38 protein-coding genes and 1 pseudogene (1 of these 39 running past the window's edge) are annotated in these 57,671 nt (G+C 72.6%); 17 read left to right on the plus strand and 22 right to left on the minus strand.

Going from position 1 to position 57,671, the window contains the following annotated elements; genetic code table 11:
• From AB0G84_RS13255 to AB0G84_RS13290, 8 genes are all read left to right on the plus strand, one after another.
• A partial coding sequence (locus AB0G84_RS13255) for an amino acid adenylation domain-containing protein (RefSeq protein WP_361319277.1) occupies positions 1-2,565 on the plus strand: 2,565 nt, incomplete at its 5' end.
• Between the two features lie 172 nt (positions 2,566-2,737).
• Positions 2,738-3,955: an MFS transporter gene (locus AB0G84_RS13260; RefSeq protein ID WP_361319279.1), complete on the plus strand. Its 1,218-nt coding sequence runs from the start codon at positions 2,738-2,740 to the stop codon at positions 3,953-3,955.
• 34 nt (positions 3,956-3,989) lie between these two features.
• Complete coding sequence (locus AB0G84_RS13265) at positions 3,990-4,199, plus strand: MbtH family protein (RefSeq protein ID WP_361319281.1); 210 nt, start codon at positions 3,990-3,992, stop codon at positions 4,197-4,199.
• A 192-nt stretch (positions 4,200-4,391) separates the two neighbouring features.
• Complete coding sequence (locus tag AB0G84_RS13270) at positions 4,392-5,177, plus strand: AfsR/SARP family transcriptional regulator (protein ID WP_361319283.1); 786 nt, start codon at positions 4,392-4,394, stop codon at positions 5,175-5,177.
• A 219-nt stretch (positions 5,178-5,396) separates the two neighbouring features.
• Positions 5,397-9,449 carry an amino acid adenylation domain-containing protein gene (locus AB0G84_RS13275; protein WP_361319285.1) on the plus strand — a complete coding sequence of 1,351 codons (4,053 nt, stop codon included), beginning with the start codon at positions 5,397-5,399 and terminating at the stop codon, positions 9,447-9,449.
• A 153-nt stretch (positions 9,450-9,602) separates the two neighbouring features.
• The gene (locus AB0G84_RS13280) at positions 9,603-10,583 is read left to right on the plus strand and encodes a TauD/TfdA family dioxygenase (protein ID WP_361319287.1); all 981 of its coding nucleotides are present in this window, start codon (positions 9,603-9,605) and stop codon (positions 10,581-10,583) included.
• 85 nt (positions 10,584-10,668) lie between these two features.
• Positions 10,669-11,484 (plus strand): phytanoyl-CoA dioxygenase family protein, encoded by an 816-nt coding sequence (locus AB0G84_RS13285; RefSeq protein WP_361319289.1) that lies wholly within the window; start codon positions 10,669-10,671, stop codon positions 11,482-11,484.
• A complete protein-coding gene (locus tag AB0G84_RS13290) occupies positions 11,481-12,614 on the plus strand; it encodes a zinc-binding dehydrogenase (protein ID WP_361319291.1) in 1,134 nt (377 codons plus the stop codon). The genes AB0G84_RS13285 and AB0G84_RS13290 overlap by 4 nt, the downstream gene beginning before the upstream one ends.
• A gap of 116 nt (positions 12,615-12,730) precedes the next feature.
• Here the strand turns inward: AB0G84_RS13290 and AB0G84_RS13295 are convergent, their stop codons facing one another.
• Both AB0G84_RS13295 and AB0G84_RS13300 read right to left on the minus strand, forming a co-directional pair.
• Positions 12,731-14,245, minus strand: coding sequence for an MFS transporter (locus AB0G84_RS13295; RefSeq protein WP_361319293.1), 1,515 nt, complete (start codon positions 14,243-14,245; stop codon positions 12,731-12,733).
• A gap of 153 nt (positions 14,246-14,398) precedes the next feature.
• Entirely contained in the window at positions 14,399-14,968 is a 570-nt protein-coding gene (locus AB0G84_RS13300; protein ID WP_361319295.1) for a TetR/AcrR family transcriptional regulator, read from the minus strand.
• A gap of 599 nt (positions 14,969-15,567) precedes the next feature.
• Between AB0G84_RS13300 and AB0G84_RS13305 the strand changes: the two genes are divergently transcribed.
• Positions 15,568-16,314, plus strand: coding sequence for an AfsR/SARP family transcriptional regulator (locus AB0G84_RS13305; RefSeq protein ID WP_361319921.1), 747 nt, complete (start codon positions 15,568-15,570; stop codon positions 16,312-16,314).
• Positions 16,315-16,396: 82 nt separating this feature from the next.
• On the opposite strand, the gene AB0G84_RS13310 is transcribed toward AB0G84_RS13305, so the two are convergent.
• From AB0G84_RS13310 to sbnB, 7 genes are all read right to left on the minus strand, one after another.
• Positions 16,397-17,215, minus strand: a complete 819-nt coding sequence (locus tag AB0G84_RS13310) for an ABC transporter permease (protein WP_361319297.1) — start codon at positions 17,213-17,215, stop codon at positions 16,397-16,399.
• Positions 17,208-18,173, minus strand: coding sequence for an ATP-binding cassette domain-containing protein (locus tag AB0G84_RS13315; RefSeq protein ID WP_361319299.1), 966 nt, complete (start codon positions 18,171-18,173; stop codon positions 17,208-17,210). Before AB0G84_RS13315 ends, AB0G84_RS13310 begins: the two co-directional genes overlap by 8 nt.
• A 5-nt stretch (positions 18,174-18,178) precedes the next feature.
• Positions 18,179-18,388 (minus strand): MbtH family protein, encoded by a 210-nt coding sequence (locus AB0G84_RS13320; RefSeq protein ID WP_361319301.1) that lies wholly within the window; start codon positions 18,386-18,388, stop codon positions 18,179-18,181.
• A 54-nt stretch (positions 18,389-18,442) separates the two neighbouring features.
• Positions 18,443-25,600 carry an amino acid adenylation domain-containing protein gene (locus AB0G84_RS13325; RefSeq protein ID WP_361319303.1) on the minus strand — a complete coding sequence of 2,386 codons (7,158 nt, stop codon included), beginning with the start codon at positions 25,598-25,600 and terminating at the stop codon, positions 18,443-18,445.
• Between the two features lie 59 nt (positions 25,601-25,659).
• On the minus strand, positions 25,660-33,567 hold the full coding sequence (locus tag AB0G84_RS13330) for an amino acid adenylation domain-containing protein (protein ID WP_361319305.1): 7,908 nt from the start codon (positions 33,565-33,567) through the stop codon (positions 25,660-25,662).
• A 139-nt stretch (positions 33,568-33,706) separates the two neighbouring features.
• On the minus strand, positions 33,707-34,708 hold the full coding sequence (gene sbnA, locus AB0G84_RS13335; RefSeq protein ID WP_361319307.1) for a 2,3-diaminopropionate biosynthesis protein SbnA: 1,002 nt from the start codon (positions 34,706-34,708) through the stop codon (positions 33,707-33,709).
• A gap of 46 nt (positions 34,709-34,754) precedes the next feature.
• Positions 34,755-35,798, minus strand: a complete 1,044-nt coding sequence (gene sbnB, locus AB0G84_RS13340; protein WP_361319924.1) for a 2,3-diaminopropionate biosynthesis protein SbnB — start codon at positions 35,796-35,798, stop codon at positions 34,755-34,757.
• Positions 35,799-36,056: 258 nt separating this feature from the next.
• Between sbnB and AB0G84_RS13345 the strand changes: the two are divergent.
• Positions 36,057-36,695 (plus strand): annotated as a pseudogene (locus tag AB0G84_RS13345) (response regulator transcription factor); the annotation flags it as partial.
• Positions 36,696-36,762: 67 nt separating this feature from the next.
• Here the strand turns inward: AB0G84_RS13345 and AB0G84_RS13350 are convergent.
• From AB0G84_RS13350 to AB0G84_RS13375, 6 genes are read right to left on the minus strand one after another with little or no spacing between them, the layout of a single operon-like run.
• Positions 36,763-37,506: a 4'-phosphopantetheinyl transferase superfamily protein gene (locus tag AB0G84_RS13350; protein WP_361319309.1), complete on the minus strand. Its 744-nt coding sequence runs from the start codon at positions 37,504-37,506 to the stop codon at positions 36,763-36,765.
• Positions 37,503-38,354, minus strand: coding sequence for a hypothetical protein (locus AB0G84_RS13355; RefSeq protein ID WP_361319311.1), 852 nt, complete (start codon positions 38,352-38,354; stop codon positions 37,503-37,505). Before AB0G84_RS13355 ends, AB0G84_RS13350 begins: the two co-directional genes overlap by 4 nt.
• The gene (locus tag AB0G84_RS13360; protein ID WP_361319313.1) at positions 38,351-38,617 is read right to left on the minus strand and encodes an acyl carrier protein; all 267 of its coding nucleotides are present in this window, start codon (positions 38,615-38,617) and stop codon (positions 38,351-38,353) included. Before AB0G84_RS13360 ends, AB0G84_RS13355 begins: the two co-directional genes overlap by 4 nt.
• 30 nt (positions 38,618-38,647) lie before the next feature.
• The gene (locus tag AB0G84_RS13365; RefSeq protein ID WP_361319315.1) at positions 38,648-39,940 is read right to left on the minus strand and encodes a type III PLP-dependent enzyme; all 1,293 of its coding nucleotides are present in this window, start codon (positions 39,938-39,940) and stop codon (positions 38,648-38,650) included.
• Positions 39,930-41,330 carry an ATP-grasp domain-containing protein gene (locus tag AB0G84_RS13370; RefSeq protein WP_361319317.1) on the minus strand — a complete coding sequence of 467 codons (1,401 nt, stop codon included), beginning with the start codon at positions 41,328-41,330 and terminating at the stop codon, positions 39,930-39,932. The genes AB0G84_RS13365 and AB0G84_RS13370 overlap by 11 nt, the downstream gene beginning before the upstream one ends.
• A gap of 26 nt (positions 41,331-41,356) precedes the next feature.
• A complete protein-coding gene (locus tag AB0G84_RS13375; RefSeq protein WP_361319319.1) occupies positions 41,357-42,292 on the minus strand; it encodes a 3-oxoacyl-[acyl-carrier-protein] synthase III C-terminal domain-containing protein in 936 nt (311 codons plus the stop codon).
• 309 nt (positions 42,293-42,601) lie between these two features.
• On the opposite strand from AB0G84_RS13375, the gene AB0G84_RS13380 reads away from it, so the two are divergent.
• Together AB0G84_RS13380 and AB0G84_RS13385 are read left to right on the plus strand one after the other, a co-directional pair.
• Complete coding sequence (locus tag AB0G84_RS13380) at positions 42,602-44,176, plus strand: MMPL family transporter (RefSeq protein ID WP_361319321.1); 1,575 nt, start codon at positions 42,602-42,604, stop codon at positions 44,174-44,176.
• Complete coding sequence (locus tag AB0G84_RS13385) at positions 44,173-45,477, plus strand: sensor domain-containing protein (RefSeq protein ID WP_361319323.1); 1,305 nt, start codon at positions 44,173-44,175, stop codon at positions 45,475-45,477. The genes AB0G84_RS13380 and AB0G84_RS13385 overlap by 4 nt, the downstream gene beginning before the upstream one ends.
• Before the next feature lie 299 nt (positions 45,478-45,776).
• Here the strand turns inward: AB0G84_RS13385 and AB0G84_RS13390 are convergent, their stop codons facing one another.
• A complete protein-coding gene (locus AB0G84_RS13390; protein ID WP_361319325.1) occupies positions 45,777-45,980 on the minus strand; it encodes a DUF397 domain-containing protein in 204 nt (67 codons plus the stop codon).
• Positions 45,967-46,854, minus strand: a complete 888-nt coding sequence (locus AB0G84_RS13395; protein ID WP_361319327.1) for a helix-turn-helix transcriptional regulator — start codon at positions 46,852-46,854, stop codon at positions 45,967-45,969. Before AB0G84_RS13395 ends, AB0G84_RS13390 begins: the two co-directional genes overlap by 14 nt.
• 244 nt (positions 46,855-47,098) lie before the next feature.
• On the opposite strand from AB0G84_RS13395, the gene AB0G84_RS13400 reads away from it, so the two are divergent.
• The 4 genes from AB0G84_RS13400 (at position 47,099) to AB0G84_RS13415 (ending at position 49,765) form a co-directional block, all read left to right on the plus strand.
• Positions 47,099-47,269, plus strand: coding sequence for a hypothetical protein (locus AB0G84_RS13400; protein WP_361319329.1), 171 nt, complete (start codon positions 47,099-47,101; stop codon positions 47,267-47,269).
• A gap of 70 nt (positions 47,270-47,339) precedes the next feature.
• Positions 47,340-47,519 (plus strand): hypothetical protein, encoded by a 180-nt coding sequence (locus AB0G84_RS13405; protein WP_361319331.1) that lies wholly within the window; start codon positions 47,340-47,342, stop codon positions 47,517-47,519.
• Between the two features lie 219 nt (positions 47,520-47,738).
• Positions 47,739-48,626: a radical SAM protein gene (locus tag AB0G84_RS13410; RefSeq protein ID WP_361319333.1), complete on the plus strand. Its 888-nt coding sequence runs from the start codon at positions 47,739-47,741 to the stop codon at positions 48,624-48,626.
• Positions 48,623-49,765 (plus strand): methyltransferase domain-containing protein, encoded by a 1,143-nt coding sequence (locus AB0G84_RS13415; RefSeq protein ID WP_361319335.1) that lies wholly within the window; start codon positions 48,623-48,625, stop codon positions 49,763-49,765. Before AB0G84_RS13410 ends, AB0G84_RS13415 begins: the two co-directional genes overlap by 4 nt.
• A 136-nt stretch (positions 49,766-49,901) precedes the next feature.
• Here the strand turns inward: AB0G84_RS13415 and AB0G84_RS13420 are convergent, their stop codons facing one another.
• Genes AB0G84_RS13420 through AB0G84_RS13430 form a run of 3 tightly spaced genes read right to left on the minus strand, consistent with a single transcriptional unit; the run spans position 49,902 to position 55,766 of the window.
• The gene (locus AB0G84_RS13420; RefSeq protein WP_361319337.1) at positions 49,902-53,663 is read right to left on the minus strand and encodes an SDR family NAD(P)-dependent oxidoreductase; all 3,762 of its coding nucleotides are present in this window, start codon (positions 53,661-53,663) and stop codon (positions 49,902-49,904) included.
• Position 53,664: 1 nt separating this feature from the next.
• Positions 53,665-54,588: an arylamine N-acetyltransferase gene (locus AB0G84_RS13425; RefSeq protein WP_361319339.1), complete on the minus strand. Its 924-nt coding sequence runs from the start codon at positions 54,586-54,588 to the stop codon at positions 53,665-53,667.
• Complete coding sequence (locus AB0G84_RS13430) at positions 54,585-55,766, minus strand: nucleotide disphospho-sugar-binding domain-containing protein (protein WP_361319341.1); 1,182 nt, start codon at positions 55,764-55,766, stop codon at positions 54,585-54,587. The genes AB0G84_RS13425 and AB0G84_RS13430 overlap by 4 nt, the downstream gene beginning before the upstream one ends.
• A 149-nt stretch (positions 55,767-55,915) precedes the next feature.
• On the opposite strand from AB0G84_RS13430, the gene AB0G84_RS13435 reads away from it, so the two are divergent.
• The gene (locus AB0G84_RS13435; RefSeq protein WP_361319343.1) at positions 55,916-56,941 is read left to right on the plus strand and encodes an LLM class flavin-dependent oxidoreductase; all 1,026 of its coding nucleotides are present in this window, start codon (positions 55,916-55,918) and stop codon (positions 56,939-56,941) included.
• A 110-nt stretch (positions 56,942-57,051) separates the two neighbouring features.
• On the opposite strand, the gene AB0G84_RS13440 is transcribed toward AB0G84_RS13435, so the two are convergent.
• Positions 57,052-57,528, minus strand: coding sequence for a pyridoxamine 5'-phosphate oxidase family protein (locus tag AB0G84_RS13440; protein ID WP_361319345.1), 477 nt, complete (start codon positions 57,526-57,528; stop codon positions 57,052-57,054).
• Positions 57,525-57,671, minus strand: the final stretch of a protein-coding gene (locus AB0G84_RS13445) for a nucleotide disphospho-sugar-binding domain-containing protein (RefSeq protein WP_361319347.1). 1,068 nt of this gene lie beyond the right edge of the window; the window shows 147 of its 1,215 coding nt (coding positions 1,069-1,215); its start codon lies off the right edge, out of view — the gene reads right to left on this strand; the stop codon is at positions 57,525-57,527. Before AB0G84_RS13445 ends, AB0G84_RS13440 begins: the two co-directional genes overlap by 4 nt.

A 57,671-nucleotide genomic window follows, 5' to 3' on the forward strand; every position in this document is an offset into this window, starting at 1 on the left:
CTGGCTCTGCACCCGGTGCGGGACGTGGACGTCCCGTGGGACGAACGGGCGTCGGCCCGCCCGGCGTATGTGCTCTACACGTCGGGCTCCACCGGGCGGCCCAAGGGCGTGGTCGTGCCGCAAGGCGGTCTGCTCAACTTCCTCGCGGCCATGCAGCGGAAGCTCTCACTCGGCGCCGGAGACCGTCTGCTGGCGGTCACGACGTTCGGCTTCGACATCGCGGGGCTGGAGATCTTCGGCCCGCTGCTGAACGGGGCCACCGTGGTCCTGGCCGACCGGGAGGCGGTGCACGACACCGCGGCGCTGCGTGCCCTGGTCGCCGACTCCGCGATCACGGTGATGCAGGCCACGCCGAGCCTGTGGCGGCTGGCGGTGGCCGACGGCGTTCCCCTGGAGCGGGTGCGCGTACTCGTCGGGGGCGAGCCGCTGCCGGAGGACCTCGCCACGGCCCTGGTCGCCTCGGCCGCCTCGGTGACGAACCTGTACGGGCCCACCGAGACCACGATCTGGTCGACGGCTTCCGAGCTGGACGCGGTGACGGCGGCAGCGCCCACGATCGGCCGTCCGCTCGCCAACACCCGGGTCCATGTGCTCGATGCGCATCTGCGCCCGGTGCCTCCCGGCGTGCTGGGTGAGCTCTACATCGCCGGTGCGGGCGTGGTCCGGGGCTACCTGGGCCGCCCGGGCCTGACGGCCGAGCGCTTCGTCGCCGATCCGTTCTCCGGTTCCGGGGCCCGGATGTACCGCACCGGCGATGTGGTGCGGTGGTCCCGCTCCGGCGAGCTGGAGTTCCTGGGGCGCGCCGACGACCAGGTGAAGGTCAGGGGATTCCGGATCGAGCTCGGGGAGATCGAAACGGTCCTCGCACAGCATCCCAAGGTCGCCTCGGTGGCGGTGATCGCGCGCGAGGACCGGCCCGGCGACCGGCGCCTGGTGGCCTACGCGGTGCCCGCGGACGCGGAGACCCTGCGGAGCGAGGTCGACGACGACCACCGGGTCGGCGAGTGGCAGGACATCTACGACAACGTCTACGCCGAGGCCTCGTCGGCCACGTTCGGTGAGGACTTCGCGCTCTGGGTGAGCAGCTACGACAGTGCGCGGATCCCGCTGGAGCAGATGCACCAGTGGCGGGACTCGGCGGTCGAGCGGATCCGCGACCTCGCGCCCCGCCGGATCCTGGAACTCGGCGTCGGCGGTGGGCTCTTGCTCTCCCGGCTGGCCGGGGACTGCGCGTCCTACTGGGGTACGGACTTCTCCGGACCGGTGATCGAGGCGCTGCGTGCCCAGGTGGCGGGGGTCCCGGAGCTGGCCGGCAAGGTGGAGCTGCGCCACCAGCCGGCCCATGTGGTGGACGGCCTGCCGACGGGTTCCTTCGATGTCGTCGTGCTGAACTCCGTCGTCCAGTACTTCCCCGGCGCCGACTACCTGCTGGAGGTCATCCGCCAGGCGACGCGGCTGCTCGCACCGGGTGGTGCGATCGTCGTGGGCGACGTCAGGAACCTGCGGCTGCTCACCGCGTTCCACACCGATGTGCAGACCCACCGGGCGGACGACGGCGAGAGTCCCCAGGACGTGCGCCAGAGGGCCGAGCGGGCCGCGCTCATGGAGAAGGAACTGCTGGTCGAGCCGGAGTTCTTCACCGCGGCGGCCGAGGCGATTCCCGACCTCTCAGGGGTGGACATCCGCCTCAAGCGCGGCACCTTCCACAACGAGCTCACGCGCTACCGCTACGAAGCGGTGCTGTACAAGAAGCCCGCCGAAGCGCTGGTGTCGCTACGGGACGTGGAGGCCTTGGAGTGGGATGCCGACACCGACGGGCTCGACACCCTCACCGACCATCTGGCGGCCAAGCGTCCGGCCCGGCTGCGGGTACGGGGAGTGCCCAACCGGCGCCTGCCGCACCAGGCGTCGCACGGCGTGGACCCCGAGCACCTCTGCACCGTCGGTGAACGGCTCGGCTACCGGGCCGCGGTGACCTGGTCCGGCACCGAGCACGGCGCCGTCGACGTGCTGTTCGTCGATCCGGCCGCAGGGCCGGTGGGCGCCTGGACGGATCTGTACCTGCCGTCGGTTCCGGTGGGGACGCCCGGCGCACACACGAACGTGCCGGCGGTGACCGTCGAAGGCCCCGCGCTGGCGGCGGAGTTGCGGCGCCATGCGTCGGCGGCGCTGCCGGACTACATGGTGCCGGCCGCCTATGTGACCTTGGACGAGCTGCCGTTGACCCCCAACGGCAAGGTGGACCGGCGAGCGCTGCCGGCACCGGACGTCGCCCGGAAGGCGGGGGGCCGCGCGCCGAGGACGGCACCGGAGGAGGCGCTGTGCGGTCTGTTCGCGGAGGTGCTGGGCGTGCCGTCGGTCAGCATCGACGACGACTTCTTCGAGATGGGCGGGCACTCCATCCTCGTCACCCGGCTGATCGGACGGGTCCGCGCCGTCATGGGCGTCGAGTTGCGGATCCGGAGCCTCTTCGAGAGCCCGACGGTCGCAGGTCTGGCCGCACACCTCGACCGTGCGGAGAAGCCCCCCAAGCGGCGTCCGGCACTGCGCCGGATGCGCCCGTAGCGGCGGAGAGGCTCCGGGGCCGGGCCGGGCGGCCCCGGAGGTTCCCCCCGGGCCCGGGCCGTGCCCACCCGGCCCCGGAGCGCGCAGCACACAGCAGGACATCCATCGACGACGACCGTAGACAAGGTGACTCAATGAGGTTCGTAACCGGGATCGACCGGCGGCTTCCGCGGTGAGGCGGAAGGAGTTTCCCGCCGCGTACTGGTGGGTCTGGGTCGGCAGCCTGGTCAACCACGCCGGCTCGTTCGTCGTTCCGTTCTTCGCCTATTACCTCACCAGCCAGAAGCACTTCAGCCCCTTGCAGGTCGGCTTCATGGCCACGCTGTACGGGGCCGGCGGAGTGGCGTCGACGGTGGTCGCGGGCGTCGCCGCGGACCGGATCGGGCGACGGCTCACCCTGCTGATCTCCCAGGTGGGAGCCGCTGCCGCAATGCTCGGCCTGGGCTTCGCGGAGCAGACGTCGCTGATGAGTGTGCTCGCGTTCGTGCTGGGCTTCGCGTCGTACGCGGCCGGCCCGGTGTTCTCCGCGATGATCGCCGACGTGGTGCCGACCGAGGGCCGCAAGCGGGCGTACGCCATCCACTACTGGGCGGTCAACCTCGGCTTCGCCATCGCCCCGGTCCTGGCCGGTGTCATGGCCGAGCACGACTACGTGTGGCTCTTCGCCGGCGATGCGGTGACCACCCTCGCCTGTGCCGTGCTGATCGCCTGGCGCGTTCCGGAGCACCGCCCGGACACCGGGGCGGGCGAGTCGGCCGAGGAGCCGGCCGCCGATCAGGGGCTGGGCCGGGTGCTCAAGGACCGGGTCTTCCTGGGCCTGCTGTTCGTCGTGGTCGGTGTGATCACGGTCTACTCGCAGTTCCAGGTGACGCAGCCGATCGCCATGCAGGACGTCGGCCTCTCCCCCGTGATGTACGGCCTGGTCAGCGCGGTCAACGGGGCGCTCGTGGTGGTCATCCAGCTGCCGGTGACCCGGGTCATCGAGCGCCATGACGACGGGCGGCTCCTCGCGGCCGGCGCGCTGTTCCTGGGCGCCGGCATGGGGCTGTCCGTCTTCGCGCACAACGCCGCGCTGTTCGCCGTCTCCATCGCGGTCTGGACGGTCGGTGAGGCGATCGCCATGCCCACCAGCAACGCGATCGCCTCCAAGCTGGCGCCCCCGCACCTCCAGGGCCGCTATCAGGGCATGTACGGGATGGCCTATGCGCTCGCGGCGGTGATCGGCCCGCTGGGCGGAGGCTGGGCGTTCGGCCGCTACGGCGGCGTACCGGTCTGGGTGGGCTGTGTGCTGGTGGGCACCGCCTGCGCCGTCGGTGCGCTGGCGATCGGCCGGGGGGTGCGCCACCGCACCGTGGCGCACCAGGAAGAACCCGTGGTCGCTGGCACGTGATCACGTCACTCACAGGAAGAAGGGACGGAAAAAGGTGAGCAACCCTTTCGACGACGACAACGCGGAGTACCGGGTCCTGGTCAATGACGAGGGCCAACATTCGCTGTGGCCGTCGTTCGCGGAGGTTCCCGCCGGTTGGACCGTGGCGCACGGCCCCGCACCCCGGCAGGAATGTCTCGACCACGTCGAGCGGAACTGGACCGACATGCGCCCGAAGAGCCTGAGAGAGGCGATGGAAGCGTAATTCCGGGACGGCTTCGGGTCGTCCAGAAGAGGCCGTGAACGGGGCTTGCGGGGGAATGCACGCCCCGTTCGCGGTCTCCCCGCGGTGCTGCCCGTCTCCGCAGCGCCGCGCATTCCTCAGCGCCGGCTCCGCGAGCGGGCGCGCCCGCTCGGAAAACACCGATGCACAGGATCTTCATGTCGGGGGAACGTCATGCTTTTTCGAGTTCTCGGACCGCTCGCGCTAGAGACGGACGAGGGGGAACCGCACACCCCGAGGGCCTTCAAATTGCGGGCGCTGCTGGCCCTTTTGTGCCTGTACGACGGGTGGGTCGCCTCGTCGGAGCAGTTGATCGACGACCTCTGGTCGGGCGCGCCGCCGCGCACCGCGGCCACCGCCCTGCAGGTCTATGTGTCCAAGCTGCGCAAGCACCTCGACGGCGCGGGGTTCGAGGTGTCGCGGCTGGCGACCGTCCCTCCCGGCTACGCGTTGAAACTCGCCCCGCACACACTGGACCTGCACCGGTTCGACGCGCTCTGCGCGCAGGCCCGGCAGTTGCGGGCGCAGGGCTTCCTGGAGGAGGCGGCACAGGCCCTGGCCGAGGCCCTCGCACTGTGGTCCGGCCCCGCCGTCGCGGACCTCCGCGCCGTCCCCGCGCTGCGCCGCCGGGGCTGCCGGCTGGACGAGAAGTGGGCGGTCGCCTACGAGCAGCACGCCGAGACCGCACTCCTCCTGGGCCGCCACCAACCGCTCATCGGCGAGCTCTACGGGCTGATCGAGGAGCGGCCGACGTGGGAGGCCGTCCACGGCCATCTGATGGTGGCGCTGTACCGGAGCGGCCGCACGGCGGAGTCCCTCATGGTGTACCACCGCGTCCGCCGCGCCCTCGCCGACGAGCGGGGCACCGAACCCGGCCCCCTCCTCCAGCGGTTGCAGCGGGCGGTGCTGTCGCGCGACCTCGTCCTCGAGGACGCAACGAAGCCCCACCTCGCCTCATGAGCCGCCGCCGGAACCCGTACCGCGCCGCCGGGCACCGGCCGGTAAGCGGACCGTAGGCGAGATTTTAGTGCCGTGCCCTACGTTCACCTCAGGGGGCGGACCGGGTTTCCACCGGCCCGGGATGAGGTCGGATCGCTCATCTCTTGCACATCACTCCCCGCATGCCGTGCACAGTCCGGCAGGCGTTCCTCCGATCCGAACGTACGGGGGTGTGGAGAGGTGTCAGAGCCTGGCTCGGGTGACATACGTCTGCCGGCGTCGGCCGCCCAGCGTGAGATGTGGATGGCCGAGCAGGCCGCCCCTGATGCCCCGCAACAGCGGATCGGCGAGTACCTGGACATCCGGGGGCCGATCGACACCGCGGCCTTCGAGGCGGCGATGCGGCGGACGATCGCGGAGGCCTCGCCCTTCCACGCGCGCTTCATCGCGGAGGACGGCGTGCCGTGGCAGATCCTCGATCTGCCCGCCGACTGGAGCTTCCCGGTCCTCGACGTCAGCGGGGAAGCCGATCCGGCGGCTGCCGCGGAGGCCTGGATGCGGGCGGACCTGGCCCGCCCCCTGGACCTGGCGCGCGGGCCGCTGTTCTCCTACGCGCTGTTCACCCTGGGGCCGGAACGCAGCATCTGGTACCTCAGCGCCCATCACGCGATCGCCGACGGACACACCGGTGCCCTGATCGCCCAGCGGGTCGCCGACCTCTACGGGGCAGCGCTGGCCGGGCAGCCCGCACCGCCCGCCACCTTCGGTTCGGTGCGGACACTGCTGGCGGAGGAGGCGCACTATCGGGCGTCCGAGCGGTTCGCCGCGGACCGGCAGTACTGGACGACGCGCTTCGCCGACGCACCGGAGGTCGCCAGGCTGGCCGATGCGCCGGTCGGGCCGCCGGTGGGGAACCTCAGCCACTGCGGCCACCTGTCGGCCGACGCGTCCGCACGGCTCAAGTCGGCGGCCCGGACGGCACGCACCCACTGGTCCGTCCTGGTCATCGCCGCCACGGCCGCCTTCCTGCACCGGCTGTCCGGCGAGCAGGACGTCGTACTGAGCCTGCCGGTCGCTGCCCGGACCGACGCCACCGCGCGCTCCATCCCGGGCATGTACTCCAATGTGCTGCCGCTGCGGGTGACGGTCCGGCCGGAGATGCCGAGGTCCGACCTGGTGCGCCAGGTCTCCCGCGAGTTCCGTCAGATGCTCCGGCACCAGCGCTACCGGGGCGAGGACCTCCCCCGCGACCTCGGTCTGCAGGACGGCGCCGGGTACCGGACGGCCCCGCAGGTCAACATCATGTCCTTCGACTACGGCCTGTCCTTCGCCGGGCACCGCGCGAGCGCGCACAACCTGACGCAGGGCCTCGTCCCGGACCTCTCGGTCACGGTCTTCGACCGGGCGGACGGCGGGCGGATCCGCGTCGACCTCGTCGGGAACGCCGAGCTCTACCGCGCCGACGAACTGGCCGCGCACCACCGCCGTTTCCTGACGGTGCTGGGCGGCTTCCTCGACGCTCCGGACCGCCCCGTCGCGGACGCCGAACTCCTCACCCCCGGCGAGCGCTTCGTGCAACTGGTCGAGTGGAACGGCCCGGAACACAAGCGCCCCGAGGACACCCTGCCCGAGCTGTTCGCGGCTCAGGCGCGGCGCACCCCGGACGCCACGGCCGTGATCTGCGCGGAACGGTCGCTCACCTACCGGCAGTTGGACGCCGCGTCCAACCGGCTGGCCCGGCTGCTGCTCGCCCGGGGGCTGGGGCCGGAGCGGACCGCGGCGCTGGCGCTGCCCCGCTCGGCCGAGCTGGTCATCGGCGTACTGGCGGTGCTGAAGGCCGGGGCCTGCTACCTGCCCGTCGATCCCGAATACCCCGCCGACCGCCTGTCCTTCATGCTGGCCGACACCGCGCCGGTGCTGCTGCTCACCACCACCGAGACCGCCCGCGACCTCCCGGACACGGCCACCGCCCGGCTCGTGCTCGACGATCCCGACACCGTCCGGGAGCTCGACCGCCACGCGGCGGCCGAGGTGACCGACGCCGACCGGCCGTGCCGCCTGGAGCCCGACCACCCCGCGTACGTCATCTACACCTCCGGGACCACCGGCCGGCCCAAGGGCGTGGTGATGCCCGCCCGTGCCATGGTCAACCTGCTGACCTGGCACCACGAGGCCCTGCCCGCGGCTCCCGGAGCGCGGGTCGCCCAGTTCACGGCGTTGAGCTTCGACGTGTCCGTGCAGGAGATCCTCTCCGCGCTGCTCTTCGGCAAGACCCTGGTGGTGCCGGCCAACGAGATCCGGCGCGACCCGCAGCTGCTGGCCGAGTGGCTGGAGCGGCACCGGGTGAACGAGCTGTTCGCGCCCAACCTCGTCATCGAGGCGCTGTGCGAGGCCGCCAACGACCAGGGGCGCGACCTCGCGGCGCTGCGCGTGCTGGCGCAGGGCGGTGAGGCGCTGACACCGAGCCGCCAGGTCCAGGACTTCTGCCGCCGCCGTCCCGACCGCCGGCTGCACAACCACTACGGCCCCAGCGAGACCCACCTGGTGACCGCGCACACCCTGGCGCCGGACGTCGCACAGTGGCTGCCGTCCGCGCCGATCGGCCGGCCGATCCCCAACGTCCGCGCCTATGTGCTGGACCCCGGGCTGCACCTGGTCCCGCCGGGCGCGACCGGAGAGCTGTACCTGGCCGGCGCGGGGCTGGCCCGTGGCTATCTCCACCGTCCCGGCCTCACCGCCGAGCGGTTCGTGGCCGATCCCTTCGGCCTGCCGGGCGCGCGGATGTACCGCACCGGCGACCTGGTGCGCTGGTCGCCCGACGGGGAGCTGGCGTACCTGGGGCGCTCGGACGACCAGGTCAAGATCCGTGGATTCCGGGTCGAGCTCGGCGAGATCAAGGCCGTGCTCGCGGCGTATCCGGGGATCGCCCGGGCCGAGGTCGTCGCGCGGGAGGTCCGGCCCGGTGACCGGCGCCTCATCGGCTACGTCGTGCCCGACGGGGCCGAGGACGGCGGACCGGCCGCCCCCGACCCGGCGGCGGTGCGGGCCTTCGTACGGGACCGGCTGCCGGCCCATATGGTGCCCTCCGCGATCGTGGCGCTCGACGCCCTCCCCCTGACGCCGAACGGCAAGTTGGACCGGCGCGCGCTTCCCGACCCGGACACGGCGGATGCCGCGGCCCGGCGCGGTCCGCGCACGGCGCGGGAGGAGCGGCTGTGCGCGCTGTTCGCCCAGGTGCTCGGCCTGCCGTCGGTCGGTGTCGACGACAACTTCTTCGACCTCGGCGGCCACTCCCTGCTGGCCGCCGGGCTGCTCTCACGGATCCGCTCCGCCTTCGGCGTCGACCTGGGCGTGCGCGCCCTGTTCGGGTCGCCCACCGTGGCCGAACTCGCGCTGCTGCTGGATGCCGGCCCCGTCGAGCCCGCGCCGGGCATCCTGCTGCCGCTGCGCGCGCAGGGCAGCCGGGCACCGCTGTTCTGTGTCCACCCGGGGGCGGGCCTGAGCTGGCTGTACGCCGGGCTGTTGCCCCATCTCGGTCCCGACCGGCCGGTCCACGGAATCCAGGCGCGCGGTCTGGGGCGGACGGGCGGCCTCCCGGCCACGGTGGAGAGCATGGCGGCCGACTATGTGGAGCAGATCCGCACGGTGCAGCCCACCGGGCCCTACCACCTGCTCGGTTGGTCCTTCGGCGGCCTGGTGGCCCATGCCATGGCCACGCTGCTGCAGCGGGACGGCGAGCAGGTCGCCCTGCTGGGCATGCTCGACTCCTACCCCGTCGAGAGCGCCCAGCGGTGCGCGCTGCCGCAGCTCACCGACCGGGACTTCCACGCCATCCTCGTCGCCTCGGCGGGCCACGACGCCCCCGTTGCGCCCGCGGAGCCCGACGCCGGCCGCATGGCGGAGGCGCTCCAGCGGAAGATGGGCCTGCCCGCGCACCTGACGGACGGCGGGTCCGAGGCGTCGCTGCTCGACGTCTACCGCAACAACCTCGCGTTGATGCGGGAGTTCAGACCGGGCCTGTTCCACGGGGACCTGCTGTTCTTCGCGGCGGCGGTGGCCGACCCCACCGACCCGTTCGACGCCGGCCGGACCTCGGCCCAGGCTTGGCGCGGTTACGTCGACGGCGCCATCGAGTCCCACGACGTGGCCGCCACGCATCACCGGATGATGCGGCCGCAGGCGCTGGCGGAGATCGGCCCGGTCCTCGCCGACCGGCTGGCGCGGGCGGACCCGCTCGGTCAGCAGGCGGGCAGCGGAAACACGGCCCATCCGTGCGATGGCGTTCCGGGCTGACGCCGGGCGCCGCCCGGTGCTCCCCCGGCGGGCCCGCGGACACCGCTCCGCGCCCGCCGGTGCACCGGTGAAGGCGGCCCCGCAACCAGTCCCCCAACCGGCGCGGCGGTGTGCTTCCCCGCGGTCGCGCCCCGACGGCAGGAGAGATTCGGCATGACGGCATCCCCCTCCCCGGCGCACGACGCGCCGGGTGGACCCGGCGAGCTGGCGGCGATCCGGTCCCTGGTGCGGCACGGCATCGACGGCCGGGAGGACCACCACGGGCCCCGGCTGCTCCGGCGGCTGGCCGACGGCCAGCAGGGCGGCCCGTACCGGAGCTTCGAGGTCCGTCCGCACGGGCCGCTCATCGGTGCGGAGATCGCCGGGATCGACCTCCGGTCCCCGCTGACCCCCGAGGTGTTCGCGGAAGTGGACCGGGCCCTGCTGGAGTACAAGGTCCTCTTCTTCCGCGACCAGGACGTGACTCCCGAGCAGCAGCGGGCGTTCGCCTCCCGGTGGGGGGAGATCGAGGGCCACCCGTTCCTACCCGCGGGGACCTCCCAGGACGTCGTCCGGCTGGAGAAGGGCTCGGCGAACCCCGGGTTCGAGAACGTCTGGCACTACGACTTCCCGTGGATCGCGAACCCTCCGATGGGCGCGGTGCTGCGCATGGTGGAGATGCCGGAGGCCGGCGGCGGGGACACCCTGTTCTCGGACGCCGCAGCCGCCTACGACAACCTCTCCGACGCGATGAAGTCGCGGATCGAGGGGCTCCGCACGGTGAACGACTTCACTCCGTCGGCGAACTACCGGGAGCTGATGACCGAGGAGCAGCGCCGGCACTTCCAGCAGAAGTACCCGCCGGTGGAGCACCCGCTGGTACGGACGCACCCCCGGACGGGGCGGAAGACCCTCTTCCTGACGTCGATCTTCACCACGCGGATCGCGGGGATGGACCCCGACGAGAGCGAAGAGCTGCTCCGCTTCCTGTTCCGTCAGCTGCAGTACCCGGAGTACCAGGTCCGCTTCCGCTGGGCGCCGAAGTCCATGGTGTTCTGGGACAACCGCGCGGTCCAGCACTACGCGTGCTCGGACTACCACCCGCACCGCCGCGTGGTGGACCGGGCGGCCATCGCCGGGGACCGGCCCTTCTGATGTGAGCGTGCCCATCGCCGTGGTGAGCGGAGGCACCCGCGGCACCGCCCGCCCGGACCCGACGTCTGGAGAGAAGAGAACACACGTGCGTCTCAGCAAGGAACAGATCGACCACTACCAGGAGGACGGCTTCCTCCTGGTGGAGTCCGCCCTGGACGGGCGGGAGGTGCAGCGGTTGCGGGAGGCCTTCCGGCGCGACTGCGACGTCCCGGGCCCGCAGCGGGTCGTGGAGGACGGCAGCGACGAGGTGCGCGCGGTCTACGCCTCCCACCAGCGGCAGCCCGAGTTCGCGGGGCTGCTGCGCGACCCGCGCATCCTGGAGCCGGTCCGGCAGCTGCTGGTGGACGAGGTCTACGTCTACCAGTTCAAGATCAACGCGAAGCCGGCGTTCGGCGGCGAAAGGTGGTCCTGGCACCAGGACTACGTGGCGTGGCGGATCGCGGACGCCCTGCCGGCCCCCCACCAGGTCACCGTCGGCGTCTTCCTGGACGACGTCGACGAGTTCAACGGTCCGGTCATCTTCGTCCCCGGATCGCACCGTGCCGGACTCCTCCGCGAGGACCGGCGCGAGGGCACCGCCAAGTCCGACCAGCACCTCGACCCGGACGACATCGCCCTCACTCCGCGACAGCTGTCCGCCCTGGTGTCCGAGCACGGCATGGTCAGTCCCAAGGGGCCCGCCGGCTCGGTGGTGTTCTTCTCTCCGGAGATCGTGCACGGATCGGCGCTCAACATGTCCCCGTTCGACCGCCGACTGCTCCTGGTGACCTACAACGACGCGGCGAACCTGCCGAGTTGGCCCGGTGAACCGCGTCCCGAGTACGTGGTGTGCCAGGACACCACACCGCTGCGCACCCTGGGCGCACCGTTCCTCGACACCCTTGAGGGGGCTGCACTGTGAGCGAGCAGCGCGATTCCGGCAGGTCCGACGGGACGCGCGCCCGCGCGGTCGTCCTGGAGCGGTTCAACGAGCCGCTGGTCCTGCGCGAGTTCGACGTCCCCGCGGCCCCCGGGTCCGGGCTGGTCGTCGCCTGCCGCTACGGCGGCGTGTGCGGCACCGACCTGCACCTGCGCAGCGGTCACCTCGCGATCCCCGTCCCCCTGGTGCTGGGGCACGAGGGCCTCGGGGTGGTGCACGAAACCGGGCCGGGCCTGACGCACGACGCGACCGGCGCCCCGCTGCGGGCCGGCGACACGGTGATGTGGGCCTCGTCCATCGCCTGCGGCAGCTGCGTTCCGTGCCGGCAGCACAGGGAGCCGACGCTGTGCGAGAACCGACGCACCTACGGGGTCAACCGGTCGACCCTGGACGGGCCCGCCCTGTCGGGTGCCTGGGCGGACTACATCGTGCTGCAAGAGGGCACCACCGTCGTCAAGCTCGACGACCGGGTCGACCCCCTGGCCGCCATGTCCCTGGCCTGCGCCGGTCCGACCGTCGTCCATGCCCTCTACGAGCGCCGTCCGGTACGCGTCGGTGAGGTCGTGGTGGTCCAGGGCAGCGGCCCGGTGGGGCTCGCGGCGGCCGCGATGGCGCAGTTGGCCGGGGCGGCCAAGGTGATCGTGGTGGGCGGCCCGGCCGGGCGGCTGGAGCTGGCCGCCGCGGCCGGCATCGGCGACGAGCACCTCGACATCGTCGGCGCGGCGGACCCCGAGGAGGTCCTGGCCGCCGTGCGGGAGGCGACCGGGGGCGCGGGCGCGGATCTGGTCGTGGAGTGCACCGGCGTGCCCGCCGCCCTCGCACAAGGCATCAGCCTGGCGCGCCGGGGTGGCTCCTACCTCGTCATCGGGCAGTACACCGACGCCGGTGACACCTCGTTCAACCCCCACCAGATCGTCTTCCGCCAACTGGACGTGGTGGGTTCCTGGGCGTTCACCGGGTCCCATGTGGTGGAGTACGTGAAGCTGCTGCCCGCGCTGAGCGCGCGCTTCGACCTCGGCAGCCTGGTGACGGCCTACCCGCTGGCCGAGCACGCGAAGGCGCTGGCGGACGTCGCCGCCGGCTCGGTGATGAAGGCCGTACTGGCCAGCTGAGCGCCACCGCGGTGCTCCCGCGTCCCACGCGCACGCACGGCGGCCCGGTCCCCCCGTCGGGGAGACCGGGCCGCGTCGTGTCCGGCGGCGCTCCGGCCGCCGCACCCGGGCGGGCGTCAGTGGGCCGCGACCGGGACGGCGGCGTCCTCGGCGCCGGTGCCCGTCGCCTCCGGGCCGCCCGGATTGCCGCTCTGCCGCCCGGTGTTGACCAGGACGAAGGCGGTGAGGGCCGCGACCAGGAGGATCCCGACCGCCCACCAGATCGCCGTGGCATAGCCGTGCACCGCGGCCTCCTTGGCCAGCCTCGCGGGTCCGGTCGTGCGGGCTTCGCCGGCGTGGGCCGTGAGCCAGGTCGCGGTGGCACTGGCCGCGACGGTGTTCAGCAGGGCGGTTCCGATCGAGCCCCCGACCTGCTGGGAGGTGCTCACCATGGCGGAGGCGACACCCGAGTCCTGCGGCTGGACACTGCGTGTGGCCAGGCTCATCGCCGGCATGAAGGCGGTGCCCATGCCCAGGCCGAGCAGGACCTGCGCGGGCAGGATCAGGCCGGCGTAGGAGCTGTCGACCGTGATCTGCGTCAGCAGCAGGACCCCCAGCCCGGAGAGCAGGAAGCCCGGCCCCATCAGGAAACGCGGGGGCAGGCGGGTCATCAGCCGGGTGCCGATCTGGGTGGAGCCGGTGACCATGCCGACGATCATGGGCAGGAAGGCCAGGCCCGTGGTGAACGGGGAGTATCCCTTGACGGCCTGGAGGTAGTACGTGAGGAAGAGGAACAGGCCGAACATCCCGATGACCGCGAGGCCGAGGGAGAGGTAGACACCGCCGCGGTTGCGCTCGGTGACCACGCGCAGCGGCAGCAGCGGCGCCGTGGCCCGGCGCTCGACGAGGACGAATGCGGCGAGCAGCACCGCCGCGGTGAGGAACAGGCCGAGGGTGAGGCCCGCGCGCCAGCCATCGGTCTCGGCACGGGTGAACCCGTAGACCAGCGACAGCAGTCCCAGGGTGGCCAGCAGGACGCCGGGGATGTCCAGGCGCGCGGGGTTGCGGCTGCCCGCCGGCTCGCGGACCACGGCGACGGCACCGACCGCGGCCACCACCGCGAACGGGATGTTGACGTACAGCGCCCAGCGCCAGTTCAGGTACTGGGTCAGGACGCCGCCCAGGATCAGGCCCACGGCACCGCCGGCGCCCGAGATCGCCCCGTAGATCCCGAACGCCTTGGCGCGCTCGGTGGCCTCGGTGAAGGTGACGGCCAGCAGCGACAGCGCGGCCGGAGCCAGCAGCGCCCCGAACACCCCCTGTAGCGCCCGGGCGCTCAGCAGCATGCCGGTGTTGACCGCGGCGCCGGCCAGCGCGGACGCACCCGCGAAGCCGAGCAGGCCGGTGATGAACGCCCGCTTGCGCCCGGTCAGATCGGCTAACCGTCCGCCGAAGAGCAGCAGGCCGCCGAACGCCAGCGTGTAGGCGGTGATCACCCACTGGCGGTTGCCGTCGGAGATGCCCAGGTCCGCCTGGGCGGAGGGCAGGGCGATGTTCACGACGGTCGAGTCGAGGACCACCATCAGCTGGGCGATGCCGATGAAGATCAGCGCTTTCCAACGCCGCGGGTCAGGCGGCTGCATTCCGGGCATGAGGTCTCTCCGGTCGCTGGGGAAAAGGGATGTCGGGCGGCCGGGACGCTGCCGCGCCCGCGCCGTGGGACGCGGGCCGGGCGGTCCGCCGCGGCCGGGTGGTCCGCTCCGGTGTCCCGGCGCTCGGCACGGCCGGGGACGTCCCGGCCGGCGTCACCGCGCACCGTCCAGGGCGGGGAAGAGCGCGGGCAGCACCTCGGCGAACACGTCGACGGCGGCGGTGAGGGTCTCCTGTCCGCCCGGTCCCTCGCTCGCGGTGCGGGCGAGGACGCCTTCGCGGGCCGCCAGCAGGACCGAGGCCAGGCTGTGGAACGAGACCGCACCGGCGCCGGGTTCCACGGCCTGCGCCCGTTCCAGCAGTTGCGCGAGCGACGCGGCGACCGCCCGGTCGTGCTCGTGGAGCTGGGCGCTCAGCTTCGCGTTCCGTGCCGCGTCGAGACGGAACTCCAGGAAGAGCAGGATCCAGCTCCGGTCGGCCGGGTCGACCTCCAGGAACGCCCGGGCGATGCGGTGGGCGGTGCCCGGTGCGGCGTCGTCAAGCAGGCCCTCCAACTGGTCGAGCCGGTGCGCGGAGTAGCGGTCGAAAAGGGCGAGGACGAGGTCCTGTTTGCTGCCGAAGCTGGAGTAGAAGGCACCTCGGGTGTACCCGGCGGCGGCACACATGTCCTCGATGGTGGTCTGTGCGTAGCCCCGCTCGATCAGGATCCGCTCTGCGGCTTCCATGAGACGGGCTCGGGTGTGGACACGCCGTCGGGGCGGACGGCCAGGTCCCCCCGCAGTGGCCTCGGGTGCGCTCATCAGCATACGATACAGGCCGTATTGAATGCGTCCTGTATCGAGTTGCCCCTCACGACTCCCGTTCGCCACCCCGCAAGCCCTCTCCAACCCGCCCCTTCGCCCCGCACGCCTCGCGGCCCTTCCCGGCGCCGACGGAGCCCATGGGACAAAGCGGCCGGGCGCCGACAAAAGGCCTTGCGGCGGCACCGGGAATCGACTCGGGACAATGCGCGGCGAGACCGGGTCAAGTTGGTTTCGAGTTCAAGAGTTTGTTGCTTTTCTTTCGTTATCGTTCCTTTATGCCTTGACAGGTGTCACGAAGAGAGGGAAGATGTCAATGGTCTATGCATAGACTTCTGAGAGAGTGTCAAAAACATACTGCGTACGTAGCGTTTGCATCCGCGACGGCAGTCATGACCCAGGGGGTGGGGCGCTGTCGATGTGCTTCTTTCCCTGTAAAGGGCTGGAACCCAGTCGCCGGTAGATGCGGCTACGAGCACCAGCGGGGATGAGGAAGACCGGTGCAGATCAATGTTCTTGGTCCTATGGGCGTCGAACACGGGGGAAAGACTTACCGGATCCGAGCGAAGAAAGTTCGCACACTGTTAGCCGTACTGGCGCTCAATGCCGGACGGACGGTTTCCTGGGACACACTCGTCGGTGAGTTATGGCCCGACAAGGACCTGGCGAACAGCAGAAACGCGTTGCACGCCAATGCGGCCCGATTGAGAAAGCTGCTGGAGAGCTGGGAGCTGGGCGGGCACCCCAGCGAACTGGTGGTCACGGCGAATAACAGCTATCTGCTGAATCTTCCGCAGGACGCCACGGACGCCACGCGGTTCCTGCAACTGGCGGGCCGTGGTGCGGAGCTGCTGCGTACCGACCCCCAGCGCGCCGGCGAGGTGCTGAACGAAGCGCTGCGGCTCTGGCGCGGACCCGCGCTACTGGACGCCGGCGACGGGGTGCTCTGTCGCTCGACCGCCGCGCAGCTGGAGGAGCGGCTGATGACGCTCCGCGAGGACCTGGTGGTGGTCAAGCTGGACACCGGGGGTGAGCGCGAAGCGATCGCGGACCTCCAGGAACTGGTGGTGGCCCATCCGGGACGCGAGCGGTTCAGCGAGCAGCTGATGATCGCGCTGTACCGCTGCGGGCGGCAGAGCGAGGCCCTCGACACCTACCAGCGCACCCGTGCCTGGCTCCGGAGCGAACTCGGCCTGGACGTCGGGCGGTCGCTGCGCGAGCTGTACCAGTCGGTCCTCGCCCAGGACCCGGTGCTGGACGCCCGGGCGTAACGCCTCACCACCCGGACCTCGGTCAGCGGCGCGGTGCTCAACAGGGTCTGTACGAGGCCCTGTTGAGCACCGCTTCGTCGTGTTAGGCGGTGCGGTAGGCGCGCAGGCTCAAGGGGACGCACACGGCCAGCAGCGCCGCGAGCGTGCCGGCCGTGACCAGCACCGGGTGGGTGGCAGCGAAGCCCGTTCCGGCGACCACCGGGTTCCCCCACAGCTGCCGGCAGGCGGTGACCACCGAGCTGACCGGGTTCCACTCGGCCAGCGGCCGGATCCACGAGGGCAGGCCCTGGACCGAGAAGAAGGCGTTGGACAGGAACGAGAACGCCACCAGCACGATCGCGCCCACCGAGTCGATGGTCTCCGGGGAGCGCAGGAGCAGGCCGATCAGCACGCCCACCCACAACATGGTGTAGATGAACGCCAGGATCAGGGCGAAGCCGCCCGCCACCGACAGCGGGTCCGCGTGCGGGCGCCAGCCGACGGCCAGGCCGACCAGCATCACCACGGCCAGGCCGAGGGCGGAGACGATCAGGTCGGAGAGGGTCTGCCCGGCCAGCACCGCCGCGCGGGAGATGGGCAGCGAGCGGAAGCGGTCCACCAGCCCGCCCCGCATGTCCATGGCCACGCCGATGGCGGTGGGCCCGATGCCGGCCAGCCCCACCTGCACGGCCACCCCGGCCATCAGGTACTCCTGGTAATTGCCGCTGCCGGGCACCGAGATGGAGTTGCGGAAGAGGTAGCCCACCGCGATCAGCAGCACCAACGGGTTCATCACGATGCCGAGGAACTTCCCCGGTGCCCGCCGCAGATGGAGCAGGCGCCGCCCGGCCAGGGCGGCCGTGTCGGCCAGGCCGGCGAACATCCCGCCGGGCGGCGCGGTTGCCACGCCGAGTTCACTCATGGACAGCAGCCTTCGGCTCGTTGCGCTCGGTCAGTTGGAAGAACACGTCGTCGAGGGTGGGGCGCCGCAGCTCGAAGTCGGTGACCTCGATACCGGCGGAGCGCAGCGCGCCGGCGACGGCGGCGACGCTCTCCAGGCCCGCGTCGAGCTGGACGGTCAGGCGCTGGGCCGCGGGCTCCACCACCGGCTCCACAGCGGTCAGCCCGGCCAGGGCGGACACCGCGGCCGGGAGGTGGTCGGGGCGCGCGACGGCCACCTGGAGGTGGTCGGTGCCGACCGTCCGCTTGAGCTCGGCCGGGGTGCCCGCGGCGATCACCCGGCCACTGTCGATCACCACGATCTGGTCGGCGAGCTGGTCCGCCTCCTCCAGGTACTGCGTGGTCAGCAGGACGGTGATGCCCTCGTCGACGAGTTCGCGCACCACCTTCCACAGCACCGTGCGGCTGGTGGGATCGAGCCCGGTGGTCGGCTCGTCCAGGAAGAGCACCCCCGGCCTGGCGATCATGCAGGTGGCGAGGTCGAGCCGGCGGCGCATACCGCCGGAGTACGTGCCCACCGGCCGGTCGGCCGCGGGCTCCAGCTCGAACCGCGCCAGCAGCTCGTCCGCGCGCCGCCGCGCCCCCCGCCGGCCCTGCCGCAGCAGGCGGCCCAGCAGGACCAGGTTCTCGCGCCCGGTGAGCAGTTCGTCCACGGCCGCGTACTGCCCGGCCAGGCCGATCCGCCGGCGCACCTCCCGGCTCTGGCGCACCACGTCGTACCCGGCGACGGTGGCGTGCCCGGAGTCCGGTGCCAGCAGTGTCGACAGGACCCGTACGGTCGTGGTCTTGCCCGCCCCGTTGGGGCCCAGCACCCCCAGCACCGAGCCCGCGGCCACCGACAGGTCGACCCCGCGGAGCGCGTGGTGGCCCTTGTAGCGCTTGTGCAGCCCTTCCGCGTAGACCGCGGCGTCCGACCCCATCGCCGTCAGCTGCCGGAGCGGGCGGCCAGGCTCTTCGGCCGCATGTCGGTCCAGTCGCGCTCGACGGCGGCCAGCGCCTCGGCGCGCGGGCGCGCTTCGAGGGTCACCGTCCAGCCCGCCGGCACCTCCGCGAAGGTGGGCCAGATGCTGTGCTGGCCCTCGGCGTTGACCAGGACGTGGAAGGTGCCCTCTTCGTTGTCGAACGGGTTGGCCATGGGAGTTCTCCTTGTGATCGGTGGGGTCGGGTCCGGGGTGCGGCGGTCGGCGGGTCAGCCGTGCAGGCGGTCCAGTTCGACGGCGACGGCGCGGCCGATGGCGGCCTGCGGCCCGGAATGCATCATGAATTCGTGGCCGCAGGGCACCGTGTGGACGCGGGGCTCACGCTCGGTGTGCCCCGCCCACCGGCCCGGTCGCGCGGCGCGCTCCGCCGGGGTCAGGCCGAGGTCCGCGACGAACAGCTGCATGGGGGCCTTGATGTGGCCGGGCGTGTGCTCCCGCACCAGGCGGACGTGGTTGCGCATCACGTCCACGAGCCGGGCGAGGTCCATGTCGCCCAGCGGACTGTCGGCGCGGCGCAGCGCGGCGCGCACCGTGTCGACCGTCGGCTCGGCCGGGTCGTCCCCCCGCGCAAGGCCGCAGTACTCGAGTACGGCGGTCAGCAGCATGGCGTCGGTGGGCACCTCGTCGGCGGGGTCGGCGGGGTAGCTGTCCAGGTTGGCGAGCAGGGCCACCTCCTCGCCCGCGCGCTCCAGTTGGACGGTCATCTCGTGCGCGACCACCCCGCCGAAGGACCACCCGAGCAGGTGGTAGGGCCCGGTCGGCTGGATCTCCTTGAGCCGCTCGACGTACTCGGCCGCGACCTGCCCGATGCTCTCCGGCAGCGGTGCCGTGCCGGTGAGGGCCGACGACTGGAGCCCATGGACCGGGTGGCGGTCGCCGAGGTGCGCGGCCAGGCCCAGGTAGGGCAGGGCGAAGCCCATACCGCCGTGGACGCAGAACAGCGGCGGACGGTCGCCGGTGGTGCGCAGCGGGAGGACCGGGCCGAACGGATCGAGCGGCGCGGCGCCCTCGGCGGGTTCGTCCAGGCGCTGCCGCACCCGGTCCAGGAACGTCGTCCCCGCCGCCCGGTCGGCGTGCTCCAGGGCCGTGGCCAGGGCCTCGACGGTCTTGTGCCGGAAGACGTCGGACAGCGCGAGGTCGAGCCCCGCCTTCCGGGCCCGGCCGACGACCTGTACGGAGCGGATGCTGTCGCCGCCCAGCGCGAAGAAGTCCGCCTCGGCGCCGACCCGGGGCAGGCCCAGGACCTCGGCGAACACCTGGCACAGCAGCGTCTCGTGCGCCGTGCGCGGGTCCCGGCCGTGGGCGGCCGGCGCGGCCGGGTCCGGCGCGGGCAGGGCCCTGCGGTCCACCTTGCCGTTGGGGGTCAGGGGCAGCGCGTCCAGCGCCACGAAGGCGGCGGGCACCATGTAGTCGGGCAGCAGCCCGGACAGGTGCTCGCGCAGGGCCGCGACGGGCACTGGCCCCTCCTCCGGCACCACGTACGCGGTCAGCCGGCGGTCACCGGGCCGGTCCTCCCGTACGGCGGCGACCGCCTGGGCGATGCCCGGGTGGGCGGTCAGCGCGCTCTCGATCTCGCCGAGTTCGATGCGGAAGCCCCGCAGCTTGACCTGGTGGTCGACCCGGCCGACGTAAGCGAGCCGGCCGTCCGCGGTCCAGCGCGCCAGGTCTCCGGTGCGGTACATCCGCGCGCCCGCCGGACCGAACGGGTCGGCGGTGAACCGCTCCGCGGTGAGACCGGGTCGACCCAGGTAACCGCGGGCCAACTGCGCGCCGGCCAGGTACAGTTCGCCGGTCACACCGGGAGCCACCGGCTGCAGCCGGGCGTCCAGGACGTACGCCCGGGTGTTGTGCAGCGGCCGGCCGATGGGCGGCCGGCCCTCGCCGGTCAGCGGATCGCTCGCGGTGGCGCAGACGGTGGACTCGGTCGGCCCGTAGCAGTTGTACAGGGCGCGGCCGGCCGACCAGCGGGCCGCGACCTCGGCGGGCAGCGCCTCGCCCGCGGTGATCAGGGTCAGGGTGCCCGGCAGGTCGATGTCCTCCGGGAAGGCGGCCAGCACGACCGGCGGCAGCACGGCGAGGTTCACGCCGTGCCGCACGATCAGGTCGGCCAGCGGCTCGCCGGGCCCGCGGCTCTCCGGGGTGGCCAGGACGAGGGTGCCGCCCGACAGCAGCCCCATCGCCAGCTCGGCACAGGCCGCGTCGAAGCTGGGCGAGGCGAACTGCAGGACCCGGGAGTACGGGCCGAGCGAGAAGCGGCGCACGTGGTCGGCGGCGAGGGCGGCGACCCCGGCGTGCTCGACCAGCACCCCCTTGGGGCGGCCGGTGGAACCCGAGGTGTAGATGACGTAGGCGGCGTCGCGGCGGGTGAGCGGGCGGGTGCGCTCGCCGTCGGTCAGGTTGGTCTCCGGGTGGCCGGCGGCGATCCGGGCGCCGGGCGCCGTACCGTCGCCGAGCTCGATCACCTGGGCGTCGGAGCCCCGCAGCAGGCCCGCGGTGCCCGGTGCGGCCAGGACGCAGACCGGCGCGGCGTCGCCCACCATGTACGCGAGGCGGTCGGCCGGGTAGTCCGGGTCGAGCGGGAGGTAGGCGGCGCCGGACTTCAGCACGGCCAGGATCGCGACGATCATGTCCACCGACCGCGGCAGCATCAGGCCGACGATCCGGCCGGGGCCGGCGCCGTGCCCGGCCAGCAGCCGGGCCAGCCGGTTGGCGCGGGCGTTGAGCTCCCGGTACGACAGCGACTCCTCGCCCAGGACGACCGCCTCGTGGTCCGGCCGGCGGGCGGCGTGCTCCTCGAAGATGCGGTCCACGGTCAGCTCCGGGACCGCGGCGGTGGCGCCGTTCCACTCGGTGAGCACGCGCCGGCGCTCCTCGTCGCCGAGCACCTCGATGCCGCTCAGCGGCGTCTTGGGTGCGGCGGCCACGGCCGTCAGGACGCGGGCGAAGCGGCCGGTGAGCTGCCGGACCGTCTCCGGCCGGAAGAGCTGGGTGCGGTACTCGACGACCAGGTCGATGCCGCCGAACTCCCCCTCGGCGCCGCCGGAGCGCTCGGTGAGCTGGAACGCCAGGTCGAACTTGGCGGAGGCGCTGCCGACCGGCTCCACCTCGGCCGAGAGACCGGGCAGCGCGAGCCGGGCGTCCGCGGTGTTCTGGAACGCCAGCATGACCTGGAAGAGCGGCTGCCGGGCCAGCGAGCGGACCGGGTTGCAGACCTCGACCAGCCGCTCGAAGGGCAGGTCCTGGTTCTCGTACGCGGCCAGGTCCGTCTCCCGCACCCGGCGCAGCAGTTCGGCGAAGGTGGGGTCGCCGGAGGTGTCGGTGCGCAGGACCAGGGTGTTGGTGAAGAAGCCCACCAGGTCGTCCAGCGCCTCGTCGGTGCGGCCCGCGATCGGGCTGCCGAGCGGGATGTCCTCGCCCGCCCCCATCCGCGTCAGCAGGGTGGCCAGCGCGGCCTGGACCACCATGAACAGGCTCACGCCATGCGCGCGGGCCAGCTCCGCCAGCGCGCGGTGCAGGTCGGGCCCGATGACGGTGGTGTGCTCGGCGCCCTCGTGGCCGGCGACCGCCGGCCGGGCGAAGTCGGCGGGCAGCTCGATCTCCTCCGGCAGGCCCGCGAGCGCGGCCTTCCAGTGGGCGAGCTGGCGGGCGGCGGGGCTGTCCGGGTCCTCCTCGTCGCCGAGCACCGCACGCTGCCACAGCGCGTAGTCCGCGTACTGCACGGGGAGTTCGGACCACTGCGGCGGCCGGCCGTCCCGGCGCGCGGCGTAGGCCCGTGCGAGGTCGTCGGCGAGCGGCCGCAGCGACCAGCCGTCGCCCGCGATGTGATGCAGGACCAGGAGCAGCACCTGCTCGTCCGCGCCGAGGGTGAACAGCTCGGCGCGCAGCGGGATCTCCCGGGACAGGTCGAAGCCGCGCGCCGCGCCCGCGGCCAGCTCGGCGGGCAGCCGGTCCGCGTCGGTGACGCTCTCCCGCAGCGCGAACGCCGTCTCCGCGCGGGGCAGTACGTGCTGACGCGGTGCGCCGTCGTCGTCCGGGAAGACCGTGCGCAGGCTCTCGTGGCGGTCGAGGAGGTCGCCCAGCGCACTGCCGAGCGCCGCCTTGTCGAGCGCGCCGGTCAGGCGCAGGCCGAGGGAGATGTTGTACGTGCCGTGCGCGCCGTCCAGCCGGTTGAGGAACCACAGCCGCTGCTGCGCGAAGGACAGCGGTACGTCCTCGGGGCGGACACCGGAGCGCAGCGCGGGCCGGGCCGCGCCCGCGCGCGGCAGCCGTTCGGCCAGGCCGGCGGGGGTCGGGGCGTCGAACAGCGTCCGCACCGGGACCTCGGTGCCCAGGACGGTACGGATGCGGCTCACCACCCGGGCGGCGAGCAGCGAGTGGCCGCCGTGCGCGAAGAAGTCGTCCTCGGGTCCGAACCGCGGCAGGTCCAGCACCTCGGCGAACACCTGGCACAGGAGCTCCTCCTGCGGGGTGCGCACGGCCCGGTCGGTCTGCTGCGGGCGCAGCTCGGGGGCCGGCAGCGCCTTGCGGTCCACCTTGCCGTTCGCGGTGAGCGGCAGGGCGTCGAGGGTGACGAAGGCGGCCGGGACCATATACGCGGGCAGCAGCCCGGACAGGTGCGCCCGCAGGGCATCGGGGTCCGGGGCGGTGGCGTGCTCGGCGGGGGTCAGGTAGCCGACCAGCATCTGCTCGTCCGGCCGCGGCGCGTGCAGGGTCACCACGGCCTGGGCGACGTCCGGGTGACCGCCCAGCGCGTTCTCGATCTCGCCGAGCTCGATGCGGAACCCGCGGATCTTGACCTGGTGGTCGGAGCGGCCGACGTACTCCACCTGACCGTCGCCGCCGAGTCGGACCAGGTCGCCGGTGCGGTACATCCGCGCACCGGACGGGGAGGACGGGTCGGCGACGAACCGTTCGGCGGTGAGTCCGGGCCGGTTCAGGTAGCCGCGGGCGAGGCCGGCGCCGGCGATGTACAGCTCGCCGATGACGCCCGGCGCGACCGGCCGCAGCCAGTCGTCCAGGATGTGCAGGCGGGTGTTGGCCACCGGGCGGCCGATTGCGGGGGCGCCCGGCCGGATGCCGTCCAGGGCCGGGGCGGCGGTGGACCAGATGGTGGTCTCGGTCGGCCCGTACATATTGGTGATGCCCGCGGTGGCCTTGCGCAGCTCCTCGCCCAGCGGCTCGCTCAGCGCCTCGCCGCCGACGAAGCCCCGCACCCCGCCGAGCGCGTCGGGGGCGGCGGTGACCAGGGCCTGCCACAGGCTGGGCGTGGCCTGCAGGACGGTGGCACCGGTAGCGGTGAGCATCCGGCCCAGGGCGGCCGGGTCCCGTACCGTCTCCCGGTCGGCGAGGATCAGCCGCGCGCCGCCGGTCAGCGGGCAGAACAGCTCGGTGTTGGCGATGTCGAAGCCGAAGGTGGTGACGGCCAGCAGGCTCTCCCCGCGCCCGATGGCGTACCGCCGCTGGGTGTCCTCGACGATGTTGGCGAATCCGCCCCGGGTGACCACCACGCCCTTGGGGCGGCCGGTGGAGCCGGAGGTGAACAGGGTGTACGCGGTGTCGTCGGCGGTGAGCGGGCGCGCCCGGTCGGCGTCGGTGAGGTCGGTGCCGGGGAAGGCGGCGAGCAGCTCGTCGGTGCCGTCGTCGTCCAGCACCCAGCGCGCCGGCCCGCCGGCCGGCAGCGCACCGTCGGTGGCCCGGGTGGTGAGGGCCAGGACGGGCCGGGTGTCCTCCAGCACGACCGTGTTGCGCTCGGCCGGGTGGTCGGGGTCGACGGGCAGGTAGGCCGCGCCGGACTTGAGCACCGCCAGGGCCGCCACCACCAGGTCGGCGGAGCGGGGCAGGGCGATGGCGACGGTGCGTCCGGGGCCTGCGCCCCGTGCGACGAGGGCGCGCGCCAGGCGGTTGGCCCGGGTGTTCAGCCCGCGGTACGTCAGGGAGGTCACACCGCACACGACGGCGATGTCGTCCGGGAGTTCCCGCACGCGCTCCTCGATCGCCTCCGCCACCGGACGGGCCGGGGCCGTGACGGGACCGTCGGTGAACCGCCGGCCCCCCTCGTCCTGGAGGACGCCGATCCGGGCGAGCGGCCGGTCCGGGTCGGCGGCGACGGCCTCCAGGGCGCGCAGCAGGTGGCGCCCGAACCGCTCGGCGTCGGCGGCCTCGTACAGGTCCGGTGCATAGTCGAAGCGCAGGTCGAGGCGGCCGCCGGGGCCGGGCAGCACGGCCAGGGCCAGGGGGTAGTGGGTGACCGAGCGGATGGCGGCGTCGGCGACGCGCAGCCCCGGCAGCGCGGCGGCCAGCTCGTCCTCGTTCATCGGATAGCTCTGGAACAGCATCACGGTGTCGAAGAGTTCGCCGATGCCGGTCCCTCGCTGGATGTCGGCGAGCCCGACGTGCTCGTACGGCATCAGACCGGACTGCCGCTCCTGGACGTCGGCGAGCAGCGCGGCGACCGACTGGCCGGGGCGGGTCGTCACCCGTACCGGGACGGTGTTGGCGAACAGGCCCACCATGTTCTCGACGCCGGGGAGTTCGGCCGGCCGGCCGGCGGTGACGGTGCCGAAGACCACGTCCGTACGGCCGGTGAGGGCGCCCAGGACGAGTGCCCAGGCGCTCTGGAAGACGGTGTTGAGGGTGACGCCGAGGCCGCGGGCGCGGGTCGCCAGGTCCGCCGCCAGTCGCTCGGGCACCGGCAGGGTCAGCGAGTGCGGCAGCGCCGGGACGCGGTCGGCCGCGGGCGCCAGACGGGTGGGCTCGGCCAGCCCGGCGAGCGCGTCCTGCCACGCGGCCTGCGCGGCGTCGGCGTCCTGGGCGGCGAGCCAGGCCAGGTAGGAGCGGTACGGGGCGACCGTGGGCAGCCCGGCATCGGCCTCCCGGCCCCCGTGCGCGTACAGGGTGAACAGGTCCTGGATGAGCATCGGCAGCGACCAGCCGTCGGCCAGGCTGTGGTGCAGGGTCCACAGGAAGGTGTGCCGCTGCTCGGCCTGGCGCACCAGGACGAAGCGCATCAGCGGCGGCCGGGCGAGGTCGAAGCGGTGCCGCCGCTCCTCCTCGGCCACCTCGCGCAGCTGCCCGGCGTCGGCGCCCGGCAGCTCCCGCTCGCTCCACGGCAGCGCGACCTCGTGCGGCACGAGCTGTACGGGGTCACCGGTCGCCCGGCGGCGGAAGCAGGCCCGCAGGTTGGGGTGCCGGTTCAGCAGCGCGGTGCAGGCGGCGCGCAGCGCGCCGGCGTCCAGCTCTCCGTCGAGTTCGACGGAGAGCTGCAGCGAGTACGCGTCCGCGCTCTGCGGGTCGTACTCGGAGAGGAAGAGCAGACCCTTCTGCAAAGGCGTCAAGGGCAGCACATCGCTGATACCCGAACGCTTCATGGAGCCCTTCTCCTTGTCCTTCGCCGAGTTGACCGGGTTCCCGGGGTGCGTCGCGTTCACTAAAGGTCACCGAATTCCATGTCGAACGCGTCGAGTTCGTCCTCCGACAGCGCCACCAGCGGTGCGTCGGCGGCCACCGGCTGGTACGCGGGCGGCGCGGCCGGCGCCGTCCGGGCGGCGGCGGCGAGGGCGGCCGGGGTCTTGTGCAGGAAGACGTCGCGGGGGGTGAGGGTCAGGCCCGCCTTACGGGCGTGACCGACGACCTGGATGGAGCTGATGCTGTCGCCGCCCAGGGTGAAGAAGTCCGCGTCGGCGTCGACCCGGGAGAGGCCGAGGACGTCGGCGAAGGCGGCGCAGAGGGCCTCCTCGTCCGGCGTGCGCGGCGCCCGGCCCATCGGGGCGGCGGACGCCTCCGGGGCGATGAGGGCCTTGCGGTCGACCTTCCCGTTGGGGGTCAGCGGCAGCGCGTCGAGGGTGGTGAACTCGGTCGGGACCAGGTACGCCGGCAGCGCGCGCAGCAGGGCCTCGCGTACCTGCGCGGGCTGCGTGGTACCGACCAGGTGGCCGACCAGGCGCTTGCGGCCGGTGTCATCGGTGTGCACCTGGGCGGCGGCATCGACGATGCCCTCGACGCCGCGCAGCGCCGCCTCGATCTCGCCGAGTTCGATCCGCCGGCCACGGATCTTGACCTGGTGGTCCCGCCGCTCCAGGAACTCCAGTTGCCCGTCGGCGCGGTGGACCACGCGGTCGCCGGTGCGGTACATCCGCTCGCCGGCCGGGCCGAAGGGGTCGGCGGTGAAGGTGAAGGCGGTACGGACCGGGTCGCCCAGGTATCCGCGCCCCACACCGGTGCCCGCCACGTACAGTTCGCCGGGCACGCCGATCGGCACCGGGCGCAGGGCGTCGTCGAGCACGTACAGCCGCGTGTTGCGCACCACCCGCCCGATCGGCACCCGGGTGCCCAACTCGCTGTCGGCCGGCAGCACGGCGTGCGTGACGTCGTCCGAACACTCGGTGGGGCCATAGGCGTTGACCAGGGAGATCCCGGGGTAGCGGGCGAACCAGCGGCGGCAGACGTCGGCCGGCAGCGCCTCGCCGGTCACCACGAGGTGGCGCAGCTTGGGCAGGGACGGGAAGTGCCCGGTGGTCTCCCACGCGTCCAGGGCGGCGCGCAGCAGCGACGGCACGACCTCAAGCACGGTGATGCCCTCGCCCTGGGCGAGCTGGAACAGGGCATCGGGGTCCCCGGCGGTGGCCCGGTCCACGGTGCGGGTGGTGCCGCCGACGACCAGCGCGGCGAGCATCTGCCACACCGAGATGTCGAAGGTCACCGGGGCGTTGTGGACCACCACGTCGCTCTGCACCATGGCGAGGTCCTCGACCTTGGCCAGCAGGTGGTTGACCATGCCGCGCCGGTGCACCATCGCGCCCTTGGGGCGGCCGGTGGAGCCCGACGTGTAGATCACGTAGGCGAGGTCATCCTCCTCGCCCCGGACCGCGCCCGGCTCCTGCGGCCGCGGATCCCCGGCCGGTACCGGTGCGTCCAGCACCACCACCCGTACGCCGTCCCCGGCCGCCGCGGCGATCTCCTCGGCCTGCGCGGCCGACTCCGGGCCGGCCAGCAGGATGCGGGCCGCGCTGTCCGCCAACAGCCCCACCTGACGGGCCAGCGGCGCCTCCACGTCCAACGGCAGCCATGCGCCGCCCACACCCAGCACGCCCAGCACACCGGCCACGTACCGCACACCGGGCTCGCCCAGCACCGCGACCAACGAGCCCGTCTCCGCGCCGGCGCCGGCCAGCTGCCCGGCGATGCGGTCGGCCCACACCGCCAGCGCGCCGTACGAGACTTGGGTCTCGCCGTCCGTCACGGCCACCGCGTCCGGCTGCCTGGCGGCGTGCTCGCGCACCCGCTCCACCACGCCGGTGAAGCCACCGCCGCGCTCCGTCGCGTTCCACTCCACCAGCAGCCGCCGCGACTCCGCCTCGTCGACCAGTCCGAGCGCGGCCAACGGGCGGTCCGCGCCGGTGCGGACCGCGCCGAGCAGGTGCAGCAGACGGCTGCCGAGCCGTTCGACGGCGTCCTGGGTGAACAGGTCGGGCGCGTAGTCGAAGCGCAGGTCGAGGCGGCCGCCGGCGCCCGGCAGGACCGCCAGGCTCAGCGGGTAGTGACGGCCGTCGCGGGCCTCGGCCGCCAGCAGCCGCAGACCGGTGGCGGAGGCGCGCACGCTCTCCTCGTCCAGCGGGAAGTTCTCGAAGAGCAGGACCGTGTCGAAGAGGTCGCCGAGGCCGGCCCGGTTCTGGATCTCCGCCAGGCCGACGTGCTCGTGCACCACCAGCGCCGACTGCCGCTCCTGGATACCGGCCAGCAGGTCCCCGAGGGTCTCCTCGGGCCGGGTGCGCACCCGCACCGGCACCGTGTTGAGGAACAGGCCGATCATGCTCTCGACGCCCGGCACCTGCGCCGGGCGGCCGGAGGTCACCGCGCCGAAGACCACGTCGTCGCGACCGGTGAGCGAGCCCAGCAGCAGGGCCCAGCAGCCCTGGAAGACGGTGTTCAGGGTCAGCCCGCGCTCCCGCGCCCAGACCGCCAGGTCGGCCGCCAGGCGCTCGGGCACCGCCATGCCGACCGTGTCCGCGCGGACCGCGGCGCGCGGGGCGCCCTCCGGAGCGGCCAGCGTCGGCTCCTCGACGCCGTGCAGGGCCTCCTCCCACGCGGCGAGCGCCGCCTCGGAGTCCTGGGTCGCGAGCCAGGCGAGGTAGTCACGGTAGGGCGCGGTCTCGGCCGGCGCGCCGGCGTCGCCCCCGTACCGCGTGAACAGCTCGCGCACCAGCAGCGGCATGGACCAGCCGTCCACCAGGCTGTGGTGGATCGTCCACAGGAAGCGGTGCCGGTCCGGGCCGGTGCGCGCCAGGACGAAGCGCATCAGGGGCGCCGCGGCCGGGTCGGACAGGTCGAAGCGGAGGGCACGTTCCTCGTCGGCGAGGCGGGCGGCGGCCTCGGCCGTCTCTTCCGGGGACCGCCGTCCGGCGGTCAGGTCCGTCTCCCGCCACGGCACCGTCACCGCGTGCGGGATCAGCTGGACCGGGGCGCCGGTCGCGCGGTGGGAGAAGGACGCCCGCAGGTTGGGGTGCCGGTGCAGCAGCTCGGCACAGGCGGCGCGGAGCGCGGCGGCGTCCACCTCTCCGCCGAGTTCCAGGTCGAGCTGGAGGACATAGGGGTCCACGCCGTCCCGCTCGTACTCGGACAGGAACAGCAGGCCCTTCTGCAGCGGCGCCAGCGGCAGCACGTCCGCCAGCCCGGTGGGCGCCAACTGCCGCTCGTAGGAGTCGAGTTCCTCCTGCGACAGGGACACCAGCGGCAGGTCGGACGGCACCCGGCCGCCCGCGCCGGGCCGCGCGGCATGGGTCACCAGCAGCTCCAGGGCGCGGAACCACGTCCGGGCGATGTCCTGGGCGTCCTGGTCGGAGAGGATCTCCCCGGCCCAGAGCCAGTCCGCGACCAGGTGGGGGCCGTCGGGGCGGTCCTCGGTGACCGGGGTGACCTCCAGGACGTGCGGGAGCGGCATGTCGGGCGCGGCGGCGGTGCCGACCGCGGCCCCACTGCCGGCCAGCGACCAGTCGGCCGCACCGGCGGCACCGAACCGGCCCATGTAGTTGAAGCCGATCTGCGGGCGGGGGTGGCGGGCCAGCAGGGCGTTGGTCTGCGGGTTGAGGTACCGCAGCTGGCCGTAGCCGATGCCGTGGTCCGGGATGGCCCGCAGCTGCTCCTTGATCCGTTTGAAGGCGGCGCCGACCGCGTCACCGCCCGCCCAGACCTCGTCCCAGTCGAGTTCGCCGGGCGCCAGCCGCACCGGGAAGGCGCTGGTGAACCAGCCCACGGTGCGGGAGAGGTCGGTGTGCTCCACGACCTGTTCCCGGCCGTGCCCCTCAAGTTCGATCAGGGTGTCGGGGGAGCCGTCCGCGGCGGCGGTACGACGGCGCCAGTCGGCCACCGCCAGCGCGAGCCCGGTCAGCAGCACATCGTTGATCTCGGCGTGGAAGGCCGGGGCGACCTCGGTCAGCAGGGCGGTCGTCTGCGCGGTCGGCAGCACCAACCGCAGCCGGTGCGCGGTCGCGTAGGTGTCCCGCGCGGCGTCCAGGCCGCGCGGGCCGAGCAGCGGCTCGGGGCCGCTGGCCTGCGCGGTCCACAGCGGCAGCTCCGCGATCCGGGCGGCGGTGCGCGCGTCGTCGGACAGCAGCCGCGACCAGCTGCGGTACGAGGTGCCCACCGCGGCCAGCGCCGGGGTGCGGCCCGCCTCGACGGCCGACCAGGCCGCGGCGAGGTCGGGCAGCAGCACCCGCCAGGAGACACCGTCCACGGCGAGGTGGTGCACCATCAGCAGCAGCCGGCGGGGCTGCCCGGGACCGGCGTTCAGCAGGACGGCCTGGAGCAGGTCACCGGCGGTGGGGGCGAGGCGGCGCTGCGCGAGCGCGGCCTGGGCGACGACCACCTCGTCCTCGTCCGCGCCGGCCGGCACCTCGGCCTCGTGCACCGCGCCGGTCAGGTCGACCGTGCCCTGCGGCCGTACCTTCAGCGTCCACAGGCCTTCCACGGGCACGTCCAGCTGCATGCGCAGCGCGTCGTGCCGGTCGACGACCGCGTGCAGGGCGCGGGTCAGCCGCTCGGTGTCCACGTGGTCGGGGACCCGGACCACGACGTACTGGGCGAAGGAGCCGACCGGCCCGGCGACCGCGCCGCCGTCCTCCCTCAACTGGTGGGCGATCGGCATGATCTCCAGCTCGCCGACCCCGTCGTCCGCCCCGACGACCGTGGCCGCGTGGGGGGTCGCCGGTGCGGCGGCGGCGAGGGCGGCCGGGGTCTTGCGCAGGAAGATGTCGCGGGGGGTGAGCGTCAGGCCCGCCCTACGGGCGTGGCTGACGACCTGGATGGCGCTGATGCTGTCGCCGCCCAGGGCGAAGAAGTCGCCGTCGGCCGCGACCGACGGCAGGCTCAGCACCTCGGCGAACGCGGTGCACAGGATCTCCTCCTGCGGTGTGCGCGGCGCACGGTGCGCCGTGCTGGCGACCGCGTCGGGCACCGTGAGCGCCTTGCGGTCGACCTTGCCGTTCGGGGTGAGCGGCAGCGCGTCCAGGGCGACGAACTCGCCGGGGACCATGTACGCGGGCAGGACGCGCAGCAGGTCGGCCCGCACCTGCTCGGGGGCGGCCCGGCCCACCAGGTAGCCGACCAGGCGCTGGCGGCCGGTGGCAGCGTCGGTGTGCACCTGCGCCGCCCCGTCCGTCACGCCCTCGACGGCGCGCAGCGCCGCCTCGATCTCCCCCAGCTCGATCCGGCGGCCCCGGATCTTGACCTGGTGGTCCCGCCGCTCCAGGAACTCCAGCTGACCGTCCGGGCGGCGGACCACCCGGTCACCGGTCCGGTACATCCGCTCGCCCACCGCCCCGAACGGGTCCGCCACGAACGTCGCGGCGGTGCGCCCCGGGTCACCGAGGTAGCCGCGCCCGACGCCGGTGCCCGCCACATACAGCTCCCCCGCGACGCCCACCGGCACCTGCCGCAGGGCGTCGTCCAGCACGTACAGGCGGGTGTTGCGCACCACCCGGCCGATCGGCGTGCGCCGGCCCAGCTCGCTGTGCGCGTCGAGCACGGCGTGCGTGACGTCGTCCGAGCACTCGGTCGGGCCGTACGCGTTGACCAGCGGAATGCCCGGGTAGCGCGCGAACCAGCGGTGGCACACGTCCACCGGCAGCGCCTCGCCCGTCACCACCAGGTACCGCAGCGTCGGCAGCGACGGGAAGCCGCCGCCCGTCTCCCACGCGTCCAGCGCCGCGCGCAGCAGCGACGGCACGACCTCCAAGACCGTCACGTCCTCGTCGGCCGTCACCGCGAACAGCGCGTCCGGGTCGGCCGCCACCGTACGGTCCACCACGCGCGTCGCCCCGCCGGCCACCAGCGCGGCGAGCATCTGCCACACCGAGATGTCGAAGGTCACCGGGGCGTTGTGCACCAGCACATCGCCCTCGGCCATCGCCAGGTCCTCCACCTTGGCCAGCAGGTGATTGACCATGCCGCGCCGGTGCACCATCGCGCCCTTCGGGCGGCCCGTGGAACCGGAGGTGTAGATCACGTACGCGAGGTCGTCCTCGCCGCCGCGCACCGGGCCCAGGCCCTCGGGGCGGGTGCCCACGGCCGGGAAGGGCGCGTCGAGGAGGACGATCCGGACCTCGGATCCGGCCGCCGCCACGATCTCCTCGGCCCGCGCCCGCTCACCGGGCCCGGTGAGCAGGAAGCGGGCCCCGCTGTCCGCCAACAGCCCCCGCTGGCGAGCCAGCGGCGCGTCCACGTCCAGCGGCAGCCAGGCCGCGCCGGCGCCCAACACCCCGAGGACGCCCCCGACATACCGCGCGCCCGGCTCCCCGAGCACCGCCACCAGCGTCCCGACGCCGGCACCGGCCGCCGCCAGCCGCCCGGCGATCCCGTCGGCCCACACCGCCAGCGCCCCGTACGAGACCCGGTCCGCGCCGTCCGCCACGGCCAGCGCGTCCGGGCGGGCGGCGGCGTGCTCCCGCACCCGCTCCACCACGCCCGCGAAGCCGCCGCCGCGCTCGGCGTCGTGCCACTCCTGCGACAGCTGCCGCGACTCGGCCTCGGTGAGGACCCCGACGCCCGCCAGCGGACGGTCCGCGGCCGCGTGCGAGAGCGCGTCGAGGAACCCGGCGAACCGGTCGCGGTGGGCCTCGAGTTCGGCGGCGGAGTAGAGCGCGGGGTTGGCGTTGAGGTGGATCTCCACGTCGTCGTCGCCCGCCGAGTCGGAGACGGCGAACATGAAGTCGTTGACGATGCCGGTGGAGAGGTTGGTGAGGGTGACCGCGCACGGACCGAACGCGAGCTCCGGCTCGGGCGGCAGGACGTTGACGAAGGGGCCGAAGGGGCGCCGGTCGTCGACCCGCAGGCCCATGTCGCGGCGCACCCGGTCGCCCCGGTAGCGCTGGTGGTTCAGCGTCCGCAGCAGCGCATCGGCGACCGTGCGCAGCAGCTGGTCCGGCGTGCTGCCGGGCGCGAGGGCGACCCGCAGCGGCAGGTAGTTGGCGACCATGCCGGGCACCGAACGGCCGGCGGCGCTGGTGCGCCCGTTGACCGGCAGGGTCAGCAGGATCTCGTCGGCGCCGGTCATCCGCTGGGTGTACGCCGCGGCGGCGGCGATGACCAGCGTCGGCCAGGTCACCCGGGCCCGGCCGGCGGCGGCGCGCAGGCGCCGCACGACCGGCTGCGGCAGGGTCGTGCTGCGGCGCAGGAAGCCACGGGCCGGGGCCGGCTCGCGGTCGGAGAAGCTGACCGGCTCGGGGGCGTCGGCGTAGGTACGGGCCCAGTACGCCCGGTCCCGTTCGGCGCGGCGCGAGGCGGCGTAGGCGATCTCGTCGTCCACCAGCACCTTCAGCGGCGGCAGTTGGCCCTCCGCCGTCGGCCGGCCCTCGTGCAGGGCGGTGTAGAGGTCGGCCAGCCGCCGGTAGAACAGCGGGCGCACAAAGCTGTCGCTGACGATGTGGTGCGCGCACAGGTAGAGGAAGGCGCGGTCCGGCCCGAGGGTGAGCAGCGCGGCCCGCATCAGCGGGAAGGCCGTCACCTCGATCGGCCGGTCCAGGTCCCGGCTCATCCAGGCGTGGGCGGCGGCCTCGGGGTCCTCCACCCCGCTCAGGTCGACCGTGGTGTACGGCAGGGTCTCCAGGGGCTCGACCACCTGGCGGGGCTCGCCGTCCTCCTCGGTGAGGCGGACGCGGAAGCACTCGGCCTCGGCAACGGCCAGGCCCAGCGCCGTTTCCAGGCGGGCGGCGTCCAGCGGGCCGCGGACGTCGAAGTAGTCGGCCATGTTGTAGGCGAGGTCGCCATCGGCGAACTGCTCGTCGAACCAGATCTCGGTCTGTGCCGCGGTGAGCGGCAGACCCGGCTCGATACGTGCACTCATGACGACAACCTCCTGGAGGTCCTGCGGGAAGGGTGGGTGTTCAGCGGGCCGCCGGCCCGGGGCTTAAGCGAGGAGCCGGGGCCGTGCGGTGGCGGTGACCGCCCGGTGCTCCGGGGACGGCCCCGGCACCGGCCCCGGGCTACGCCGTGGCCCTGCTCACCGAGGACAGCGCGTCCGCCGCGGACAGCTCGTCCCTGTCCAGGCCGTAGATGTCCTGGAGCCACTTCTCCTGGTAGACGGTGTCCAGGTAGTGGTCCCCCAGGTCCGGGGAGATCGCCACGCCGACGATGTCCTGCTCCGGGCGGTGGGCAGCGATCCACTGTTGGGCGCCGCTGAGCACGGTGCCGGTGGAGCCGCCGAGGACGTAGCCGTGCCGGACCAGGTGGTGGCACATCTGGATGGTGTCGGGCTCGGGCACGTGCACCACGTCGTCCACGTACGTGTCGTCGAGGATCTGCGGGCGGACGCTGGTGCCCAGGCCGGGGATCATCCGGGGGCCCGGCGGGGTCCCGAAGGTGACCGAGCCGACGCTGTCGACGGCGACGACGGTGACCGAGGGCCGGTGCTCCTTGAAGTAACGGGCGCAGCCCATCAGGGTGCCGGTGGTGCCGGCACCGATGAAGAGCACGTCGAGGTCGGGGAACTCGGCGGCGATCTCGGGCCCGGTGGTGCCGTAGTGGCTCATCCAGTTGCCGGCGTTGGCGTACTGATTGAGCCACAGGAAGCCCTCGCCGCTCGCGCACAGCTCCTTGACGTGGCGGATGCGGGCGCCGAGCAGGCCACCGTCCTCGTCCGGCTCGGTGACGATCCGCACCTGGGCGCCGAGGTTCTCCATACGCTGCCGGTTGGTCAGCGCACACCGGTTGTCGGTGACGCAGATGAAGCGGTAGCCCTTGCTCGCCGCGACCAGGCTCAGCGCGACGCCGAGGTTTCCCGACGACGATTCCACCAGGGTCATCCCGGGCCGTAAGGTGCCGGCCCGCTCGGCGCGCGTGATCATTTCCACGGCGGCCTTGAGCTTGATCGAGCCGGCGAAGTTGAAGCCTTCGCACTTGAGGTAGAGCTGCGCACCGAGCACGGTCTTCAGGTCGATGAACAGATCCGACACATTGAATTCATGGGGGGCGGATATAACAGGCACGTTCGGTCCTCCCTATCGCAGGGGTGGTCCCGTAAAAGGGTTACGATTACTTTTTCCCGTGCCGGGAAAGCTCGTGGAAGAACCCGTCGATCTCGCGCAGTTCACCCTGGCTGACGAGTTCGTCATAGACATGCTTGGCGACGGTCAGGTCGAGCACGCCGAGGCCGAACGGCGAAAACACCACGGGCCGGTTCCGGGGCACCTTGACCATTCCCGTCATCACGTTGTGCAGCGTCCCGTTGATGAAGTACCGGTTCCCCACTTCCTGTTCGACCAGGTGCACCGAGGTATTGGCCTTCAGCACATGCTCGACGTCGTCCACGAAATTGGACGAGGCCTTGATGATCTCGGGGCCGAGGTCGCGCAGCGAGACGTTCAGCACCACCGGGTTGTGCGAGAACCAGACCGGGTTGGTGACGTGCGGGGTGCCGGCGACGGTGGCGAAGATGACCAGGTCGCTGTTGCGGATCAGGCTCTCGGAGGAGTCGTGGATCGTCGTGCGGGAGGTGCATCCGGTCGCCCGCAGGTGGCCTTCGAAACCGGCGGCGTACTCGGCACTGAGGTCGTGGATGCCGATCTCGTCGAAATCCCAGCCGGTTCCGGCGAGATAGGTGTGGATGTACCGGGCGATGAGGCCGGTGCCGATGAATCCCACCCGCTTCGGCCGGCCGCCCTCACGGGTGAGCTGGTCGGCGGCCAACACCGCGGAGGCCGCCGTGCGGACCGCGCTGATGATGGAGCTCTCCATGCAGGCGAACGGGTAGCCGGTTTCCCGGTCGTTGAGGATCAGCACGGCGGAGGCGCGCGGCAGTCCGGAGGTGATGTTCTCCGGGAAACTCGAAATCCACTTGATGCCGTCGACCCCGACCTCGCCGCCCACAGAGGCGGGGAGGGCGATGATGCGCGACGACGGCCGGTCCTCGAACCGCAGGAAGTACGACGGCGGGTTGACGGTGTCGCCGACCCCGTGCACGCGGTAGGCGTAGTCGACCAGATCGACGATCTGCTTCTCTTGCCCGTCCAAAACTCGGGAAACCTGCTCACCCGAGATGACGGAGAAAGACGGTACCGCAGTGCCAGAGGAGGGCATGGAGACTCCACCATTGATCCGGGACGCTGACGTCGGCGCCGCGGTCCGCGGGCGCGTCAGGGGGCATCGTTGCCGGAAAGCCACACTTCCCCACCCCACTGACGTTTCGATGACCATTCGATTACCGCTCCGACCGCCCGCACAGTGGCCGGATTCGTCATCGATATGTCAGTGGCTTGTCAGTGAGGGTGGGTACAGTCCCGTCCGTAGAGGCGCTGTGTGCGGCGTCGGACAACCGACTGTCGCCGGGAGGCCGTGATGCGCGTCGTTCTCGGGGAGGACCTGTTCCTCCTGAGGGAAGGCATGGAACGCCTGTTGGCGGCCCACGGCTGCGACGTCGTCGCCTCCGTCGACAACGCCCCCGAACTGCTACGGGCGTTGCTGGACGAGCGGCCGGACGTGGCCATCGTGGACGTACGGCTGCCGCCGACCTTCACCGACGAGGGGATCCAGGTCGCGCTGGAGGCCCGCCGCCGCATCCCCGGACTGCCCGTGCTGGTGCTGTCGCAGTACGTCGAGCAGCTCTATGCGCGCGAACTCCTCGCCGACGGCGAGGGTTCGGTCGGCTACCTGCTCAAGGACCGGGTGCTCAACAGCGGTCAGTTCATCGAGGCCGTGCGCCGGGTCGCCGACGGCGGCACCGCCATGGACCCCAAGGTCATCGAGCGCCTGCTGCACAACGGCTCCCGCCGGGAGCCGCTGGGCAGTCTGACCCAGCGCGAGCTGGAGGTGCTGGGGCTGATGGCGGAGGGCAAGTCGAACGCCGGCATCGCCGAGTCGCTGTTCGTCACCGACAAGGCCATCGGCAAGCACATCAACAACATCTTCAGCAAGCTCCAGCTGCTGCCGTCCAAGGACGACAACCGGCGGGTGCAGGCGGTCTTGACCTACCTGAACAACGACACGTCCAGGAGCGCCGGACCGCAGGACCGGACACCGCCCGGTACGCCGGCGAACGGGCCGCTCAGGACACCCCCGCGGTTGCCGCCCGGGGCGTTCGCCACTGCCTGACCTCGACCCGTACGGGCTGCCCCGACGGCCCCGCCGCCACGGCCAGCGCCGCCGCGTACCCCGCGCCGGCCGGCACCCCGTACAGCGACCAGCGCCCCGGCACCCGCCCTTCGGGGTCCGTCACCGGTGTGCCGTCGTCGGCCTCCGGCCCGGTTCCCACCGGCAGCCGCAGGCCGTTCACCATGCGGTCCCCGGCCGCTTTGACCCAGGCCTCCTTGCGGGTCCACAGCCGGGCGTAGCGCGCCGCCGACCGCTCCGGCCCGGCCGCCGCGCGGACGAAGTCCGCCTCCGCTGCCGGGAACCAGCGCCCGGCGCTGTGGGACCGGTCGGCCGGGCGCACCCGTTCCACGTCGATGCCGACCGCTCGCCGCGCGGCGACCGCCAGCAGCGCCAGCTCAGCGGAGTGCGAGAGGTTGAAGCACAGCTGCGGATGGTCGGCCAGGGCGGGCTTGCCCCAGCGGCCGTGGGTGTAGCGCAGCCGCTCCGGCGGCAGTCCCAGAGCGCCGCCGAGGACCGCGCGGGTGGCGCCGTGCGCGATCAGGAAGCGCCGCCGGTCGTCGGGGAGCGCCCGCCGGCCGCGCTGCCGCTCCTCGGGACCGAGCAGCGCGGCCAGGCCGGCCACGACGTCCGGTGGCGCGGACAGCGGTATCCGCCAGACGTGCACGGTGCCGTCCGGCGGATACCCGGCGCCGGTCATGCCCGCGCGGCGCCGAAGTCGAGGACGCAGAGGGAGAGTCCCCCGCGGCCGGTGCCGTCCGGCCCGTCCGGTACGAAGTCGGCGACGACGACCGTGCCGCCGTCCCGGGTGAAGTCGGGCAGCCGTTCGGCCAGCAGCGCCCACACCCCGCTGCACGGGAACTCCGCCGAGGGGCGCACCACCTCCGTCCGCGCTCCGGCGGGCGGCGTGCTCCGCTCCGGGTCGAGGCCGGCGCCGACGAGGAGCGTGCTCACCCCGTCGTCCAGGACCTCGTGCAGTCGGCGGTGCGCCTCGTCGAGGGTCAGCCCGGGGTACTGCCGCACCTCGGTCGGCGCGCCGGGGCCGTCGGCGGACAGCAGCAGGGCGGCGGCACCGTCCCGGGCGTCCGTGCCCTGGCGGGGCGGCCGGGGATCGGCGGGCGAGGTCGTCTGGTCCATGACCGTCACCAGGACCCGGTCCGCCTGGCCCACCGCGGCGTACTGGCCGGCCAGCCGCAGCGCGGTGTACGGGGCCGTCTCGCCCTGGTCGCTGAGGGCGAACCCCAGCGGCTCTCCCGGAACCCGCTCGGTCACGTACGCGACCGCCGAGGTGCGGGGGTCGAAGTCCGGCTCGGCGGAGGCCATGACGACCAGGTCAAGCGGGTCCTCCAGGGCCGGCAGGGCGTCGAGCAGCCCCTCGGCCATGTCGGAGAAGGTGTTGCGGTTGGCCCGCTCCAGCCGCGGCTGGTCGAAGGTGGTGCCGTACATCTCGGCCATGTCCGCGTAGATGCGGACCAGGAAGGGGTCGGCGGGGGCCGGTTCCCGGCCGTCGAAGGCGCGGTGCGCGGCCCCCGCGAGGCGGAGCGTCACCGGGCTGCGGCCACGTAGTCGGCCAGCGTCCGGACGGTGGCGAAGTGGCTCATCTCCAGCTCCTCGGTGTCGAACTCGACGTCGAAGACCTCCTCCAGGCGCATCAGCAGGTCGAGGACGCCGGTCGAGTCCAGGCCGTAGTCGTCGAAGAGCTTGGCGCCCGGACCGAGGTCCGGCAGCTCGCGGTCCAGTACGTCGGCGAGCGCCTGGCGCACGGCGGCGACGGTCTCGTCCTGCGCGGCGGGCTCAGCGGTCTGGGGCATGGCGGTACTCCTGAGAAGGGTGTGGGGTGGTCAGTTGTCGGTTCCGTCGACCGGCGGCCCGGTCGGGTACAGGCGCTGGCGGCGCAGCAGGTCCTCGGGGAACTCCCGCTCGCCGACCAGGTGGTCCCGGCCGTCGATCACCAGCACCTCGGCGGGGTAGCCGTGGCTGAGGAAGTGCACGGGGGAGGCGGTCGGCCCGTACGCGCCGGAGCGCTCCACGCCGATCAGGTCGCCCGCGCGCAGCGGCGGCAGCTGCACCTTCTTGCCCAGGGTGTCGTTGGGCGTGCACAGCGGCCCGGTGATGTTCCAGCTCTCGGTCTCCGCGTCGTCGGTGCGGTTGAGCAGCCGGATCGGGAAGTTGCGCTTGACGAAGGAGCCGATGCCGACGGCCGCCATGTGGTGGTTGGTGCCGCCGTCGACCACCGCGAAGTTCTCGTTCATCGACGTCTTCACATAGCGCACCCGGGAGACGTAGACCCCGTACGGGGCGGTGAGGTAGCGGCCCAGCTCGTTGATCAGCCGGGTGTCGGGGTGGCGGGCGGCGAACTCCTCGATGACCGGGTTGAGCAGCGCGGTCAGCCGCTCCTGGTCGAGGTCGCGCTCCCCGTCGAAGTACGCGACGCCGAAGCCACCGCCGAAGTCGACCAGGTCCAGCGCGAAGCCGAGCTTCTCCGACAGCCGCTCGGCGAGGTCGAAGATGCGGCCGGTGTTCTCGGCCAGCACCTCCTCGCTGAGGATGCGGGTGCCCATGTAGACCTGGACGCCCATCAGCCGGACGTGGGCGTGCCGTGCGGCCAGGTCGGGCAGGTCGAACAGCTGGGTCTCGTCGATGCCGAACTGCCGGGGCTTGCCCCCCATGGTCAGGCCCGAGCCCTTGACCGCGAAGCTCGGGTTGACGCGCAGCGCCACGGACGCGGTGACGCCGCGCTCGCGGGCCAGCTCGTCGATCAGGGCCAGCTCGTCCAGCGACTCACAGACGATCGCGTAGATCCCCTCGTCCAGGCAGGCCGCGATCTCGGCGCGGCTCTTGCCCGGCCCGAGGAAGATGATGTCGCGCGGCGCGATGCCGGCCCGCCGGGCGGTGACCAGCTCGGTCATCGAGGAGATCTCGGCGCAGGCGCCCTGCCTGCCCAGCAGCGCGCAGAGCGAGATGTTCGGGTTCGCCTTGAGCGAGAAGAAGATGTCCGCGCGCGGGTGCAGGCGGGCGCGCAGGGACCGGAAGTTCGCGGCGAGCGCGTCCCCGTCGTACACGTACATCGGCGTGCCGTGCCGCTCGGCCAGCTCGGTGATGCCGATGCCCTGGATCTCGAACTCAGCCGACATGGCGGGCTCCTTCCGTCACCGCGGCCAGCCGGGCGGTGATCTCGGTGTCGATCGCGGAGACCTGTTCCGCGGTGTCGCCCACGACCAGGCCGTACAGCCGTCCGTCGGCGCACCCGCCGGGCTCGGCGAGGGTGTGCACGGCGGCGTTGACCGTGGCGTAGTTGTTCACCAGCAGTCCGGCGCCGTCGGGGCTCTCCAGCAGCAGGCCGTCGAGGGTGCGGCGCAGCTCCTCGAAGGGGAGCGGCGCGGTGAGCTTGAGGGGGTAGTGCCGGGCGAGCGCGATGCGCCCCTCGCCGACGAACGCCTCCTGCAGCAGGACCTGGTACGTGGACATGTTGTTGCGGGCGTTGATCTCGATGACCGGGAAGAGCGTGCCGTCCGGCAGCAGCAGGGCGTCCATCCCCGCCACCCCGAAGTAGCCGTCGGCGGCGAGGCGCGCGCCGATGCCCAGTCCGGCCTCGGTGAGCTCGGCGAACTGCTCCGGGGAGAGCCGCGCGGGCATCCGGTGGCCCTTGTGGGTGCCGTTCTCGGTGAGCGCTTCCTTGATGAAGTCGCAGCGCACCGAACCGTCGCGGCCCACCGTGACCTGGTAGTTGAGATCGGCCTGCTTGGCCACCCACTCTTCCAGCACCAGCCCGGCCCGGTCGCTGCCCGCCGCTTCGGCACGGGAGAGCACCATGCGATGCACCCGGTCGAGCCGGCGCTCGCTCTCGATGACCATGATGCCCTTGCCGGACACGCCGTAGGCGTCCTTGAGGACCAACTTGCGGCCCTGTGCGAGGAGTTCGCGGGCCTCGGCGACGGCGGCCGTCAGCTCGACGACGGTGTCGCAGGCCCAGCCGCGCGCCTGGGGGATGCCGAGCTCATCGGCGACCCGACGGCTGTAGATCTTGCTGTTGACCGCCTTGCACACGGCGGCCGTCGGGTGCGCCAGCGGCAGCCCGGTCCGCTCGGCCAGCTCCTCCTCGACGGCGGAGACGCCGTGCGCGTAGAGCATCAGGCCGTCCCGGGCGGCGGCGTCCGCGAGCGTGGCGTGCAGGGCCGCGTCGGCCAGCGCGTCCTGGGAGACCGTACGCGCCGGGTCGGACGCGGCAACGACGTGCACGGTGGGCAGCGCCAGGCCGAGACCGCGCAGGTACGCCAGGTAGCCCTCGTCCGGCCGCGACTTGAGCACGACGTGGTCGCGCTCGTCGGCCAGCAGCATGGCGAACTCGTCCATGGAGTTCACCACGGCACCGCCGCCGGTGAAGCCCATGCGTGGCAGCCCCGGTTCGCCGACCGCCCACTGCTCCTCGACCTCGAAGTTGCCGAGGAAGACGAACGCCGCCTTCTCGTCCCCGGCCACAGCCGCCTTCAAGCGGGCGTTGAAGCCCGGCAGCAACGTTTCCATGTTGTCCCCTCGCCCGTTATGGCGGCTCAGTGCTGCACGACCATCGCCGAGAACGTCGCGCCGAGCCCGACGGCGGTCAGCAGATACCGCGCGCCGGGGCGCAACCGGCCGAGCTCGCCGGCCGTCCCGTAGTTGATGAAGGGATCCGCGCTGAAGCAGTGGCCGGTTACCGGGATGTTGTCCAGAAAAATACGTTCCAAAGGAAGATCGAGCTGTTCCGCGACCGCTTGCCAGGAGATGGTGTTCACGTTGTGCGGAATGATCAGGTCGATATCGTCGAAGGCGGTACCGGAATTCTCACAGGCCGCCAGCAGCACCTCGGCGAGCGCTTCCGGGTACAGCTTGTTGAATTCCGCGGAGGAAGGCTCACCGGTGACGACGTCGTCGTGGAACCGTCCGTAGGTCCGCGTGGCCCGGCCGAGCACCTGGTCGGCGTCCCCCGCACGTCCCTCGCGCACCAGGACGGCCGCCGCGGCCTCGCCCCCGACGTTGCTGCGCGGCACGCACCGGGCGATCGGGGTGAAGTTCTTCTCGCCGGCGACGACCAGCGCCAGCGCGTCCGGGTCCCCGTCGGCGGCCAGCAGCCGGCCGCAGATCTCCACCGCCTGGATCCCGCTGGCGCAGGCCTGGCCGGTCACCGCGAAGGGCACCGCGTTCGGCAGGCCCAGCTCCGCGGCGATCCGTCGGAGCGCACCGGTGGGGTCCGGCCGGCTGCTGGGGAAGGTACGGGCCTGGACCAGGTAGCGCACCCGCTCCTCCTGGCCGCGCAGCCCGTCCAGCTTGGACGCCGCGGTGAGCAGCAGCCCCTCCTCGTCCAGCTCCGGGGCCCGGCACACCGCGGACAGCCCGTAGAAGCGCTGGAACCGGCGGACCTGCCGGGCGTCCAGCGGGGAATCCTCCCGGAGTTCGGAAATCGGAACAGTCGGGGGGAGGAACGTCGAAACAGCTGCGAAGGATGTCATCCGGTCGCTCCGGAAAGTCTCGGCACGCGCGCCCCCGTATGTTGGTTTTCCAGCGATGCGTTTCCGGGCCAGTCTGGCCAATTCGGCTGACAGTCCAGTGACCGGTTGATGACGGACACTCCGCACGCGGGCGCGTATCGCGTTCGGGGCGGAAGTCCGGTAGTGCTAGCACTACTTCGCAAGGCGACTTATCACCTGTGTGCTTCCGCAGCGGCATCCCCGACCATGGAACGTGCCGCTCCGCCTCCACCTCCTCCGGTATGCCAGAGGGAGGCCGGGAAGACGACGGCCAGACAGAGAGGTGGACCGGTGAGTGTGACGGACCTGAGAACGGCCGTGACCAGGGCAGCGGACTGGAGTGCGGAGCACCCCTGGTCGGCGCTGTCCCTGTGGCTGGGGGGCGTCGCGGTCTCCTTGACCGCGGGAGCCCTGTCCCTCGACACGCCGGTCGACGCGCTGCTCGGCGACGCGTCCGCCCAGGACGCGACCTGGTACGTCCTCCTGGGCAGCGGCACCGTCCTGCTGCTGCTGATCGCGCTGTTCGCGGCGGTGGTGCCCGCGCTGGTGTCGCTGTGGGTCACCCTGAGCATCATGGCCCTGGCCACGGGCTGGTGGGCGGTGGTGGCCCGGCTCTTACCCGACCGGCGCCCCGCCGCCTGTGTCCTGGCCCTGGTGACCATCCTGGGAGCGGCGTTGGGCACCACGTCGTGTGTGCTCCACCTCCGGTCCGCACGCCCGGCCCGGCGCTCCGGGGCGGACCGGTCGCAGGGCTCCGGGACGGCGGGCGGATCCGGCCACCGCGTGCTGCTCTCCAGCTGTGTGACGGTCGCGGTGGTCTGCGGGCTCTACGTCCCCGGCGACGCGCTGCTGTCCACGGTGGCCACCGGGGTGCTGCTCACGGTGGCCGCCGTGCTGCTGGCCTCGGTCACCGTGCTTCCCGCGGTCACCGCCCGCTTCGGCAGGCATCTGGGCCGGCCCAGGCTGCCGGTGCTGTGGCGGTTCAGCTACCGGCTCGGTCCGCCGCGGCTGTGGCCCCTGCTGCTGCGGCCCGGCGTCCGGCACCCCCGGTGGACCCTGGCGGGCTCGATGGTCCTGCACACCGCGATGGCGCTGCCGCTGCTGTGGTGCCCGTCGCAACTCCTCGCCCCGCCGACGGCGTTGCCGCCCGATGCCGTGGCCTTCGACGGCTGCGGGGTCACCGCCCCGAGCGTCGTGGCGATGGCCGCCTCGGCCGTACTGCTGGCCTTCGCCGCGCTGACCGCGGTGTTCCGGTCCGCCCCGGCGGCCGTCGTGGTCACCGTTCCCGGAGCGCTCGCCGCGGTCTCCGCCTGCGGACTGTCCGCGCCGCTCCTGCGGCTGTGGAAGCCCGAACCCACCCCGGGCTCCTGGGGGCTCAACACCCCGGCCACCTGGGCGCCACTGATCGGCTTCGTCCTCGCGCTCGCGCTATCCGTCCTGCTGCTACGCGCCGCCGTGCTGCGCGTGGTGGCGCACCGGGCCGCCGGTATGGCCCCCCGGGAGGCCGCCGCGCGCGCGGTGACCCGCACCTCGGACGACATGACCGCCACCGCCGTCATCCTGTGCACCGTCTTCCTCCTCGGCGAGCGACTGGGCCCGGCCCAAGTCGGGCGGGTGTGCGTGGTGTTGATGGTGTGCGTCGTGCTCACCGTCACCCTGGTACGGGCGTTGACCCTGCCGTCCCTGGCCACGCTCGTGGCCGGAAGCCGTTGGTGGAGCCGCAGCGCCACCCGGCAGCAGGGGTATTGCTCCGTCAGAAGTAGGCCTAACACCCCTGATTCCTGGGCCCGGGCAGCGCAGGATGGTCACAGCACGAGGCCGGGGCCCGCCCCGCACCGAGCAGGAACCTGGAGACGACAGACATGACCGAAGACACATACAGCTCCGTGGAGCGCGCCCGTCAGGGGCGGAACTGGTTCACGGCCGGATGGTTAGCAATGGGCCGCGGGCTGAACATGTTCTTCCTCGGACTGCTGGCCGTCTTCCTCGCCTGGTTCGTGCTCACCGGGCTGACCCTGGCGCTGGTGGGCTTCGGCCTCTTCCTCGTGCCGGGTCTGGTCGCGGCACTGCGCTGGTCCGCCAACGCCCAGCGGCGCCTGACCGGTGCCACCGGCGTGCCGGTCGCCGAGCCGTACTCCCCCCTCCCGCAGGGAGTGAGCGGCTGGAAGGGCGCCTGGCGCAAGTGCGAGGCGATCATCACCGACAGTGCGACCTGGCGGGACATGCTGTGGGCGCAGTGCGCGGTCACCATCACCGGCGCGCTGGCCATCCTCCCCTTCGCGATGCTCGTGCACGGCCTGTTCGGCATGCTGCTCCCGTTCATCTGGGAGCCGGTCATCCAGGCCTGGGACGGCACCTGGTACCTCTTCGTCCCCGTACGCAGCGAGGACGCCGCCTGGATCGCTGCCGGCCTCGGCCTGCTGGAGCTCCCGATCTGCCTGCTGATCGCCCCGTACGCCCTGCGGCTGCACGCCCGCATCACCCACTCCCTGCTGGCGCCGACGGCCAAGGCCGGGATGAGCCTGCGGGTGGAGCACCTCTCCCGGACCCGTACGGACATCGTGGACTCCTCCGCGGCCGAGATCCGGCGCATCGAACGCGATCTGCACGACGGCGCGCAGGCGCGGCTGCTGGCCATGGGCATGAAGCTGGGCGCGGCCGAGTCCCTGCTGGACGAGAACCCCGAAGCCGTACGCACCCTGCTCGCCGAGACCCGCGACGCCTCCGTGCGGGCCCTGGACGAACTCCGTGACCTCGTCCGCGGCATCCACCCGCCGGTGCTCGCCGACCGCGGCCTGGTGGACGCCGTCCGCTCGCTCGCGCTGGAGAGCCGCCTCCAGGTCCAGGTGACCGCGAACCTCCCGTCCCGCCCGGAGCCGGCCGTGGAGTCGGCCGCCTACTTCGCCATCTGCGAGCTGCTGGTCAACGCGACCAAGCACTCCGGGGCCCGCCGGGTCCTGATCGACATCCAGTACCGAGCCAACGCGCTGGCCATGAGCGTCACCGACGACGGCAACGGCGGCGCGGGCCTGGAGTCCGGCAGCGGCCTCCTCGGCATCCAGCGCCGCCTGGCTGCCTTCGACGGCTCCCTCGGCATCAGCAGCCCGATCGGCGGCCCCACGACGGCCACCCTCCAGATCCCCTGCACCCTGACGGTCATGCCCTGACCCCCACCATCCACTCCCCTGAAGAGGCCCGGGCCCCCCGACCCGGGCCTCTTCCCTTGCCTACCGCACGCGCCCCGCGGCGCAACACCACGACCTGCACACCTGCCCGCTGCTCGCCCGGTGCCGTCCCCGCTGAGGTGGCCTGCCCCTGCAAAGCCACGTCGTCATCATCGCTGGCACCGGCCGCGCCCTGTCCGCGTGGCAGCTCGTCCGCTGAACACCACAACGCCCCCTGTACGGCCTGCGAGGGCCGTGCAGGGGACGCGTTCTGCGTTGTTACTGGTCGTTGTGGAGAGTGCTTACAGCTCGCCGAATTCGCCGTTGGCCACACTCGCGATGAACGCTCGCCACCCTTCGGCAGTGCTGGTCAGTACCGGGCCCGTTCCGTGCTGCTTGGTGTCCCGGATGGCGACTGCGTCACGGAGGCGAGCCACCTCGACGCACTCACCATTGCCGTTGCTGTAGCTCGACTTGAACCACGCTGCGTTATCAACCGTGTTCATGGCTCCCTGCCACGTCAGAGAGCAGGCGTCGCGATGCCTGCTCGTCGAGTGCTGCTTCCCAGATTCCCGTCAACGCTGTCTCGTACTGCTCAACCTCCCGTGGCTTGTCCAGGTACAAGCCGCCTGTGTAGCCGTCCACGTAGACCGTCGGCGGTTCTGTGTCGACCCCGTCGCCGTTCACGGGGAAGCGCAGGATGACAAACGGTCCTGTGACGACTCCCGAGTGCATGCCTGCCGCGAAGGGCACGACACGAATTGAGACGTTCGGCAGCTCGGAGACGTAGACGAGGTGCGCGAGCTGCTCGGTCATCACCTCACGGCCGCCGATGGGGCGCCGCAGCACTGCCTCGCTCAGCGCGACGTGCAGTGTCGGCGGTTCAGTGACGCGGGTGAGGAGCGCCTGACGCTCGATGCGTAGGCGCACGCGTCCATCGAGGTCCGCATCGCTAATCCCTTGAATGTGCGTGCGGGTGATCTCTCGTGCGTACCCGTCGGTCTGCAGGAGACCCGGAACAATGTCGCTCTGGTACAGCGAGAGGCTTGCCGCTGCCTCTTCCAGCCCAACATAGACGTCGAACCCTTCGGGGATGACGTCGCCGTAGGCATGCCACCAGCCGCGCGCTTTGGTCTCCTTGGCGAGTCCCATGAGCGCCTCGGTCAAGTCCTCAGAAGCCCCGTAGATCTCGCACATTGCCTTGACATCGAGGCTGCGCAGCGAGGTCCGTCCGGTCTCAATGCGCCAGATCTTCGGCTCGGACCATTCAAGCTTCCGTGCCGCCGCCTTGACCGTCAGACGAGCGTGCCCTCGCAGGTCGCGTAGGTAGCGCCCAAGTTGGCGCCTGGGCACTGTCGACCCTGTCGTTCCCTCGGCCACTAATTCCCCCTTCCCCTCCATTTTGTAGCACTCCCAACGCCCGCAATGTAGTGCTCTGTTGCTTCGCTCCGCAATGCAAGTCAAGCGTTCGAGAACTATCAATCGAATCCACGAAATGTAGTCTTGCAAGCGCTCAGATCGGCGGGCAGTCTAGGAAGTCCAACCCGCCCCGAACAGGCACAACTGGCCCTGTTCGCCGCGGCATTGGCTTCTCGTCAGCTCGCGTCCCGGAAGGGGCAGACCTATGTCGACACCGCAGGAAGCGCCTCAGCAGGGCAACCCCAGCACACCGCCGAGCGCGGACGAACGCCCCACCCTTGAGGAGCTCTTCGAGCAGGCTGCTCAGCTGCGCGCAAAGGTCCAGAACCACACGGAGGCCCTGGGTGAGCCCTGGGCCAAGAGGAACAGCCAGTGAGCCAGCACGCCCAAGCCTTCACGTCCCCGTGGGTGTCCTCCCCCGCCCGGCCCCGCGGGGAGGTGACCGAATGACACACGCTGCCTCGTTGGACGCGTTCTGGCCGGAGCCCCCCGAGCCCCGCGAAGGCTGTGACCGCTGCACCGGACTCGCCACGCAACGCGACCTGGCATACGGGAAGGGCGACCGCACCGCGGAGACCGACTTCAACGTGTTGCTGCGCCGCCACATTGGGGCGGAACACCCGTGAAGACGTTGAACCAGCTTCGTGGCCAGTTCCTCGGCGCCCTCGGTCGCGCACGCTGCCGGCCGCGCGCCCGGTAGCCACCGCCCCGCACCTCGCCTACCTCACCGACCGATGCCTTGTGCACCAGGAACGGCCGCAGCCGTACGGCACGCAGCACCGGGCCCCACCGACTTCCCGTGGCATCCCCGCGGGTACCACCCTCACCAACGAAGGGACGGCACCATGAGCGCCGCGACCGCCTTAAGGGCCATCCGCTCCGTCGAGCTGGAGATCACCGGCAAGTGCAACATGAGGTGCACGCACTGCTGCACCGACTCCAGCCCGGAGACACCGGCCGGCGCCATGACCCGTGACGACTGGCACCAGGCCCTCACCGATATGGCCGAACTCGGCATCCCCATGGTGCAGTTCATCGGCGGCGAGCCCACGCTCAGCCCGCACCTGCCGCAGTACATCGAGCAGGCTCTCGACCTCGGCCTCGGCGTCGAGGTCTACTCCAACCTCGTCCACATCCGGCCGAAGCTGTGGAGCGCCATGGACCGAAAGGGGGTCTGTCTGGCGACCAGCTACTACAGCGACCGCGCCGACGAGCATGAGCAGATCACCAAGGGCCGCGGCAGCCACGCCCGCATCCGCGCCAACATCGTGGAAGCCGTACGCCGCGGGATCCCCCTGCGCGCCGGGATCGTCCAGGTCCTCGACGAGCAGCGCGTCGAGCAGGCCGAGGCCGAGTTGCGCGCCCTCGGGGTCGAGCGCATCCGTATCGACCGCGTGCGCAAGGTCGGCCGCGCCGCCGACCCCACCGAGGCGACACCGAGCGTCGGTGAGTTGTGTGGGCACTGCTTCCGTCACCGCGTCACCATCAGCCCCGACGGTGAGGTATCCGGCTGCATCCTCTCGCGCTTCCTGCCGGCCGGAAACGTCCGGCAGCAGCGCCTCGCCGAGATCCTCCACAGCGACCGTTGGGCCGAGCTCGCCGCGACCGTCCCCATGCCGCGCGCTGGCGGCTGTCCCCCCGACGACTCCAGCGACTGCAACCCGGCCAACACCACCGCCTGCGCCCCGAAATACGAGTTCGCCCCCACCCCGATCCTCGGAGCCTCCGCATGAAGTGGGAACCCCATGCCGCATCGCTCGCCCACGAGGTGACGCACCGCGCCTCACGGTGGCGTGAGCCGATCGCCACCGTCCCCCGGCATCTGTTCGTCCCCCGCTGGTGGCGCCGCGCCCGGACCGGATGGGAACTGCACGTCGGCGCCGACAACGAACAGCACTGGCTCGACGTCGCTTACCGCGACACCTCGCTGATCACCCGCGCCGGTCCGCTGCACGCCGACCACGCCTCACCCGCTGATCGCCCCATCGGCCGCCCCACCTCGTCGGCGACCCTGCCCAGCCTCGTCGTGCGCATGCTCCAGCACGCCCGCCTCGACGACGGCGACAGCCTGCTGCACATCGGCACCGGATCCGGCTACACCGACGCACTCGCCGCCCGCCGGCTCGGCTCGGGACAGGTGACGAGCGTGGACGTCGACCCCTACCTCGTCGAGTCGGCGGGCGTCCGGCTCGCCGACATCGGGCTGCGCCCCACCCTCGTGGCGACCGACGGCACCGGCCCGCTTCCCCTGCCGCCCGGCAGCACCGACCGCATCGTCTCCACCGTCGCCGTACGCCCCATCCCCGGGAGTTGGCTCACGGCTCTCTGCCTTGGCGGCCGGCTGGTCACCACCCTTGCCGGTACCTCTTTGCTCATCACCGCGGAGAAGGACGAGGACGGAGGGGCATTCGGTCGGGTCGAATGGGACCGTGCAGGCTTCATGCACACCCGCAGCGGCAACAACTACCCGGCCGGCGACGACGAGTTGCTCGCCACCGCGCGGCACCATGACGGCGAGGACCTCAGCACGGGCCCGTTCCCGGTCGTCGACGTCGCCAGTGCCTGGGACCTCGCGAGCATGCTCGATCTCATCGCCCCCGGTATCGAGCACGACTACCGCGAGGACGACGAGCAGCGCACGGCCCTCATGACGCACCCCGACGGCTCATGGGCGCGCGCCACCGGCCGCGGCACCGACCGCCCCACCGTCCACCAGGGCGGCCCCCGCCGCCTGTGGGACCTCCTCGACCAGGTACGTAACGACTGGCTCGCCAGCGGCGAACTGCCCGTGCGCGGCGCTCACGTCTTCATCAAGCCCGATGGGACGACCCTCCTCGCCCGCGGCGACTGGCACACCAAGATCACGCCCTGAGGCAACACTGCCCCGGCAGCCGTTGTGGCCGGCTGCCGGGGCAGTGCGTTCCGCTGCGAGCACAGGGCTGACCACACACGGCGTCTCGGTGCCCCCGGTGCGGTGGGCGGAGCGCGGCGTCGGTCGGGCCGTGCCCTCAGCCCTCGGGGACGGGGACTCGCGCGGCGATGAGGCCGAGCAGGTCGTGCACGGTGGATTGGGCGAACAGGGCCGAGCGGGGGAGCTCGACCCCGTAGGCCCCTTCGAGGCGGGCGTGCAGGCGGAGCAGTTCCACCGAGCTGAGGCCCATGTCATAGGGCCGGTCGGCGGCGGAGACCGGGCGGTCGGTGAACTCCGCGAGCTGCGCGCAGAGGACCTCCAGGGCCGCGCTCTCCCCGGCGGTGCGGGGAGCGGTGCCGTCGGGCGTGCCGGCGTCGTCGGCGGCGGGCCGCAGGAGCAGGTCCTCGGCTCCCACGAGGCGGGCGCGGACGTCGGGCACGGCCGCGTTCAGGCCAATGCAGTAGACCCCGGACGGCTCGGGCAGCAACAGGCGGGTGAGCGTCCGGGCCCGCTCGGGCGGTAGCGCGAGCACGCCCCGGCGGACCACGGCCGCCTCATAGGGGTTGTCGGCATTGAGGCCGAGGCCGTCCCACAGGCCCCAGGAGAGGCTCTGGACGTGCAGCCGCCCGGACTCATGCTCGACCAGTGCCTCGGCGAAGGCGTTGCCCGCCGCGTAAGCCGAACAGCCCGCGAAGGTCAGCGCCGAAATGAGCGAGGAGAAGACCACCAGCCGCGCACCCGGCCGCTCGCGGACGCACGCCAGCACATTGAGCAGGCCGCCGACCTTGGCGTTCGCCGAGGGGTCCCAGTCGCGGAAGTCCTCTTCGGCCAGGGGGCGGACGCGGTAGGAGTCGGCGAGGTGGAAGGCTCCGTCCAGCGGCGCGCCCCATGCGGCTTCCGCATCGGCGATCGCGCGTTCCAGCGCCGCGGCGTCGCACACATCGGCCTGCCGCCGGATCACCCGGTCCCCCGCCGGCCCGGCGGGCACACTACGGCCCACGACCAGGACATCGGCACCGTAACGGTCCACCAGGTCGGCGACGAGCCCGGCGCCGATGCCGCCGGCGCCGCCCGTCACCAGATAGCGGCCGCCCTGGATGACGGAAGGGCCGGCCGGCCCGGCCGTCCCCGCCGGCTCGAACTCCCGCACGTGCGGGAGACCGTCCCGCCAGGCAACCTCGCCGTACCGGACGGAACGGTCCGCCAGCGCCGTCAGCAGGGTCTTCGCGTCGGCCTCGGCACAGTCGCCCGGCAGGTCGATGTGGACGCCGGTCACCTCGCGGTTCTCGGCGGCCATCGCGGCGGTGAGCACCGGGGTCTGTGCGGCTGGGTAGCAGACGCCGTCGCCACCGGCACCGGCGATGTGGCGCAGTCGCCGGCTCACCGTCACCAGCCGGTACGGTCCGGGGCCGTCCAACAGAGCGCGGCAAGCCGCGACCAGGTGCGCGCCGCAGCGGGCGGCGGCATCACGAGCGGCGTCGCGGTCGGCCACCGGGTCGACGGTCGGCAGATAGCTCCACAGGTAGCCCAGGGTCGTGGGGCGGACGCCCTCGGCGTCGAGCTCGGCGCGCAGCCGTCGCCAGTCCTCGGGCGCCTCGGGGTTGAGGACGTAGCCGTCACCGGTACAGGCGAAACGCGGCCCGGGGCGCACCGTGACGACCTCCCCGGCCAGCCCCGCCGCGGTGAGCGCCGCGCCCAGTCCCAGTGCGTCGGTGAACAACAGCGTCGCACCCGCGGGGACGGTCCGTTCGGCGGGCTGTGGTTCCAGCGCCGTCCAACACGGCCGGAGGACGCCGTCACGGATGCGGGCCGTCTCGATCGCCTCGGCCGTCTCGTCGAACTCACCGGCGGCCATCCGGGCGACCAGCGCGGCCCGCTGGACCTTACCGCTGGTCGTGCGCGGGAACTCGGACTCCACGACGGGCAGGACGTGCGTGGGCGTCAGCCGGATCCGGGCGGAAACCGTGGCCCGGATCCGGTCGATCGCCGCAGGCGACGGCGCGGCCCCCGGCGCGGGCACGTAGAAGACCGCGAGCGTCTCGCTGCCGGTGGCCGGGTCGGGCACCCCGCAGGCCGCGACCAGCCCGGTGGCCACCTCGTCGAGCGCGCCGACGGCCTCCTCGACCTCGTGGCAGAGGTACTTCTCGCCGTTGATGACCAGCAGTTCCTTGGCCCGCCCGGTGATGACGACCTCGCCGTCGAGCAGGAAGGCCAGGTCGCCGGTGTCGAACCAGCCGTCGGCGGTGAACGCCTCCGCGTTGGCCGCCGGGTTGTCGAGATAGCCGGGCGTGACCCTGGGGGAACGAACCTGGAAGCGGCCGATGACGGCCTCCGGCAACACCGTGCCGTTCCCGTCGGCGATCCGTACGGCGCAGCCGGGCGCGGCCGGCCCCATGCTCATGAACTCGATGCAGTCGGCGTCGGGCACGTCCGGTCCGGCCTCCCGGATCCGTCCGCCCAGCGTCGACGTGAGGATCCGGCGGACGCTGCCGGGCCTGGCGAAGTACGAAGAGGTGCTGCAGGTGGCGGTCTCCGCCATGCCCCACATGTGCACGACGGCGGTCGCGTCGATGCCGTGCGGCGCCACGGCGTCGAGGAAGTCCCTGATGACGGCCGGGCTGCACTGCTCGCCGGCGTTGAGCACGGTCCGTACGGCCGACAGGTCCCAGGAGCCGGAGGACCCGGCGAGCGCGTCGGCCAGCATCCGGTAGGCGAAGTTCGCCGACCACGTGTGGTGCACGCCGTACCGTTCCATCACCTCCAGCCAACGCAGCGGCTGTTCGACGATGTACGCGGTCGGGGCGTGGATGCCCTCGCAGCCGAGCACCACGTCCCTCAGGAGGTACATCACCACCGGGGCGACGTGGTCGAAGGGCAGCCAGTTGAAGCTCGTCTCGCCGGGCCGCACCAGTCCGACCTGCCGGGCGCAGAGCGCGTTCTGCACGACGGCCCGGTGCGTGACCGGGATGACCTTGGACTTGCCGGTGCTGCCGGAGGACAGCGCGAGCACCGCGACGTCCTCGGGCCGGGCGGGGTGCGCGTCGGGGCACTCGGGCGAGCGGCGCAGCGGCGACATCGGCCAGCAGTCCGGTCCCGTCCCGCCGTAGAGGGCGCCCACCCCGGCCAGTTCGGCCGCGAGGGCGTCGTCGCAAAGGACGGGGGGACGCCCGAGGTCGCGCCACGCGTTCATCAGCTTGTCGAGCACGGGACCGGTGCGGTCGAACGCGGGCGGCGCGCTGACCGTCACGAAGGGGATGCCGCCCAGTACACACGCCCACACGGCGGGGAAGTAGTCGGCGAGCGTGGAGAACACCAGGATCGCGGGGCTCCCGGCGGCCAGGCCGCGCCGACGCAGTCCGCCGAGCACCCGGCGCGCGTCGGCGAGCAGCTCCGGGTAGGTGCCGCGCACGTCGCCCTGCCATGACACGGCCCGTACGCCCAGCTCGGGGAAGCGGGTCGGCGACTGGAGGATCGCCTCGGTGACCGTCTCCGGATCGGACGGAAGGATCTCCGGCTCGGGCCCGTGGGTCACCGCTGCGGGCCGTGGGGCCCCGGCCTCCTGGGCTTCGGCGGCCTTCCGCGGGGCCGCGGCCAGGCCCAGCAGTGCTTCGAGGTCCGGGCCGCCGCCCGCCAGCCGGGGAACCCGGTGGATCGCAAGGGTCTCGACCGGCCCCTGGGTCACCTGGTCCACCAAACCGCCCACCTGCGCCAGGACGTGATCCCGGTCCGCCCCGGCGGCGGGCACCAGATAGACCACGGTCCGGTCCTCGCACGAGACCACGACGCAGTCCTGGACTCCGGTCAGATCGGCCACGGCGAGTTCGAGGTCGGCCAGTCGCTGCGCGATCACCTGGGTCATGTCAGTCCTCCGTCTTCGTTGCAGTGTCCTGGCGGTCCCGGCCGACGCCGAACGCGTTCCGGAAGGCGTCCTCGGCCCAGTTCGTCCGGAAGCGCTCCCACATCGCCTGCTTGCGGGCGGGTGACACGGTGGGCAGGTCCATGCCGAACACCTCGGCGAGCAGGGTGAAGTAGTCCTCGGGAGCCTCGATCGCACGGCTGGTGCGGCCGTCCGGGCCGACGGAGCTGAACCGGCAGCCGATGATCTCGTCGAAGCCGTCGGCGCGGTGCCGCTTGACCCAGCCGAACCGGAAGAAGACCGACATCTCGCCGTCGGCCATCCGGTCGAAGACCGCCGCGAACTCGGCCTCGTCCGCGGGCCCGGGGCCGAAGTCGACACCCCGGCAGGATTCCCGCGGGTCGTAGTCGACCCGCCAGCCCAGCCGGGTGGCGCGCACGGTGTAGGTGAACGCGCCCTGTTCGTAGGTCCCCGGGCGCAGCGGCAGCGGCCGCACAAACCCTTCGCCCGAGCCGACGTCCAGGATCCAGCGGCCCTCGGGGTTGCCGGGCGACGGCAGCCCGCCGACGGTCAGCACCAGGTGGGTGCCGTTCGGCCCGACGGGCTGGGGGTTGAAGCCGCTCTGCACCCCGGCCGCGTGCACCGTCACCTGGTAGCCGAGCTCCCGCAGCAGCAGGGTGAAGGCCCCGTTGAGGTGGTAGCAGACCCCGCCGCGGCGCTCCCGGACGATCCGGTCCAGCGCGTCGAGCGGATCGATCCCGGACGGGCGGTCGAGCGTTTCGAAGGGGATGCGGGCCACGTGCGCGGCGTGCAGCTTCGCCAGTTCGGCAGCGGAGGGGAGGGCCGCGGCGACGCCGAGCCGTTCGAGGTAGGCCGCGGTCTGGCCGGCGGACGGCCGCCCGGCCGGACGGGTTGCGGTCACGGTCATGTCAGCCGCTCCTGAAGGATGTCCACGATCTCGGCGGGCGAGGGCTGGGCGAGCATGTCGGCACGCAACTCCCCCGCACGCTGCCGGTAGGACGGCGCTTCGAGCAGCTTGACGACATGAGCGCGCAGCGCTTCGACGGTGGCGTCGGCTCCGGGCAGGGTCAGCCCGCCGCCGCCCTTCTCCATCTGCTGGCCGTGGAACAGTTCGTCGGGCAGCTGCGGGACGACCAGCTGCGGCACCCCGTGGATCAGCCCGGTCATCGTGCCGCCCGCTCCACCCTGCTGGACCAGCACGTCACAGGTGCCGAGCAGGGGATGCAGCGGCACCTGACCGATCCAGGAGACGTTGGGCGGTGGCGTGCCGAACGCCTCCCGCTGGCTGTCCAGGACCGCCACCACCACGTCCACGTCCACGTCGGCGAGGGCCTCGACGACGCGCGGTGCGAGCACCATGTCGTCGAAGCCGAGCCGGTGCTGTGAGGTGCCCCAGGTGACGCACACCCGCGGCCGGTCCGGCCGCTCGTTCGCCCAGGCCGGGACGACCGAGGGGCCGTTGTAGGGGACGTACCGGAAGCGCTGCCGTGCCAGCTCGTAGGGGTACTGCAGGGCGGGCGGGCACGGGTCGAGCGTGAGGTCGCCGTTGACGCCGAGGGTGTCGAGGCCGTACCGCTCGGCCAGGTCGCCGACGACATCGGCCTCGAACTCGGCGAGCGAGGCGGTGAAATCCACGCTCCACAGCAGCCGGACCGCCGGGACGCCCAGGAGCCTGGCGACGAGCGGGCCGAGGAACCCGGCGGGCTCGTACAGCACGAGGTCGGGCCGCCAGGAGCGGGCGAAGGCGAGCGCGTCGTCGGCCTGGGCGGCGGCCGAGTCGGTCGCGATGCGCAGCCCGTTCAGCCGGCGCCGGCGCGTCCGTTCGACCTGGTCGTGGTCGGCGCGGTCCACCGGCTGCGTCGGCTTCCACTTGCGCTGGGCGAGCCGCTCGCGCAGCACCGCGTAGGAGTCGAAGTCCGGTCTCCCGGCTGCCAGCGCCGGAAGGCCGGACCGGCTGATGGCCGGGGCGAGCCCGGGGTTGCTGACTACCGTCACCTCGTGCCCGGCCGCTCGCAGCGCCCAGCACAGCGGTACGAGCGGATTGAAATGGCCGGGGAGGTCCCACGTCGCGGCGAGGACCCGCATGTCCTGTCCCTCCTAGATGTCCCACAGGTGGATGGTCGAACCCTCGGGGAGCCGCCTGGTGAATCCGTCGAGCGACGGCGGTGGCTCGGGTGATCCTCGAAGCCCGCCGCGCAGCATGGGCCGCCACCGGTCACCACAAGGAGTCACTGATGCAGCTTGGGATCTTCCTCAACCGCGAGGGCGCGCTCGCGATGGCCGTGGAGGCCGAACGCCTGGGCTTCGGCTACGCGTTGGCCCCCGAGGGATTCCGGTCGGACGCGGTGAGCGTCCTGGGTGCGGTCGCCGCCGTCACCGAACGGATCAGGCTCGCTCCGGGGGTCATGCAGATTCCGGCGCGCACCCCCGTGATGGCCGCGCTGACCGCGGCCACCTTGAACGACCTGTCGGGCGGCCGCTTCGCGCTGGCCCTCGGCGTCTCCAACCCCGATGTCTCCCAGGGGTGGTACGGCGTGCCGTTCGACGCGCCGCTGGCCCGTGCCCGCGAGTACGTCGAGGTGGTCCGGCTGGCACTCAGCGGCGCCCCGGTGCGCTACGAGGGGGAGCACTTCCGGCTGCCCCCGTCCGGCGGGGGCACCCCCGCGCATCTGCACGCCGCTGCCGTCGGCACCGACCTGCCGGTCTTCCTGGCGGGGGTGCGCCCCGGCAGCCTGCGCCTGGCCGGGGCGGTCGCCGACGGCTGGATCGGGGTCTTCTGCCCGCCGGAGCGGCTGGCGGAGTCGGTGGCGACGATCGCCGCGAGCCGGGCCGAGGCCGGTCGGGACATGGCGGGCTTCGAGGTCCTGCCGTCGATCCCGATCGGGGTGGGCGAGGACGTCGAGCGGGCCGCCGAGCCACTGCGTCCGTACTTCGCCAACTTCCTCGGCCTGGGCAGCAAGGAACGCAGCATCTACTTCGCGCTCGCCGTCCGGATGGGTTTCGGCGCCGCCGCCGCGGAGGTCCACGAGCGGTGTGCGGCGGGCGACCGGGCCGGTGCGGCGCGGGCGGTGCCGCTGGAGTTCATGGACCAGGTCTCGCTCATCGGCGACGCGCGCCGCATCGCCGCCAGGATGGCCGAGTACGCCGCGGCGGGTGTGACCACGCTGGGGCTGACGTCCCTGGCCTTCTCGGTGGACGGGCACCTCGCCAACATCCGGGTCGCCGCCGAGGCCCACCGGCTCCTTCCACAGCCCGTCTGACGCTACGTCACATACGTTGTGATCCACGGGAGAAGGGCACTGGAGCGACGAGGGAGGGGCACGCGTGATCGCGTGCCCCTCCCTGATGTGCGGGTGGCGGTCGGTGTGCCTCAGGCGGAGCGGGCGAGCCAGCGGCCGCCGGCCATGACCGTGCGCTCGGGCATCTCGCCCATGTGACGCCAGGCGAGGATGCGCTGCGGACGCAGCCGCAGGGCGATCACGCCCGGGACCCGCTCGGGGTTGAGGGGCAGCCGTGCGAAGAGGGCCCGGACCTCGGGTGCGGCCTCGTCGGGCTCGGTGAGCTCCACCTCGCCGTCCACCAACACCACGTCACGCGTGGAGCCGAGGGAGGCGCGGGCCCGGGGCGTGCGACGGAGGTTGGCCACCGTACGGCTGCCCCGCTTGGTCATCATGTGGCACGACGCGCCGTCCCAGGCGAAGGCCAGCGGCACCAGGTGCGGCCCGTCCTGCCCGGAGGTGGCCAGCCACAGGTGGTGCTCCTCGGTCAGCATGCGCTCCACATCGGCGCGTCGGGCAGCGAGCGGACGGGGCGGCGGGAACTCCGGTCGGGAAGGGGGCGGGGTCATGTCACTCCTCGGGTGGGGTTCGGTACGGCGGCGAGCCGTTCCAGGTCGTGGACGAGATCTGCCGGACGCGGCTGGGCCCGCATCTCCCGGCTGAGCTCCGTCGCGCGGGCGCGGTGACCGGGCGCGCGCAGCAGGTCCTCCAC

The organism is Streptomyces sp. NPDC020742 (assembly GCF_040641675.1).
GTDB lineage: Bacteria > Actinomycetota > Actinomycetes > Streptomycetales > Streptomycetaceae > Streptomyces.

What these genes read in the sequence shown, in the direction of transcription:
- AB0G84_RS13270 (WP_361319283.1), top strand. Translation starts at nt 4,392, where the DNA reads ATGCTTTTTCGAGTTCTCGGACCGCTCGCGCTAGAGACGGACGAGGGG.
- AB0G84_RS13280 (WP_361319287.1), top strand. Translation starts at nt 9,603, where the DNA reads ATGACGGCATCCCCCTCCCCGGCGCACGACGCGCCGGGTGGACCCGGC.
- AB0G84_RS13295 (WP_361319293.1), bottom strand. Translation starts at nt 14,245, where the DNA reads ATGCCCGGAATGCAGCCGCCTGACCCGCGGCGTTGGAAAGCGCTGATC.
- AB0G84_RS13300 (WP_361319295.1), bottom strand. Translation starts at nt 14,968, where the DNA reads ATGGAAGCCGCAGAGCGGATCCTGATCGAGCGGGGCTACGCACAGACC.
- AB0G84_RS13305 (WP_361319921.1), top strand. Translation starts at nt 15,568, where the DNA reads ATGGGCGTCGAACACGGGGGAAAGACTTACCGGATCCGAGCGAAGAAA.
- AB0G84_RS13310 (WP_361319297.1), bottom strand. Translation starts at nt 17,215, where the DNA reads ATGAGTGAACTCGGCGTGGCAACCGCGCCGCCCGGCGGGATGTTCGCC.
- AB0G84_RS13315 (WP_361319299.1), bottom strand. Translation starts at nt 18,173, where the DNA reads ATGGGGTCGGACGCCGCGGTCTACGCGGAAGGGCTGCACAAGCGCTAC.
- AB0G84_RS13320 (WP_361319301.1), bottom strand. Translation starts at nt 18,388, where the DNA reads ATGGCCAACCCGTTCGACAACGAAGAGGGCACCTTCCACGTCCTGGTC.
- AB0G84_RS13325 (WP_361319303.1), bottom strand. Translation starts at nt 25,600, where the DNA reads ATGAAGCGTTCGGGTATCAGCGATGTGCTGCCCTTGACGCCTTTGCAG.
- AB0G84_RS13330 (WP_361319305.1), bottom strand. Translation starts at nt 33,567, where the DNA reads ATGAGTGCACGTATCGAGCCGGGTCTGCCGCTCACCGCGGCACAGACC.
- sbnB (WP_361319924.1), bottom strand. Translation starts at nt 35,798, where the DNA reads ATGCCCTCCTCTGGCACTGCGGTACCGTCTTTCTCCGTCATCTCGGGT.
- AB0G84_RS13350 (WP_361319309.1), bottom strand. Translation starts at nt 37,506, where the DNA reads ATGACCGGCGCCGGGTATCCGCCGGACGGCACCGTGCACGTCTGGCGG.
- AB0G84_RS13360 (WP_361319313.1), bottom strand. Translation starts at nt 38,617, where the DNA reads ATGCCCCAGACCGCTGAGCCCGCCGCGCAGGACGAGACCGTCGCCGCC.
- AB0G84_RS13365 (WP_361319315.1), bottom strand. Translation starts at nt 39,940, where the DNA reads ATGTCGGCTGAGTTCGAGATCCAGGGCATCGGCATCACCGAGCTGGCC.
- AB0G84_RS13370 (WP_361319317.1), bottom strand. Translation starts at nt 41,330, where the DNA reads ATGGAAACGTTGCTGCCGGGCTTCAACGCCCGCTTGAAGGCGGCTGTG.
- AB0G84_RS13375 (WP_361319319.1), bottom strand. Translation starts at nt 42,292, where the DNA reads ATGACATCCTTCGCAGCTGTTTCGACGTTCCTCCCCCCGACTGTTCCG.
- AB0G84_RS13385 (WP_361319323.1), top strand. Translation starts at nt 44,173, where the DNA reads ATGACCGAAGACACATACAGCTCCGTGGAGCGCGCCCGTCAGGGGCGG.
- AB0G84_RS13390 (WP_361319325.1), bottom strand. Translation starts at nt 45,980, where the DNA reads ATGAACACGGTTGATAACGCAGCGTGGTTCAAGTCGAGCTACAGCAAC.
- AB0G84_RS13400 (WP_361319329.1), top strand. Translation starts at nt 47,099, where the DNA reads ATGTCGACACCGCAGGAAGCGCCTCAGCAGGGCAACCCCAGCACACCG.
- AB0G84_RS13405 (WP_361319331.1), top strand. Translation starts at nt 47,340, where the DNA reads ATGACACACGCTGCCTCGTTGGACGCGTTCTGGCCGGAGCCCCCCGAG.
- AB0G84_RS13410 (WP_361319333.1), top strand. Translation starts at nt 47,739, where the DNA reads ATGAGCGCCGCGACCGCCTTAAGGGCCATCCGCTCCGTCGAGCTGGAG.
- AB0G84_RS13415 (WP_361319335.1), top strand. Translation starts at nt 48,623, where the DNA reads ATGAAGTGGGAACCCCATGCCGCATCGCTCGCCCACGAGGTGACGCAC.
- AB0G84_RS13420 (WP_361319337.1), bottom strand. Translation starts at nt 53,663, where the DNA reads ATGACCCAGGTGATCGCGCAGCGACTGGCCGACCTCGAACTCGCCGTG.
- AB0G84_RS13425 (WP_361319339.1), bottom strand. Translation starts at nt 54,588, where the DNA reads ATGACCGTGACCGCAACCCGTCCGGCCGGGCGGCCGTCCGCCGGCCAG.
- AB0G84_RS13430 (WP_361319341.1), bottom strand. Translation starts at nt 55,766, where the DNA reads ATGCGGGTCCTCGCCGCGACGTGGGACCTCCCCGGCCATTTCAATCCG.
- AB0G84_RS13435 (WP_361319343.1), top strand. Translation starts at nt 55,916, where the DNA reads ATGCAGCTTGGGATCTTCCTCAACCGCGAGGGCGCGCTCGCGATGGCC.
- AB0G84_RS13440 (WP_361319345.1), bottom strand. Translation starts at nt 57,528, where the DNA reads ATGACCCCGCCCCCTTCCCGACCGGAGTTCCCGCCGCCCCGTCCGCTC.